Below are 56,472 nucleotides of genomic sequence, written 5' to 3'. Positions count from 1 at the left end.
CGTTCGATCAGGCATATCGCTTGTTGCTCCACCATTGAAGCAGATTGATAATCAGAAGGAGACAGAATGAGGCAATCAACATCACCAAGGCAATTGCGGTCGCACCGGCATAATCGTATTGTTCCAGTTTAGTAATGATCAAAAGCGGTGTAATTTCAGTACGCATCGGCATGTTTCCGGAGATAAAAATAACCGAACCATATTCTCCCACGGCCCGCGCAAATGCCATCGAAAAACCGGTCAGAAGCGCTGGAAACATTTGCGGAAACAGAATCTTGGCAAAGGTCTGCCAACGATTGGCCCCCAGGCTGGCCGAAGCTTCTTCTATTTCATAATCAAGCGATTCCAAAATAGGTTGTACCGTCCGAACGACAAATGGAAGCCCGATAAAGGTCAATGCAATGACAATTCCGAGCGGTGCATAGGTTACCTTAATTCCGAGCGGTTCGAGATATTGTCCGATCCACCCTTTGGCTGAAAACAACGTCGTCAAGGTGATTCCGGCAACGGCTGTGGGGAGAGCAAACGGGAGATCGACGAGAGAATCGAGTATTCTGCGGAAGGGAAACGTGTATCGGACAAGTACCCAGGCAACCAGAAATCCAAAAAAGACATTGATTAAAGCCGCAATCAATGACGCTCCAAACGTAATTTTATAGGAGGCCAAAACGCGCGGCGCAGTGACGACGAGCCAGAACTGACTCCAACTTAGAGAAGTCGTTTTGAAAAAAATGGCCGAGAGAGGGATCAGTACAATCAGGCAAAGATAAAACAGCGTAAACCCGATGGTGAGTCCGAATCCAGGCAGGATATTTCGTTTCTTAAAAATCATTCTGAATAGACGCCCTTTTTATTTCGATGCGGGTTGATAAATTTGATCGAAAATTCCCCCATCAGAAAAATGAAGTTTCTGAGCCTTTTGCCATCCCCCGAAAGTATCGTCAATCGTAAAAAGAGTCAACTTGGGATACTGCTTCGCATATCGCCCGGCAATTTTGGGATCTACAGGACGATAGAAGTTTTTTCCGGCGATTTCCTGGCCTTCTTCACTATAAAGATAGTTCAAATAAGCTTCTGCTACCGGACGGCTCTTATGTTTATCAACTGTTTTGTCAACCAGGGCAACCGGTGGCTGGGCAAGGATACTGATGGAGGGAACCACGATTTCTACCTTTTGATTGCCCAGTTCTTTCAAGGCAAGGAGTGCCTCATTTTCCCAGCCGACCAGAACATCGCCGATCCCGCGCTCGACAAAGGTGGTTGTTGCGCCTCTTGCCCCTGAATCAAGGACAGGAACATTCTTGTAAAAAGCACTGATATAGGCCCGGGCCTTGGCGTCATCCCCATTGTTGGCTTTCAACGCATATCCGTAGGCCGCCAGGTAAGTCCAGCGGGCACCCCCTGAGGTTTTAGGGTTGGCCGGGATAATGCCGACACCCGGCTTGATCAGATCGGGCCAATCTTTGATCCCCTTCGGGTTACCCTTTCGAACAAGAAAGACAATCGTCGAGGTGTAAGGCGAACTCTGGTGAGGAAGGCGTGACTGCCAATTCTTGGGCAGCAACTGTCCTCTTTCCGAGATTTCATCGATATCATAGGCCAATGCCAGCGTCACCACGTCCGCCTCCAGCCCGTCAATGACCGCCCGGGCCTGTTTCCCTGAACCACCATGCGATTGATTGATCACAATCTTCTCCCTGGTCTTTCCCTCCCAGTACTTTACAAATGCCGCATTGTATTCCTGGTACAACTCTCTCGTCGGATCATAGGAGACGTTTAACAACGTGGTTGCCGCTTGGACTTGATAGGGATGAAACAGCACCAACATCATCAAAGAAGACAGGATAAATTTGAATATTTTTTGAGGTAACATTCGCATCATTCCTTTCGGAGAATTTTCTTATTCCCTCTTAAGTCTATGGAGTAAATAGACTAATCATTAAAAAAATAGATCTGGCCATGTCAGACTGTCTTAAAATGAGTCAGTCGTTCTAAAGTTTTTACATTTCTTAGTACTTCCGACATGCTAATCCGATCCAATATCTTTGCCGTAGAATCTCGTACCTCTTTCATGACCATTCTGATACCACAGGTTAACTCATCGTGACATTCCGCGCACTTTCGATAAGCGGTCTGACTGACACAGGGAAGTGGAGCCAGAGGGCCATCGATAATCCGAACAATTTGACCCATCATGATTTCACGAGATGACCTTCCCAGAAGATATCCTCCCCCTTTCCCTTTTTGGCTCTGAAGTATCCCCTGTTTTTTAAGCTCAAGGAGAATTTGCTCCAGGAATTTCTTTGGAATTCTCTCCTGCCTTGCAATCGTCGAAATTAAAACCGGCCCCTTCCCTTCTTCTCCAGTCAGAACCAGAAGGGCTTTCAGGGCATATTTTGCTTTTTTGGATAACATTTTTTAATGTCTACTATTTTGATCTGAATAGTATACTTTATTAATTTGATTGTCAAGTCATTTATTTCCTCCCCTCTTTACAGAGTCTGAGGATTCATAGATAATGCCAGCATGCCTCTCCATATTCTCACCATAGAAGATGAACCCGACATTGCCAGTTTAATCAAACTTTATCTCGAAAAAGAGGGCTATCGGGTGACCCATATCTCGGATGGGGCAAAAGGGTTGACTGAGATTCAGCGGAGCCGGCCCGATCTACTCATACTGGATTTAATGCTTCCGGGGATGGATGGCCTTGAAATCTGCAAAAAGCTTCGGGGTAAAACTGAAACCGCTTCAGTACCGATTCTCATGCTGACTGCCAAAGGGGAGGAATTCGACAAGGTTCTGGGTCTGGAGCTTGGGGCAGATGATTATCTGACGAAACCCTTTTCCCCGAGAGAACTGGTGGCTCGCGTGAAGTCTCTTCTCCGGCGATCCTCGCCAGCTGAAACTCCCGCGGTTCTGAGATATGGCCCACTCACTCTCGATCCAGTTCGGCATGAGGTACGACTCAATGATAAAGAGGTTTCTCTCACATCTAAAGAGTTTGGTCTCCTGGAAATCTTGTTAAAAAATCGGGGAAGAGTTCAGACCCGGGATGCCCTCTTAAATCATGTCTGGGGATACGACTATTTTGGCACCACCCGTACCGTTGACGTCCATATCGGGAGAATCCGGGAAAAAATTCCCCTTCTGGCTGATGCCGTGGTCACCGTCAAGTCGCTTGGCTATAAAATAAAAGATGAAGAATGAAACGGTCCAAACTCAAAAACTATCCCGTAGAATTCTTTGGAAATGGTGGGCCAGTTCACTTCCGATTTTCTCGAAAATGAGCATATCTTCCAAATCAAGAAAGATTTGTTACCCCAGGCAATCCTCGCCGGAACTCTATTGAACCCTCTCCTGATCGATCCGGACCGCCAGAATTTGCTCGCCGCAAGAGTTGAAAAGCTGGGGGATCAGGTCCATGCCCGCATCACGGTCATCCGGAAAGATGGCGTGGTACTTGGCGATTCCTATGAAAAGGGATCGGCACTTCAGGCGATGGAAAATCATCTGCAGAGGCCGGAGATTCAAGAAGCGATGTTCAATGGAACCGGAACTTCAATCCGCTTTTCGGAATCCGTTAAAATGCGAATGGTCTATCTCGCGGTGCCGGTAAAAATCGAAAATGAACTCGTTGGTTTCGTCCGGCTGGCAGTCCCTTTGACTGAACTGTCCGATCAAACTTCCCGGATGAAGAAAAACCTTTTTTTTGTTTTTCTGGCTGTATTTATTTCATCTATTCCGGTTGCTTTCCTTTTTTCAAAAAGACTCACCCGGCCTCTTCAAGAAATCACGCAGGCGGCCCATTCGTTTGGAAAAGGGGATTTATCGCAACGGATTCGTATTCGAACCGGGGATGAAATCGAATTTATGGCAAAAAGCTTCAATCAGATGGCCGATGAAATCTCTCTTAGATTGAAAGAAATTTCCGGTGAACGATCTCAGCTTTCAGCAGTTCTGAATGGAATGATCGAAGGAATTATGATTCTCAATTCAGAAGGAATGGTATTATTAACGAATCCTTCCCTAAACCAGATGTTCTCGCTACAAGGTCCCGTTCATAAGGAGACCTATTATTATGAATTGATTCGTCATCACGAATTAAATGAATTGATTCGTGAGGCCTTGGCCGATCGGAAGAATCAATCTCTCGATATCTCCTTTACCCATCCGCGAGAATCTTTTTTCCAGGTTCAGGCCTCTGTCGCTTTGGGGGGAAATGACGACGAAAACTTTTATATGGTTTTGGTTTTTCACGAAATTACTGAAATGAGGCGACTTGAACGGATCCGTAAAGATTTTGTCGCAAATGTTTCTCATGAGTTGAGAACGCCACTCACCTCGATCAAAGGGTACCTTGAGGCGCTATCGGAAATGGAATCCTCCCATTCCGAGGAGGAAAAAAAATTTCTTGCGATCCTTCAAAAACAGTCCCAGCGGATGGAAAATATCGTTTCGGACCTCCTTGAACTCGCGAGAATTGAGTCAGGAAAGGAAAAACTTCAACTGACTTCCATTTCGGTCAAGCCGTTTTTAGAGAAAACGGTCGCATCTCTCTACCCTCTTGCCGAAAAGAAAGGTCAAACCATTGAAATTCAGACCTCCGAAGATTTAGTCTTAAAGGCTGATCCGGACAAACTGACCCGGATATTCATCAACCTCATTGAAAACGCCATTAAATATACCCCAGAAAAAGGGAAGATACTTATTGGAAGTCAGAAAAAGAACGACCGGATCGAACTTTTTGTCAAAGACAATGGAATCGGCATCCCACTGGTGGATCAAAACCGGATTTTTGAACGATTCTACCGCGTAGACCGTGCGCGATCTCGAGAAATCGGAGGAACCGGTCTCGGGCTTTCGATTGTAAAGCATCTCATCGAAGCTCACGGCGGATCTGTCGGAGTCGAAAGTTATCCCAACGAAGGCTCGACATTTTCCGTCCGATTCCCCGCCTCCTGATTCCTCATGAAAAGGTCAACATGAGCAAACGATCATCCTGACCGGCAAGGATCAAGGAAGTTTACACGGTTGTGACCCAAATTTGATCAAGATGTGATTATCAATCATTAAGCTTGATAAAACCCAATATTTTGATTAAATGGATGACTTCTTTTATGAATAGCGCTGATCCCTCCAGGGAGTTCTTTCACTTCTTTCGAAAAAGCCAGCTCCTCAATTTTCTGTTCAAAAATGGAGTGTTACTGGGTGCTCTTTCGATTCTCGGAGTGACACTTCTGATCGCCGTCCAACTGGTCATTCACTCACACCTACCTATTGAAAAATTTGGATTCTCTTTCCTCTGGAAAACCGTCTGGGACCCCGTCGGCGAACAGTTCGGAGCCCTTACCTTTCTCTATGGGACCCTGATAACCTCGTTTCTTGCCCTCCTTCTGGCTGTGCCGATTGGTCTCGGGATGGCCATTTTTCTCTCGGAACTCTGCCCCTGGTGGCTTTCCAACCCCATCAGTTTTATGGTTGAACTCCTGGCAGCTATTCCAAGCGTTATTTATGGAATCGTCGGTATATTCATTCTCGTTCCCTGGATGCGAAATAGCGGTGAAGCTTTTTTGAAATCCACTTTCGGTTTTCTCCCCTTTTTTAAGGGTACACCCTACGGCGTCGGAATGTTGACAGCCGGTATCATTCTCGCCATTATGATTCTCCCCTTTATTATTTCAGTTTCCCGTGAAGTCCTGTTAGCGGTCCCCTCCACACAGCGGGAGGCAATTCTATCGCTCGGCGCCACCCGTTGGGAAATGATTTGGGTAGCCGTCCTCCCGTTTGCCCGATCCGGAATTATGGGGTCGGTATTTCTCGCGCTTGCCCGGGCGCTCGGGGAGACGATGGCGGTTACAATGGTCATCGGAAACCGGCCAGATATTAAACTCTCTTTATTTGAACCGGCTTACACTATGGCCGCCGTCATCGCCAACGAATTTACAGAAGCAACATCCGATTTTTATATCCAATCTCTCATCGAAATCGGGTTAATCCTATTCGTCGTCACGATTTTGATCCATGCCCTGGCGAGGCTGCTTATTTATAGCGTTACAGCAAAGTTTGAGGGAAGATCATGACATCAGCATTTGCCATCAGGCGAAAAATGATCAATTATTTTATGCTTTTTCTTACTGGTCTGAGTTCGGTTCTTGTCATTTCGATTCTCTTTTTTATACTGGGCTATATTGTGTTTCACGGAATTGGCTCCTTTAGTCCCGCTTTTTTTACCCATCTTCCCAAACCGGTCGGAGAGAGCGGAGGAGGGATGGCCAACGCTATTGTGGGATCGCTAAAACTGATGGGACTGGCAGGATTAATGGGTATTCCCCTTGGCTTCATGGGAGGACTTTATCTCTCGGAATATGGAAAGAAGAACGTGATCGGATTTTGTGTACGATATGCAGCTGATCTCATGAACAGTATTCCCTCCATTGTCATCGGGATCTTTGCTTATATCCTCATAGTACTTCCAATGGGACACTTTTCACTTCTATCCGGAGGCATTGCACTTGGAATAATGTTAATTCCGATCATGGTCAGAAATAGTGAAGAATTTTTGAAATTGGTTCCCGATACAATCCGGGAGGCGGCCCTCGCACTTGGATTGCCAGAGTGGAAGATGGTGATATTTATCGTTATTCCCAGCGCCAGCCGGGGAATTGTTACCGGAATCATGTTAGGATTGGCCAGAATATCAGGAGAAACAGCCCCATTGCTTTTTACCGCTTTTGGAAATCAGTATTGGAATCGGTCTCTATTTGAACCGGTGTCCTCGCTTCCCGTAATGATTTATACGTACGCCATATCTCCCTACGAGGAATGGCATAAGCTGGCCTGGACGGCGGGGATGGTTCTTCTTCTCTTGATTCTTGGAATGAATATCATCTCCCGCTGGATTTTTCAGAAAAGATTGGGATAACAGAAATCATGCCCGCCTCAAAACCTGTTTTTGAAATTGAAAAACTCAATGCCTGGTTTGGAGAAACCCAGGTTCTTAGAAATATTCAAATGGTAACCCTCGGCCAACAGATTACCGCGGTGATCGGCCCTTCCGGATGCGGAAAATCGACCTTTATCCGCTGTCTTAACAGACTTCATGAAGTCATTCCGGGAGCAAGAGCCAATGGGACAGTTCGTTTAGATGGCCAGGATATTTACGGTCCGGGTATCGATCCGGTTCTGGTCCGGCGAAGAGTGGGAATGGTCTTTCAAAAAGCGAATCCCTTTCCCACGATGTCCATTTATGACAATGTCGCGTCGGGAATGAAACTAAACGGTCTCAAAAACCGGTCACTTCTCGACGAGCGGGTTGAACGGTCGCTCAAGAATTCAGCACTATGGGATGAGGTCAAGGATGTGCTCGGCAAATCGGCCCTTTCCTTATCGGGAGGACAACAACAAAGGCTCTGCATCGCGCGTGCCCTGGCTGTTGAACCGGAAGTCCTTCTTCTTGACGAACCCACTTCCGCTCTGGATCCGATCGCGACTTCCCGAATTGAAGAGCTCTTGCTTGAACTTAAAAAATTATACAGCGTGATCATCGTGACCCATAATATGCAGCAAGCGGCCCGGATCTCCGACTTCACCGGGTTCTTCCTTCTCGGCGAAATGATTGAGTTTGGGGAAACAAAGCAGATTTTTACCAATCCAAAAGAAACCAAGACAGAGGACTATATCACAGGGAGATTTGGGTAGGCTTTCTGGCTGATGATTAGGGATCATCTGCTTTGTTCTCGTCGTTCGGCAATCCTCACGTACCGACCCTGTACGCTCCGGTTGCCTTACTCCTGCGGCCTCACAGCTGAAACCCTACTCAACAGCCAATGTTCAAAAAAGAGTTTTGTATTTTAGGAGTTTACTTATGGAACGGCATTTTGATTTAGAACTAAACGCATTGAAGGAAACAATCCTCCGTATGGGGGCCCTGGTTGAGGAACAGATCGCCAAAGCGGTTAAAGCATTGACAGAACGAGATTCTGTCCTTGCTCGAGAAGTCATCATCAATGATCATCAGGTCAATGCACTCGATGTTGAAATAGACGAAGAATGCCTCAAACTGATCGCACTTCACCAGCCAATGGCAAAGGATTTAAGATTCATTACCACCGCGATGAAGGCCTCGACTGAACTGGAACGGATGAGTGATCTGGCCGAAAATATTTCGGAACGGGCGATTGAACTTATTGAAGAACCGGAATTGAAATCGGTTAAAGCCTATGCCGATATTCAACAGATGGCCAAGTATACCCAGCAGATGGTCCGGGAATCGCTCGATGCTTTTGTTAACGGCAATGGAGAAATGGCACGTAAAGTCTGTCGCGACGATGACCGGGTTGATCAGCTCAACCATCAGATCTTTCATGAACTTCTGGCCCTCATGCTGGAAGAACATCACACGATCACACAGGCAATCCGGATCAGCTTTATTTCAAAATATATGGAAAGGATTGCCGACCACGCGACCAATATCGCCGAACTGGTGATTTATCTGATCGAAGGGAAGATCATCCGTCACATTGTGCCCTGATTTAGGGGCTCGCGTCGCCCCCTTCACCGGCAAAGCCGGATTTAAAATCTTATGTCCGCTGGGAAACGCTTCCAGAGCTAGCTCGGATGCTCCACGCTCGGTTTCCTCGCTGAGCTAAATACTTAGCTTTAACAATCGCTTTTTCTAAATCATTCTTCCATCGGCGAGTTGAATTTGACGATTCGCCAGGCTGGCATAGGCCTGATCGTGGGTCACCATCAAAATAGTGGTTCCGCTTTTCCTGTTCACTTCGCGTAAAATATCGATGACCAGTCTGCCATTTATGGAATCCAATGATCCGGTCGGTTCATCGGCAAAAAGAAACCGGGGCTCCATGACAAGAGATCGGGCAATCGCGACCCGCTGTTGTTCTCCTCCGGAGAGCTGGCGGGGAAAACGGTTTAGCTTGTTTCCCAAACCGAACTGATCTAACAACGATTCGGCATAGTTCTTTTTTTTCGACTCTTGTTTGGTCTTTCTAGCCGGGAGCAGGGTATTTTCCAAAGCACTTAACTCGGCGATAAGATAATGAAACTGAAAAACAAACCCGATCTTTTCGTTTCTAAACCGGTTCAGCGCAAGTTTATCCATCCTGCTGATCTCGATCCCGTCAATCTCGATTAAACCTTCCGAGGCCCCATCGAGACTACTTAGAAGATATAATAGGGTGCTCTTGCCAGAACCGGAACGTCCTGTCAGGGCGACAAACTCGCCGCTTTTGATCTCCAACGTGATATCCGTAAGGACCCGTGTTGGCGGATCTCCGATCACTTTTCCGATTTTTTTCGCTATAATTCCCACAATTTACTCCGCTCCGGCACGGATGATTTCAATGGGAGCAAGCCGACCTGCCGAACGGGCAGGGAGAATCGCCGCAATACAGGAAGAGACGATTCCAAGAATTCCGGCCTGGATATAAATATTCGGATTTCGGGAGATCATCAAAGTGCCGGTCAGGCTGCCTCCGGCGGGACCTCCCTGAAAGGGTATCGTGGAGAGGTAATTCGATATTAGATACCCGAATATCAGACCGCAAGCAGATCCGAGGAGGCCCAGGATCAGACCCTGTGAAAAAAAGAGGAGGACGATGTCACCCGTGGCATACCCCATTGAACGAAGGATGGCGATGTCTCTTTTTTTATGCATGACGGTCATGTTCAAAATATTATAAATACCAAATCCGGCAACCACCAGAATCACCCCGATCGAAAGGTACCGGATGATATCCTGAAAAAAGAAGACACTGAGGAAACTGGCATTCTGCTGGTCCCAGCTTTCGACCTTTTCGGGGGAGATTTTGGACCAGGCGGTCGCCATTTGCGCCGACTGGGAGAAATCATGGAGCCTGACGCTGATTTCGTTCACCTGATTGGAGGTCCGGTTAACCTTTTGCACATCTGCCAATCCTCCGTACGCCTGGCTATCTGCAAGTTTATTGCCCGTTTTAAAGAAGGCCACCACCTGAAACGGGGTCGGCTTGCTGTTTGCCAGGGACACCAGGATATTCTGGTAAAGGCGCACCCCAAGTTTCTTTCTCAGATCGTCTCCCAGGATGATCCGGTTTCCTCCTGCGGCCAGTTCGTTCCATCTCCCTTCGGTCACATAATTTCCAATTGTCGTGATTTTCACCTGTTGAACCGGGTCGCAGCCGACCAGGGTTCCCGGGGCAGTCGCTTTCCCTTTGCTGAAGATCACACTCGCCGTCAATTGAGGAGAGAACCCTTCTACACGTGGATCCGCATTCAAACGCTTATACCAGTTTTGCGGATTCTCCACGATGGCGTAGTCTTTTCTTCCGGACGGGGGAACATTCCAAAATACGGTCTTAATTTGCTTTCCATAAAATGATTGATCCAGGGAATGGTCCGTCAAAAACTCCTCTCTCACCTGGATATGAACGTGAGCGCTGTTATTGACCAGCTGATCGATGAGGAATTCCCTGAAGCCAAGCATTAGACCTGAAAGCGAAATAAATGCAGCGGTTCCGAAGAAGATGCCGAGGAGCGTCAGGAGTGTCTGCCTCCGGCGAGCAAGCATGTAACGAATCGCAAGAGAGATCATGGAGCCACCTTTCGGAGGATCAGTAGCCGGTCTCCGGGCCGAATATCGCCCGATATGAGCTCCGCCATTGCACCGTCAATCAGTCCCGTTTTGATCTGTACTGAAAAGGGCTTTTCGTTGTTGCGCTTCACCTGGACCCTTCCCGTTAAGATAGAGGCCACCGGCACCACGAGAACATCCTTATGTTCGGCAATTCCGATCGCCACATCTGCCGTCATCCCGGGGAGGATTTGTGGCGGGAGATCAGGCGTATTGATCCGGACCAGGAAGTTATCTTCTTTCGAATAGACCGACTCCACGACTCCTTCATATGAGGTTTCCCGCATCCCTTCGAAACTGATTTTTGTCTTCTGACCATGCCGGATATGAATGGCCCCCTGCTGTTCCAGGGAGACGACGAGATATCGATCCGAAAGATCGACCAAATTGAGAATCACAGTCTGGGAAAAAACAGATTCACCGTTTCGAAAGGGAAGAGAGGTTATTGTGCCGTCAAATGGAGCGGTCATGAGCGCGGTTCCTTCGATTGCAACCAGCGGGTTTCCTCTTTTGACCTGGTCACCTTCTTTGACATAAAGTTTCCGGATAATACTGGTCACACCTGACTTCAGCTGATAGGTCCTGTTTGCCGTTACGGTCCCGATGCCATAAACACTTTCAATAATCGTTCCCTTCTGCACCGGATCAGAATAGGTTCCTTTATCGCTCTGGATTTTCTGAAACCTTAAGCCGATCATCCATACCGCGAAGGCAATGAAAATCAGAACAACAACGATCTTATGGGCCTGGATCCACATGATGACTTGCTTCATCGATTGACTCCTGGGTCTCGAGGACTGGAAAGATCTCTGGCGGAAGAAACAGCCTGGAGTTTTGCGTAATCCAATTTTGCATTGAAACGGGCATGATCCCTCCCTCTCTTCAGTTGATGGGCATTCGCCAATGCCTGAAGCAGATCGATATTGGACACGTTACCAAACTGGTTATCCTTCAAGAGAAGTTCATAGTTCCGCTGGGCCAATTCAGCGGCCTTTTCCAGTTTGGAGACCTGGATGAGATCCGCCTTCAGCATATTATACGCTGACCGAATGTCCCGTTCGGCTTCCCTTTTCGTCTGCGACAAGACCGTTTCCTTTTGGCGCATTTGAGATTCTGCATCTCTGACCTGAGATTGAATCAGCCCTCCTGAAAAGAGTGGGAGCGTGATATTGAGCTGTAGATCCCAGTTTATCCCTGAATAGAGTCCGGGGCGGGTCAGGTAGTAATCTGCAAGGAGATCCACCGAGGGATAATATCCTCCCTGTGCGGCATGGACGCCTCTTTCCGCAGCGTTGAGATTCCATTTGGCCTCCTGAATATCGGGCCTCCTTTCATAACTTTCCATCCATTTTTCCGGTTCACCTAACTGTTGAGGATAGATCTCAACATCGACAACCGCCGTATTGTTGGGGAGGCCAGTCAAAAAAGCAAACACCTCCCTGGCCACGGAAAGAAGTCCCATCGCATTCGACAATACCGCCTCCAGCGAGGCGATAGCGGATTCGACCGAGACCAGATCCGATTCCCTCGCCTGAGCGACCCGTATCCGGGCCTTCAGATCCTCCTTTCTCTTTTGATTCGCGGCAATCTCATTTTCAAAGTTGGAAATATCATGTTCATAAGCAAGAACATTGTAAAAAGACTGTGCCGTATCTTCAAAAAGCCGGACTTCTGCCTCGGCTTTCGCATATCGGGCGGCCTCTTTTTCAGAAGTTTTTTGCCGAACGACCGCAAAATCCCGAAAGCCATTAAAGAGATTCTCCTTCGCAGTCACCTGCGCAGTGGCCTGATTGGCTGAAAAAACAGACTGGAGGAGGGGATTGTCGGGAGTTTGCTGCGTTGTCAGATTTGAACTGAAATTAACCGTTGGGGAAAACGAGGCCCGATGTTCCAGAATATGTTCCTCAGCCTGATTGATCAATTCTATTTGAGACGCGATGATTTCACTCCGTGCCAGAGCAAGAAGATAACATTGCTCCAGAGTGTAAGAAGAACCATTCTCAACCGTGGCACCGTGGGTAAGGCGGGCCGGAAACGTGATCATGATTGAAGCGATAATAATAAGAATCCTGACAATCAAAAACATTGACCCCATTTTTACTTTTGAGTCATATTAACATTTTGAAAGTGAAATATGAATCCCTGTTCAATTTCCGTCAGGCAGAGACATTTCTCGAGATGCCTTACATTCTAACAGTCAAAAAAAATGCCGGTCAGAGACATCCGACCGGCAGATCAATACATTCAGTACCAAAAAGAAACTAATATTTAATTTTGGTAATCGCCTTTTCTTCTTTTTGCACGACTTCCTTGGGAAGCTTCGCGTAAGAGAGCGCATCCGTGAGGCTCTGACCGTCATGAAGCATCCATTTCAGAAAATCGACAATCGCTTTCCCCTTTTTCGGATCTTTAATTTCTTCAGGAATCAGTAACCAGGTAAAAGATGAGATGGGATAGATATTTGGACCCGGGGCATCGGTTATGGAGACTCGAAAATCATCCGGGATGTTCTTGGACGCCCCGGCAGCCGCTTCGCTCACCGAGGCAAGAGACGCTTTTACAAAAGTTCCGGCCTGATTTTGAACTTTGCCATACTCCATTTTATTTTGAATGGCATAAATCAGCTCGACATAGCCAATCGAATAGGGGGTCTGTTTGACGAGCCCGGCTACCCCTTCGTTCCCTTTACCGCCAAGTCCAACCGGCCAGTTCACAGAAGTCGCTTTGCCGACCTTCTCCATCCAATCGTGACTCACTTTAGATAAGAAATCGGTCCAGATATAAGAGGTCCCGGAACCATCTGAACGATGGACGACGACAATCTCTTTTTCCGGAAATTTCAGTGACGGATTGGTTTTGACAATTTCCGGGTCGTTCCATTTGGTCATCTGACCCAAAAAGATCTTGGCGAGGACCGGCCCGGTAAAATTAATTTCTGCGTTTACTTCGGGAATATTATAGGTGGGAACGACCGCGCCAAGAACCGTCGGAAAATGAAGGAGTTTCTGTTTGCTCGTCTTAAGCTGATCATCGTTCATCGGCCCATCGGTTGCGCCGAAATCAACGGTCATTTCACTCACCTGACGAATTCCGGCTCCGCTCCCGACGGACTGATAGTTAAAATGGAGATCGGCATTCTTTTTTGCAAATTCATCAAACCATTTGGAGTAAATCGGATAGGGGAAGGTTGCACCTGCACCGTTAATTAACAAGGCATCTGCAGCAAGAAGTGATCCTGCTGTTCCGGAAATTAAGCCGATAGACAGAATCAGAATTAATAACTTAAATTTGAATTTCATCATTTTGGTCCTTTGGATTAGGTTTGTAATTTTATGAATCGGTTCAAAAGATAGACCTCTCGTTTATAGGTGCAATCAATTGGATGTAAAATCGGTGTAAAATAGTTATCGGGATTTAAATAAGAGTGGTGCCGAGGAAAAGATTGAGAGGAAATTGCCAGGTATGGAAGAAATCAGTTTTTCTCCCATACCTGGGGGCTAAACATCTATACTATTATGCTATTGTAATCTGTTACTATTAAAACCCGACCTGAGCCTTTACACCCAAAATATTGTCGGTCGCGCTGGTTCCCACATTGTCTATCTTATTCGTAATAATGTTATCTTCCAGAGCCACAATGACTGTTTTGCTTAAATCATAGCTGAATGCTAACTTCAAAAGTGTATTGGTTCCCGGATTGACATTTCCATTGATCGCTGTACCTTTGGTGTTGTTGTCAAAATCGGTATCCGGTTTCATATAATCATACCGAACGAGAACACGTAGAGGATCAATACCTGGAATCCGTGAATAGGCCCATACTGAATAACCATTTCCTTTATTAAATTGGCCCTGAGCCAGATTGGTCCCAGTCGCACCACGAACAGCTCCAGAAGCTGTTTGATTTACACCAGATTTATTATCATCCGCAGTCAAATATTGTCCCGCAACACGAAACACCGGGGTTCCATAGGTTACAAATGCAATGAGGCGGGTTGGATTTTCTTCCGCAAAACCACCTCGTTTTGTTTCCATCAGATCGTACAGGGAAACGGTGACCCCTTGCATATTGAACCCAACGCGTCCGACATAAGCAAAACCCTGACCATCCCACGCGCTGCTGTATCCCTCGCCCTCAAATACGCCGACCTGGTAATCGAGCATTTTGTCCATAAAAGTTCCTGCGACGCTGACACCCTGATCAGAGGTCGTCAAGATCCCCTGACGGTCTGTGAAGACTTTGTCGAGAAAGCGAAAGGTATAAAATGCTTCTTCGTAACCGGTAAAAAGAGTTGGTTGGAGTCCGAGAATTACATGCTGACCCGGATAAAAAGTATAATCTCCATAGATAAATTTAACAAAAGATCTTTGGCCTGTTCCACCATTTTGATCGTAGGTCAATCGAACCATCAGGTCATCATTTAGCTTGTCTTTTGCAGTAATGTAAGCCCGAGTGAAATGATAGCCGTTATCTTTTCCTGCATTGACATCCCCTGTAATCGCGGGAGCCGATCCCGTTGCAGCCGTATTTTTATAGCTATCTCCTGATACTGCCAAGAAATCAACGAAACCGAGAACGTCAATGCTCAGACCTTTATCCAACTCGACCGCTTTAACCGTCTGAACCATTCCGAGCGCAGCCACTGCAACGATGGCAAGCCCTAAAATAGAATTTATGAACTTTTGCTTCATTATGACTCTCCTTTGTATTAAATAAACGATTATTAAAATTTCCCGAAAGAGTAATGCTCTTGTTTATATTTCAAAGCAAATATGTGTAAATTCGGAGTAAATAAACGACAAAATTCAAGAATTGTCAAGGACCAATTTAATATTTAAAAAGATTTTAGTAATGGTTTATCACTCCCTCTTCTGAACATTCCCCTCCCAAATAAAATTTGATCCGCCAAAGTTTTGGAGTTAGCGATCATGCGAATTCTAAAGAAGTTTGAATATTTTGAGGAGGGGGGACTGTATTAGGACTAGATCAAAAAAAGAGGTAATGCCAGACCAACGCCACAAGGCCAAAGCTGATGCAGTAGAATCCGAAAGGCCTTAAAGCTTTGATTTCATGGGTCTTGAAATATCGCATCAGGAACCAAACACTCAAATAGGCAAAGAGACCGGCTACCACACCTGAAATCAGAACCATTAGAAGGTCGAGACGTGCACTTTCAGCAAATAGCTTGGGAACTTCAAGAAGTCCTGCTGCCCCAATGATTGGCGTGGCGAGAAGAAATGAAAAGTGAGCCGCTTCAGCGTAATCGAGCCCGCTCCGCAACCCTGCAATCAGGGTAATCCCCGAACGGGAAATGCCCGGGATTAAAGCAACTGCTTGCGCCAGACCGATTGAAATCGCTTTTTGCCAACTTAAACTCTCCAAGCGATGACTTGCCTTCTGGTGTTTTAATCGGTCGCCAAGTATCAGGATGATGCCGTTGATCATGAGAAACAGGACAATGAGACTAAATCCCCCAAAGAGCAGCCTTAGTTTTTTCTCAAACAGGAGGCCAATGACCCCTGCAGGAAGGGTTGCAACGACCAACAGCCAGAAAAGCCGAAAATTCGATTGAGAAGATTGTTCTTTCTTTGGGAACAATCCGGCAGAAAGCAGCTCTTTCCAATCCCGCCAGAAATAGATAAATAACGCGCCCGCCGTACCAAGGTGAAGCAGGACGAGGAACGGCAAAAAATCAGGATTTTGCCGGTTTAGATCCCATCCGAGGAGGGCCGGAACCAGGACGCCGTGACCCAAACTGCTGATTGGAAAGAGTTCACTTATCCCTTGTAATATAGCAAAAAGTAACATTTGAATAGGATTCATACTCATGGAGTATATCCTCATTAATCCAAATTTGACAATAGCCTCTGTCAATTGTCGAAAAAACTATGCGATTCTAAAAGTCATGCAATGGACTGAATCTAAAGGAATTGAAGAAAAATAGGTAAATAGAGAAGAGGCATGAAATTGACCACATGATTCTTGTTACCCGAGGGCTCGGAAGACCTCACGATGAATATCACGCTTGAAACCGGATATCTTCATTTGATAATTGGGACAAGAAGCATATTGGTCCGTGGCACAATATTGATTGACGTCAGCGGTTCCAACTTCAGGTTTCTCAACTGTTGAAGCACATCTGCATTCTAGCCTGGGGCTGGTATTTATTAATAAATTTGGACAAATCATCTTTTTTTCCTTTCTCGTTTTGGTAACGAAGCATTTTTTCCAAGGACTCTCTCGGAGTTTTCGGAATCTCGTTATTCTGAGTCATCTTTTAGCTTATAACCCAATTGATTGATCGATAAAATTTGAGGAGCCAAAACCGGGATTTTTTCTCGGAGACGGCTGACATGAACATCGACGGTGCGGGTCGTGCCAAAATAATCATAACCCCAAATAGAATTCAAAAGGATCTCTCGCGTGAGAACCCTCCCTTTATTGATAATCAAGTGTTCGAGGAGTTTAAACTCTTTTGCGGTCAGAAGAATATTTCTCTGATCGACCCGGACTTCATGCCGTTCTGTGTCCAGGGAAACACTCTGATAATGATAGATCTTGCCAGAGGTCGCCGGGGGATGGGCTCTTCTTAATACCGCTTTAACCCGGCTCAAGAGCTCTTTCTGACTGAAAGGTTTGCTCATATAATCATCCGCACCAAGCTCAAGTCCGATTATTTTATTGGATTCTTCCCCTTTTGCGGTCAGCATGAGTATAGGAAGGGACGACACTGAAGCATCGCCTCTCACCTTTTTACAAACCTCGAGACCATCCATTCCCGGAATCATAAGGTCCAGAACCAGGATATCGGGTTTTTCTTCTTTTATTTTTCGAAATCCAGTAATTCCGTCAGAAGAGGATCGTACGATATACCCTTCTTTTTCAAATAGATGTGTCAAAAGTTCGGTAATGTGAGGTTCATCTTCGAGGACAACGATTTTTTTCTTTAACATTTAAGTTTCCAGAAACGCTTTTTTACCGAATCGACGAGGTTCACTCATTTTGCGTAGTCTAAGCGCACAATAAATCGGAGCGGTCATAATAGTGTAAAATTCCTGTAAACTCGAAAAGTACACTCTTTCTCGTGACAAATTGGAATAAGTGCATTATTTTGGAAAAAATCGTATGGCTGGCGCCTGAGGCTTCAGATCGTAATTGGAATCAGGAAGCGTTCCTTCAGACGAGAAATTCTTTTTTGATAGTTTTCCAATCCGTTCCGTTTCCAGATCGAACGGACTCCTCCAGGCGAGATCAGAACGCCACTTCTATTCAATTCGAGAGCGACACGAACCTGACCATAAGCCGGATTCTGGAATGCCATGGAGACGACCGCCTTTTCGATTTCGGGAGCGACTCTGTTTTTCAAATTTGGCTTTTTTCGGTCCTTCACCTTTAAAGCTTCTTCTCCCTGTTTTTGATAATCTTTACGGAGTTCGTAAAAATATTGACGGGAGACCCCTATTTTTTTGCAAGCCTCTGACACATTGTGAAGTTCGCCGACCAGACTGAATAGCGCGATTCTTTTTTGAAAAATGACCTGATTGAGTTCCATCATACAGACACCTCTCCTTACGATCCGTAAGCATTGATTTTCCCAATTTGGGAGACTTAAATATCAAGACGTTCAGTTTGTTGTAAAAAATGGGTAAAATTCTCTCAGGAAAGGAAAGAAATCAGGACCAAGTTTCCCACTCAACAGAGCGGAGATGGCTTGATAAGAGATTGACAAAGATCATGAGGAAATGATAAGAAAAGAGTTTCTACTCATTCAGGGCGGCGTAGCTCAGTCGGTAGAGCAAGTGAATCATAATCACTGGGTCGGCGGTTCGATCCCGTCCGCCGCTATTACTCTTTCTGCAGGAAACAGAGTCTCGAACTTTCTGACAGTCCAGGTCCGATAGTGACAGGGAGCCGCTAGTCGATATGCTTAAGTTTTACCACTACGCCAAATGCCAAACTTGCGTTAAAGCGAAGCGATATCTGACCGGCAAGAGACTCCCGTTTCAGGAAATTGACATTACCACCTCTCCCCCTTCCGTCACGGAATTAAAAATGATAATCCGGCAGAGCGGTAAAACCGTGTCTCAATTTCTCAATCGGAGCGGAGTCCAATATCGTGCAAAAAATATGAAAGAACTGATCAAGAAGCTGTCGGAAGATGATATTATTGTGATGTTGAGCCAGGATGGTCGGCTCATAAAAAGACCCCTTGTCACGGATGGGAAAAAGAGCACCGTCGGATTTCAAGAAGAGGAGTTTTCGAAACAATGGCGCTAAAATAGCTATTGACTGATTCTTAGAAAATATGCTATTTTGTTAGTTTTTGCGGAGGATTGAGCAGATGTCATATGCCATAATTGAAAATGGTGGAAAACAGTATCAGGTCACCCCAGGAAAGTTTGTCGATCTGGAAAAGATTGAAGGAAATCTCGGGGATACGATTGAGCTTCAGCAAGTTGCCTTGCTCCATCTCGATGACCAGGAAATTCAAGTGGGGACTCCCTTAATTAAGAATGCAAAAGTCACGGCTGAAATCGTTCTTCAGGACCGTAGCCGAAAAATTCTGGTTTTTAAGAAAAAACGGAGAAAGAACTACCGTAGAACCCGGGGGCACAGGCAGTCTTTTACGAGAGTTAAGATTAAAGAAATTACGGTATAGATAAGGAAACTTTGCAATGGCACATAAGAAGGGCGTAGGGTCTTCCAAAAACGGCCGCGATAGCAATTCTCAGCGATTAGGCGTCAAACGATTCGGTGGAGAATGGGTTCCCGCGGGCTCTATTATCGTCAGACAGAGAGGCACACTTTTTCATCCCGGTCTCAATGTCGGTATCGGGAAAGACGATACGATTTTTTCTAAAGTCGATGGCCATATCAAATTTGAAATCAAGGCCAATAAAAGAAAATTCATCTCTGTCATTCCTGCCGCAGCTGCCTAATCCTGAACTGTAACAGGTAAGATGTAAGGAGTGCGCATGTCCAGGATTATATCCAGACTGGAGACTCCTCGCCTTATTATCGAACTCAATTCGGATGAAGATCCCCGGGCGAGCCTGATTTCCTGTCAGGGGACTCCCCAAAAAAGACAAACCCCTGCGCGGGAGGAGGCACTCTCCTTTTTTTCCGCAGTGCAAACCTTATTGTTTTATTCTTCCCCGCATCCCCCTTCAAATTATAAAGTGGTCCTGAAAAAGTCACTGACCAAAATCGGGATGATTGGTTTCTTCAAATGGTTCCCGGTTGAAAGAACGGGTGCCATCGGGTTTTCCCTGGATAAGAACTTTCGAAATCAGGGCCTCATGACAGAAGCGGTCATCGCATTTATTGAAGCCTGGTTCGGCCAGGGTGAATTCCACTGGATTGAGGGGCAGTGCCAACCTGAAAACATTGCATCAAAGAAAGTCCTCATAAATGCGGGGATGACCTATCGGTCAACTCAGGAGGAGCCTCTCTACAAAGGGAGCAGGATTTACACACTGGAAGTTTATGGAATCAGCAAAGACGAGTGGCTGGCTTTAAATCAGCCATAATGGGGTTGTTGAACCCTTTCTAATAATGATAAAATGTTCCTATGAATTTTATAGATCAAGTTAAAATCTATCTCAGAGCCGGAGACGGGGGTAACGGCTGTACCAGTTTTCGCCGCGAAAAATTTGTTCCCCGCGGGGGACCTGACGGAGGAGACGGAGGGAAAGGAGGAAGTATTGTCTTCGAAGCCTCTCCACATTTAAACACCCTGATTGACTTGCGATACCAGCAGAATTATTTCGTCAAACATGCGGAACATGGCCAAGGGAAAAAAATGTATGGCAAGAACAGCCCGGACCTGGTTATTCCGGTCCCGGTGGGGACGACTATCAAGGATTTTGGCTCAGAAGAAGTTCTGGCGGACCTGGTTGCCCCGGGAGAGACCTTCGTAGGTGCCAAAGGAGGTCGCGGGGGAAAAGGGAATGCACACTTTGCAACCCCAACGGTTCAGGCGCCCACTTTTGCGGAGCCCGGATTTCCGGGAGAAGAGAAAACACTTCTTCTTGAGCTCAAACTTCTTGCCGATGTCGGGCTGGTCGGGTTCCCGAATGCAGGGAAATCGACCCTGATTTCAGCGATCTCTTCAGCTCACCCTAAAATTGCAGATTACCCCTTCACCACGCTGACTCCCCAGCTCGGAGTCGTCGCCTGGGGGGATCAAAAAAGCTTTGTGGTAGCTGACATTCCCGGACTCATTGAAGGAGCGCACGAGGGAAAAGGCCTCGGGTTTCAATTTTTGCGTCATGTCGAAAGAACGTCGATTCTGCTACATTTAATTGATATTTCAGAAATGACAGACGAAGACCCTTTAGAAAGCTTTCAAATCATTCGAAACGAACTCGAGTGCTATCACCGTGATTTAACGCTTAAACCCTTTATTGTGGGGGCCTCCAAGATCGATATTCAGGAATCAGGGGAAAAACTAAAAAAGCTTCAGCAATTCTGCAAAAAGAATCAATACGATTTTCTAGCCTTTTCAGCCGTCACCCATTCAGGGCTCGAGCCACTCATTCAGCTGTTAGGAAGCCGGGTGGACCAGATCCGTCATTCAGAACTTATTTCAAAAGCATAAACATGCGATCAATCAAAAATTGCAAACGGGTCGTTATTAAGATTGGAAGCCGCATTATTGCCTCCAGAGGAGTCGGATTAAATAAGAGCCGGATCGAAGAGTTGGCTGAAGAGATTGCTCGTCTCAAGACGGGGGGGATTGAGGTGGTTCTGGTTTCATCCGGAGCGATCTTAGCCGGAATGGAAAAACTCGGTTTAAAGGAGCGGCCCAAGTCAATTCCGCTCAAACAGGCCGCCGCTGCCGCGGGACAGAGTCAGCTCATGTGGCTTTATGAAAAAACCTTTAAGACCCATAGAATCCCGGTCGCCCAGATCTTGCTGACCGGAGAAGATCTTGCCGACCGAAAAAGATTCTTGAATTCCCGGAATACCTTTTTTGCACTTTTTGATCATCAGGTCATTCCGATCGTTAATGAAAATGACACCGTCTCCTTCGACGAAATCAAGTTCGGAGACAACGACCATCTTGCCGCTCTCGTTACCAATCTGATCGATGCGCAGTTGCTGATCATTCTCACCGACGTCGATGGACTCTTTACGGCGGACCCCAGGGTAGACCCCGAGGCAAAACTCTTGTCCGAAGTAGTTGAAATAACAGATGAAATAGAAAGAAATGCGAGCGGAAGCGGTACCCTGGAAGGAACCGGCGGTATGAGGTCCAAGATTGACGCCGCAAAAAAGGTGGGGGCCTATGGCGTGCAGACCCTGCTTTTGAATGGAACTGTTTCAGGCAATTTAACACAGGCTTTCGCAGGAAAGAAAATCGGAACCCTCTTCCATCTTAAAGGAGAGAGACTGACCAGCCGAAAACACTGGATTGCTTTTTCAATCAAATCCAAAGGAGAAATTTATCTGGATGAAGGGGCTTCGACCGCCCTTGTGCATCGGGGAAGAAGTCTACTTCCCTCCGGGATTACTTCTGTCGAAGGGAATTTTATGGCTGGCGACGCTGTGAATTGTCTGAATCGGGACGGAAAAGAGATCGCAAAAGGCCTGGTCAATTACCCAGCCCATGAGATCAACCAGATTAAAGGAATCAAAACAACGGATATAGAGAAGGTATTGGGATATAAGTTTGCCGATGAGGTGATTCACCGCAATAACCTGGTTTTGCTCGATTAGTAAGTGACCAACAGGTTCAAATAAACTAAAAAGGAATTTCTTTCTATGAACTATCAGGAATACCTACAACCCCTCTGCAAAAGCGCCAAATCAGCTTCCAGAAAACTGGCTATTTTAGACGCTCCGATCAAGAATAATATTTTACTCACGGTGGCAGGCCTCCTGGTCAAATTTGAAAAAGATATTCTTCAGGAAAATCTAAAAGATCTGGAAAATGCCCGGGAGCAAAAACTCGAAGCCGCCAAAATAGAACGACTGACGCTGAATCGGAAAAGAATCGAAGAAATGGCAGACGGGTTAAAGGAGGTTGCCGCATTGCCCGATCCCGTTGGGGAAGTGCTCCACCTGAAGAAGAGACCCAACGGAATGAGAGTCGGCCAGATGACGGTTCCCATCGGGGTCATTGCGATTATTTATGAATCTCGCCCGAATGTCACTATTGATTCCGCCAGTCTCTGCTTAAAATCGGGGAATAGCGTCATTCTCAAGGGGGGATCTGAAGCGATCCATTCCAATCAAAAACTGGCGGAGCTCTTTGTGGAAGCGTTAAAGATGTTTAACGTTCCGGAAGGGGCAGTCACGTTTATCAATAAAACCGACCGGGGAGTCACTGCCGAGCTTCTAAAAATGGATGAAGAAATCGATCTCGTCATACCGCGAGGAGGCGAAGGGCTTATTCAGGCCGTTACGGAAGGTTCACGTATCCCGGTCATCAAACATGATAAGGGGCTTTGCCACATTTATGTCGACTCCGACGCCAATCTCGAAATGGCGCTGAAGATAGCACTTAATGCGAAAGTTCAACGGCCCGGAACGTGTAACGCAATGGAAACGCTTCTCATTCATGCAAAAGCAGCCCCTCTTTTACTTCCCGACCTTCTCGATAAACTGAATCAGCGCGGGGTGGAAATCAGAGGCTGTCCTGAAACTCAAAATTACGGGGAATTTGTTAAACCGGCTACCGAATCGGATTATCGAACAGAATATCTTGATTTGATTCTTTCTATTAAAGTGGTGGCCTCGCTCGAAGAGGCCATGGCCCATATCGAACAGTATGGGTCCCGGCATACCGAATCGATTATTACTGAAAATTACAGCCAGGGAGTGAAATTTCTCAATGAAATCGACGCGTCCGCGGTGATGATCAATGCCTCAACTCGCCTAAACGACGGGTATCAGTTCGGACTGGGAGCAGAAATTGGAATCAGCACATCACGTATCCATGCCCGGGGTCCGATGGGGCTCCGTGAGCTCACGTCCAAGAAGTTTGTCGTTTTTGGAAACGGCCAGATTCGAGAATGAAAATTGGACTGCTGGGTGGAACTTTCAATCCCATTCATTTGGGGCATCTTCACCTGGCGTTGGAAGTCCATTCCCGTTTGTCTCTCGATGAAATTATTCTGATTCCTACCGGTGTCCCCCCGCACAAACTGGATGAAGAACTCGCCTCTCCGGCTGATCGATATGAAATGGTCCGTCTGGCGATTGAAGCCTACCCTTATCTCAAAGTATCCGATATCGAAATAATGCGGCCAGATCGCTCCTATACCATCGATACCGTCAGGGTCCTAAAACGGAAATCGCCGGATGAAAGTTATTTCTTCATCATCGGTCTTGACGCGTTTTTGGAACTCGAATCGTGGAAAGAACCGCTTTCACTCCTTGAATCGGTCCATTTCGTCGTCGTTTCGAGACCGGGCTACAAATTCATCCAGTTATCTTCCCTCCCCTATTTTGCTCAAACTTCTCCAAAACAACTCGCCATGCTGGACAGGAAAGAAATTGACCGGCTGGAGCTAAAATCCAACGCTTTCCCCGGCCCAACTCTCCTCGTCATTGAACCGTATCCGATTTCTTCCTCCAATATCAGAGAAAAATTGAGATCTGGCAAGGATTTTGATAATAAACTCTTGCCCGAACCTGTTAAATCTTTTATAATGAAAAAAAGGATTTTTTTCTAAAATAAAAAGGAAACGGATAACGATTTCATCCAGAGAAAAAGCGCTCATTTCAGCCAGATCTGCCCTCGAAAAAAAGGGAGAAGATATTGTTGTTTACGAAGTGACGGAGTTGACCGCTCTGACGGAATATTTTGTAATCTGTTCTGTTGACTCGCAGCCCCAGTTAAGCGCCGTAACAGATGAAATCGAAAAAGAGTTGGGGAAAAAGGGCATTCAAGCACTGGGCATCGAGGGAGCAAAAGGTTCGCATTGGATTCTCCTTGACTATGACGACGTGATTGTCCACCTCTTTCGAAAAGAAGAACGCGCTTTTTACAATTTGGACGGTTTGTGGGGAGACGCTCCCAGAATCGAACTGGAAGTGGAAACAAAATCGGCCGGGAAAAAAAGGCGAATCGGATAACCGGGCACCCTAAAGGATAGTTCTTTATGCGGCTGTTTCTCGTAATCTTTGTTCTATTAATGCTGGTGCTGGGATACATCGATTATCTCAATCCCTCCCATGTGACGCTTCGTCTCACTCAGACTTCCACCCTTGATATTTCTGTCGCCGGTCTGGTCTTATTTTCCATTGCCTTTGGCGGTCTTTTTGTTATCTTCTCCGCGGGAGTCCGGGAAACCAAAAATCTCTTCTTAAACTGGAAATTTTCCAGACAACAAAAGAAAGAGAACAAAATCCAGGAAATGTACACCCACGCCGTGAACACCTTCCTCTCCAAAAAAAATAAAGAAGCCATTGGGCTTTTCCAAAGAATCCTGGTATTAAAACCGAATCATGTCGATTCTCTGCTCCGTCTCGGCAATGCTTTCCGGATAGAAAAGAATTTCAACGAATCCGTCCGGTTGCATAGAAAGGCGAAAGGCCTGGATGAACAGAATCGGGAAATCCTGTTTGCGCTATCCAGAGATTATGAGGAAAGCGGCCGTTTTGAAGAGGCGGTTGGCGTTCTTAAAGAGGCGGTTGCACTTCAGGAATCCGACCTGCAGGCCTTAACCAAACTAAGAGACGTCTATATTCTCCTTGGAAAATGGGAAGAAGCTCATGCGCTTCAGGAGAAAATCTTGAAAAACGAAGGGGATTTTTCTTCGCAGGGGCTTAAAGATGCCCATGACCTTCTCCTTGGATTAAAATATGAGGTGGGGAAAGGTTTTCTTGAAAACGGAGAACTGGATCACGCCAAGAAATATTTTAAAAGTGCTTTTAAAATGGAAAAAAATTTCCTCCCCGCATACATTGGCTTGGGAGAAGTTTTGATCAATGAGAACAAAGTTGAAGAAGCCGGAGAGTTTTGGGAAAAGGCATTTATTCTCAATGGGCACCACACCCTTCTTTTTCGGATAGAAGATCTCTATCTTGAAATGGGCCAGCCGACCCGAATCATCGGTTTTTATCAGAGCATCGTCAGACGGGACCCTTCAAACATTGTCAATAAATTTTACCTGGGTAAGCTTTATTTCCGGCTTGAAATGATCGACGATGCCTATAATTTATTGATATCCATTGAGAATTATGAAGGACGGTTCCCGGATCTCTATAAATTGTTAGGTCTGATTTATGCGCGAAAGGGCTTTCCGGCCAAGGCCGTCGAAGCTTTCAAGAAGGCGCTCCATTTAAAGGAGTCCGTCAAAGTCCCCTATTATTGCCCGCTTTGCGATTATCACACGGTGGAATGGTCCGGCCGGTGCCACCGATGCGGACGTTGGAACTCTTATACCGCCTGCCCTATTCTGGAAGAAACTTCTTCCGATACTGAAAATCCGATTATGGTCGCCAAGGGTTAACCGGTTCACGCCGCATGGTCAAAAATACCCCTGTTTTGCTCATCATACTTGACGGATGGGGAATCAACCCCAATCCAGATTTCAATGCCATCGTACAAGCCCGCACCCCTTATTATAAAAAACTTTTGTCCAAAGTTCCGCATTGCCAGATCATGACCTCAGGCGAGTATGTGGGCTTGCCAGAAGGTCAGATGGGAAACTCAGAAGTCGGGCATCTCAATATTGGCGCCGGGCGCGTGGTATACCAGGAACTTCTCAGAATCAACAAATCGATCCGGGACAAATCCTTTTTCAAAAACCCTGTCTTTCTTAATCTGATCAAAGACTTGAAGAGAGATAAAAGGGCGCTGCATCTGGCGGGACTCTTGTCGGATGGCGGGGTTCATAGCCATATCGAACATCTCTACGCACTCCTGGAGCTGGCAAAATTAAACGGTCTGGAGAAAGTCTTTATTCACCCATTCCTGGATGGAAGAGATACACCGCCCAAGAGCGCTCTTCTTTATCTCGAACCTCTTCTTGAATTTATTTCGAAAATCGGCGTGGGTCAGATCGCAACAGTCAGTGGCCGATACTACGCGATGGATCGGGACAGAAGATGGGACCGGGTCAAGAAGGCATACGATGCCCTGGTACCAGGAACAGGAAATCCGGCCTCTTCTCCCACAGACGCGATTCAAAAAAGTTATCAGGAGGGCGTGACCGACGAATTTGTTAAACCGGCGGTTATTTACCAGAATGAAAGACCGGTCGGTCCGATTCAGAACGGGGATGGGGTCATCTTTTTTAATTTCAGGGCTGACCGCGCACGGGAATTAACAATGGCACTGACGTCAAAATCATTTACCTCTTTTGACCGGGGGACAGCGCCTCCGGATATTCGTGTGGTCACCATGACCCAGTATGACGAGAACCATATTCTCCCCGCCGCTTTCCCTCCCACCTCTCTGAATGCCTTGTTAGGAGAGATCATCAGTCATCTCGGATTAAAACAGCTTCGAATCGCCGAAACGGAGAAATATGCCCATGTCACCTATTTCTTTAATGGGGGTAAAGAGACTGTTTATCCCGGAGAAGAGCGGATCTTAATTCCCTCGCCCCGGGAAGTGGCCACGTATGACCTGAAACCCCAAATGAGCGCACAGGAAGTCACCGATAAATTAATCAAAGAAATTCAAGCCGAAAAATTTCAGTTTATCGTTTTGAACCTGGCCAATCCGGACATGGTCGGACACACCGGTATTTTCCCTGCGGCGCTTATCGCCGCGGAAACAATTGATCATTGTCTTGAACAGATTGTCGGAGCCATTCAACAACATCATGGAACCGTCATGATTACGGCGGATCATGGGAATCTGGAGCAAATGAAGGATTATCAAACCGGAGAACCTCATACGGCTCATACCACCTTTCCGGTTCCTTTCATCCTGATTTCGGAGACACCCTATCATTTAAAAGAAAGAGGCGTCCTGGCGGATATTGCTCCCACGATATTAGAGGTCATGGATATTCAGAAACCGGCGGAAATGACGGGAGAATCCCTGATTAAAAGATGAGACTTGTTTAAATTCAGTTATTCCTTGATTTTATTTGCCTTTAGAAAGGAACGATCGTAATCTTTCATCCATCGATACATTCTGCAAAGAACTTCGTCTTTTAAAGGACTCGGAACCATTCTGTTCTTTTCGCCTGTTAATAGACCCGGCCCTCCGGGCTGAATCGAAAAATCGATCCAAAGACCCTGCCGGGCCAGTAAATCCATCAATTTCATCACCTCTCCGCAACGAATAAATTGATTAAATCGATCTTCCAGTTTATTGAGAATCGGGTCAAAATCGTCCATGTTTAAAAGATACCATGGATTTCCTCTCTGTCAATCCTGAAGCCGTTCTGACCGGAATCTCTGATTTCAGCAGGATCTTGTTGTTATTTATTCTTAGTATTCGTTTTATAGGAATAGAGCCAACGGGACCTGCCTTTTCCGGCATTCCGGACGGTATGATCGCAATAGGCAGGAATAAGAAATTCTTCTCCTCTCTTGAGATGAAAAGATAACCCATTCATTTCAATTTCCACTTCCCCTTCTACTAACATGACCAGCTCATCGACATCATGAATGTAATTTCTCCAGACCTGGCCAGGAGGATCGATCCAAAGACTTCCACGAAATCCGCGGATTCCCACTCTTTTTCCACTTTTTGAATATCAATCGTGAGATCTGCCATTTTTTTTCCTGTGATAAACGACTTCTTTTCAGATCATAATCGAGCGCGGTCTGTTTTTCACTTAAAAAAATACGGGTTTGATATTTCTAAAAGCAGAAAAAGCGATTTGGCACCTTATTCCCATTTCGGAGCAACCTATGGTAAAATCATCCCGTTCCATGACCTGGGAATTGCCACAAGGAAGTCTTAAATGAGGAGGAGGGTATGGGCAGTGTAAGAGTACTGGTGGGAACGCGCAAAGGGGCATTTATTCTGACCTCGGACGGCAAACGGGCAAAATGGGAGATTAGCGGTCCTCATTTTGGCGGTTGGGAAATCTACCATATCAAAGGTTCACCGATAAACCCTGATCGAATCTATGCGTCGCAAACCAGCAGTTGGTTCGGACAGATCATCCAGCGCTCGGATGATGGGGGGGAAACATGGTTCCAACCTGGTACGCCACCTGGTGAGCCGATGACTACGCCTGAGGGTATGCCAAAAGGTGAGAGCAACAAATTCGTCTACGACAAATCTCACGAAACCGGAAAAACACTTACGACTCACCAGTGGTATGACGGTACACAGCACCCATGGGAGTTTAAACGTGTTTGGCATCTTGAGCCGTCTTTTACCAACCCGGATACCATTTACGCGGGTGTGGAAGACGCCGCGCTTTTTCGTACAACCGATGGCGGAAAAAGCTGGCACGAACTTTCAGGTCTTCGAGGCCATGGCACAGGACCAAAATGGTCACCAGGGGCCGGGGGCATGTGTTTACACTCCATCCTCCTCGACCAGAAAAATCCCGGTCGAATGTACACTGCAATCTCGGCTGCGGGGGTGTTCCGTACCGATGACACCGGCAAGACGTGGAAACCAATTAATCGGGGACTGGTATCTCAACACATTGCCGACCCGAATGCCGAAGTAGGACATTGTGTTCATCGCATCGCGATGCACCCGGCACGGCCCGATGTGCTGTTCATGCAGAAGCACTGGGATGTTATGCGCAGTGATAATGGAGGTGAGTCCTGGCAAGAGGTCAGCGGCAATTTGCCGACCGATTTCGGGTTTGTGATAGACGTCCATGCACACGAGCCGAATACGATATACGTGATACCCATCAAAAGCGACTCTGAACATTATCCACCCGATGGAAAGCTGCGCGTTTACCGAAGCCGTACAGGTGGTAACCAGTGGGATGCTCTGACCAAAGGACTCCCACAAAAGGATTGTTACGTCAACATCTTGCGAGATGCAATGGCTGTCGATTCGCTCGACTCGTGCGGTATTTATTTCGGTACCACCGGAGGGCAGGTGTACGTATCGTCAGATGGCGGAGATAGTTGGAATGCTATCGTCCATCAACTTCCGGCCGTATTATCTGTAGAAGTTCAAACACTGAAATGATCCGGATTGTACTTCCCTATCATTTGCGAACGCTAGCGAAAACCGATGGAGAAGTTCAACTTAATGTGAAGGGACTCGTTACTCAGCGTTCAATCCTTGATGCGCTCGAAGCGCAATACCCAATGCTGGCAGGAACAATTCGTGAACATACCACTCAGCAGCGCCGACCCTTTCTCCGATTTTTTACATGCGGGGAAGATCTGTCTTTCGAATCTCCGGACGCTCTGCTACCCGACAAGGTGGCCTGTGGCGCAGAGCCATTTATCATCGTAGGAGCCATAGCCGGTGGGTAAATGGGAGGAAACTCCACTATCGAATTCAAAGAAAAACAAGGATGCCGAAGGGGGGATTTGAACCCCCACGGGTTGCCCCACACGCCCCTCAAACGTGCGTGTCTACCAGTTCCACCACTTCGGCTTTTTTTAACTGAATTTCTATCTCTTAACTACCAAATAATAGCTCCGCTGGGTAAAGAGACCCGCTTCGCCCCGCAAGCGAGGTGGTTGTCGCCCAGTTCCATTAATTCTGCGTTTTAGAACATGCTAAAAGAAATTTCAATCCCCCCGGCCGCCTCACCGTCTCGGCGGCGTTCGTAGCCTGTCGTCACTTCTTCGTGACGACACTCACTCACCTCGGCATTCTTTAAATACAACCGGAAAATCTAACAAATTAAAATTTGCCTGTGTTAAGAAACCACTCCGATAAGCGAGTTTAGCAGATATCGCCTTGATTGACCCATATCACTTAACTGCTAGGAGGAGCTTTAAGGGAAATTAGGTTTTTAGCATTACCTGACTGGATTTGTCAACTTATTTTGGCTTTAAATTCCAGTCGGTATACCAGGTAAGATAAAATTGAAGTTTGTCTGAATAGTCATTTAAATCTGGATATTTTTCCCAGAGATAGTCTATCCCCAGATGAAAAGCTGATTTCTTAAATTCGACCCCCGCCGCTTCGCTATAGGCGTCAAAGTAGTCCCTGTTTTCGCTTCGAAAGCGCCATCGGGCCTCGGCAAAGGTATTGAAAATAACCCCTCCCGGAAGAGTCGTCCAGTCGATTCCCTGATTGACATATCCCATTGTTCCGGTTCCAACCAGACTGTCTACGTCATGGGTCACCGTGCCCCAGAATGCACCGGGGAATCCCTTAGTTCCGGTCGTTCTTTTCTTTTGGAGATCCCAATCATAGAACCAGGTTAAGTAATATTGCACTTTGTTCGAATGGTCTGACAATTCAGGATAAGTCTCCCAAACATAATCGGCTCCCAGGTGAAATATCGATTTCTTAAATTCCAGTCCGAGGGCTTCACCATAGGTATTATAATAAGCCCTGTTTTCGCTTCGGAATCGGTAACGCACTTCGCCAAATGTATTAAACTTTATTCCGCCAGGAAGGGTCGTCCAGTCTATTCCTTGATTGATATATCCCATCGTTCCGTTTCCGACAAGGGTGTCATCATCGTGACTGATTTGACCCCATGTGGAACCCGGGAGCGCCTCATATCCCCAGGCGACAAAGGAGTTTAAGAAAAAAATTACGCAAAGTGCGACAAGATTTTTCATATTAGGCAAATCCACATTCTTCTCCTTTTATCAAACTAATTCATCTGTTCCGACGTGAGCTTTTTCCATTGTTTGTCTTTCGCGTTTATATAGAATTCTCCTTCATACTTGACCACTTTGGCTCCATCATTTTCTGACATAAAGTCGGTTTCTGGAATCTGACTTGCATCAGTATCGTTTAGGCCAGTCTTGATGAATTGAGAAATCAGGAACGAGAGCGCCAAATAGCTGACCGGCTTTGAAACGATTAAGGGTTGAATATCCCGATGGGATTTTTTGATCCCGAAATATTTGATCCCCACAGGAACGGTGGTTATTTGAGGCAGTGGAATTTCTCTCAAGCCTGCCACCTGGATCCTGCTTCCCCTTAAAGCCATACCATGTTCAGGCACAAACAGAATTATCCCTCTTCTATTTGTTGACTCAACTAATTGATAAAATCTCTCCAAATCCGAAAAAAGCTTTGACACCGCGGATCGATATCGTTCCTTTCGATCGTGTTTCCACCATTCATTTTCATCCTTAAAATGGGCACCATCATGAAGAGAAATGGTATTGTAATACACTGCCACCTGTCTCGAAGGGTTTTCTTGCCTTTCCTTCCACCATTTATCAAGAACTGCAAAATCATCATATATTGCAGATCCGTCAAAATTATAGGCCTGGACCGGCAGGTCACTGGGTATCTGGGGAGATACCAAATGCCCGAGCTCCTGAATTTCCTTTGAAAAATGACCGTAAACTCCATCATGATTCATGATGGCATTTTCCGTAAAACCAACAGATTGAAGAGCAGAAAATAGATAGCATTCTTCTGGAACATTTTGATAAAGAGATTGATGGGGAACTTGTCCACAGTTCGCTCGCAAAAGCCTGATGGCTGATGGCCCACTGTAGGATGTTACTCCATTAAATTGGGTCATCAGAATATCATATTGGTTGAAAAAGGGATCTTTATCCAGGCCCACCTCTTTGAGGTCATCCCACGAGAGCGAACAAACATGCAAAATCATAATGTCTTCACCGTCTCCGTTTATAACGGGCCCAACAAAATGGATGGATTTTTTTAAGTCTGCATCAAAAATTTGAGCTCTGGCCCTATCTGATTTGTCGCTGAATTCATGATGGTAACTTTGCAACGGAACCGTGAGCAACAGAATCAATGAGATTGGCGTGATGCGAATTTCTTTGCGATAGGCGATAAAACAAATGAGCAAAATCGCACCTATTATTGTCATTTCCATCAAATTTAAAAAACCGTGTGAAAATTGTATGAGGTACTCTTTTAAAGGAATCCCTTCATCGAAGATAAAATCTAATACCTTCTTGAAGGAAGGGAGCCAGGAATCGTACCATAACAAAAGGAGCGCCAAAAAAAGACTTACGACAAGCTTTATTGCATTTAGCTCACTTCTCTTTTTAAATCCCTCCGGAACAGGAATAATAAGGAAAATTAGAAGGAGTAGGTTTAATAAGAAATGAATCTGGATAATACTCTTATAAAAAAGATAGTACTTTAAGAAAAAATAGAAATTCCACATTCCCATTAATAAAATACCCGTATTTCATTTCTGGACTAAAATTTTTTTGACAAAAACAGAGCTAGTTCGGGATCCTGACGCGAAAGGAAACGGACACCATAAATGAGGCCCTTCCCGCTCACCTTGGAACAGTGAACAATTTCACCCTGGGTTCGAAATATGATCGATCGATTGTAGAGCAACAACTCCACATTTCTTTTTAATATTTCCCTGCTTGACAATCGAAGAGAAACACCTTGATAACTGATGTCTTCGGTTTCTCCTTTAAAGGTTCGATCGCCCACTTTCACTTCACATTTGAACTTTCTCGGAAGTCTCGGAGACAATCTTCGAATGATCTTCTCCTTGATAAATGTTCGAAATGGAGAAGATACCATAAAACCTAGCGATCTGAAACTTTTTGCCGATTTCCGATGATTCTCTTGCCAAAAACCTGGAAAACAATAGATCTGACGGATCAAACTCTGACGCTGAGGACCGGCTATTTGTAAAAATCGTATACCGATACTCACTTCTCCAGTTGGAAGAAAATCATACCGGATCACTTCTCCTTTTAGCTCGGTCGTCTCTCCAAGTTCTCCGACAAGCTTAATCCGGGCGTCAGGAGGAAGTGACAGTCTGAAGGCTGGACGTTGAGATTTTGGAGAATTGTGGACCAACCTGATTTTTTCCTCTGCAGGGAAAAAGAGCTGCGGATCTTCCTTCGACACCATTGACAATCCCGTCTCGCTCAAATCAGTCGTCATGCCGTTTATGACGCGTTTCCCAATACTTATTTCACATTTTATTGACCTGAAAATACGCGATGAAGTCCTATTTTGAAGCTGCTCCCTTGCCAAGACAATGGCACCTATGATCACAATGAGATTGTAAAGAGTCCAAAATCCGCTCAATAGAGCGGCATCACGATTGATTTCTCCATAAACGGCTTTGTATCCTCCGACACCTAACCCGGCGACCAGCAATAGTCCTACAATAAGATGTGGCACAACCATGGACCAGTCTAATTTTGTTTCCGAAAATTGAATTCCCTTTGGTGTTACAAAGAAAGTATTTTTTTTCGGACTGAAAAACGTTGCAAATGCCGTCCAACTGATAAAAAAACACATGACCGTTTCATACATATCGGACCAGAATGAACTACGATAACCGAGACTGACTCGATTAAATGCCATCAATCCTATGAGGTAGTAAGGCAGATAGAAATTTAACAAGTCCGGGACAGCCGCAGTAAGAGGAGCTCGACCGAGCAGCAAGTAAGAAAGCGGGGCAACCAGATAGATTAATCGGGCCCATCCATGGAAAAAATAGAGAATCGATCCGAGATAATTCAGTCTTTGCATAAACGAAAGACCCCATTTCCAGATTGGATTATCCATTAGAAAGACCTGAACTCCCCCGCGAGTCCACCGTTGCCGCTGCTTTAAGTAACTCCTGTAGCTCTCTGGGGCCAGACCGGCTGCAAGGATTTTATTGAGATATATCGATTTAAATCCTTTCGAATGAAGAACCATGCTGGTATGAAGATCTTCTGTCAAAGTTTTAGTCTGAATACCTCCGATTTTTTCGAGTGGAGTCCGGCGAAAAACAGCTCCGCTTCCGGCATAGAAACTGGCATTATGACGATCCTTTCCCGGTTGAATCACATAGAAAAACAGATCCTGTTCGTTAACGATTTCTCTCTCTAATCTTAAATTGCGCTGAAAGGTATCGGGATTGTAGAAATAATGTGGAGTCTGAACCAAAGCAACCTTTTCATCTTTAAAGAAACCCAATGTTTCTTTCAAAAAGGACCGCACAGGAATGTGATCACAATCCAGCACCATGATAAACTCCCCGGACGAATGGGCCAGACCGTAATTGAGATTTCCAGCTTTTGCGTCTTTGCGATTCGGACGGCTTAAATATTGACACCCGAGCTCATTACTCATCGCCCTGACACCAGGGCGATATCCATCATCCAGGACATAAATGCGGAGAAGGTGAGGAGGGTAATCAAGGGAAGTGCACCCGACAAGCGTTTTATATAAAATGTCGAGAGATTCATCAAAAATGGTGACAAAAATATCAACGCGAGGAAAGTCCTCATCCTTCGGAGGTTTTGCCTGATGAGTGACCGGTTTGCCAATCTGAAGATAAAATAATACTACCGAAATGAAACCGTAAATTTCAGCGCCATAGACGATCCAGCTTATTGCTCCGCTAAGAGGGTCTTCCCTGTTAATCGTGTAAGCCCATCGCCAGTAGAGATACCGCCCCCCCGCAAAGAGAGAAACGAGCATGACGATCCATTTGATTTTTTCAGAATAGACCTCTTGGTGAGTCAGTAAAATCGCCAGTAAAATTAAGATGATAGAAAGCAGAAATGGATACCCTGGTATATTAAGCATATTTATCATGCTTAAATTGTAGCAAATTTAAAAAATCCTGCTGTTATCGGCTCCCAACTTGTTCTGTCCTGTGTTAAACTCCTCACGTGAGATCCTTCCCAAAGAAAAAAGCAGAATTGTCACGAGCCCTGTCAAAAATGGGGATCGCTTCCCGAACCGTCGCGGCAGAAATGATCATTTCAGGAAAAGTGAGAATCGGGAACAAAATCATCCGGGATCCCGAATATTCCGTAGAATTCCCCATTCAAAATCTGTTCATTTACAATCAAAAAGCGACGAACGCCAAAAAGGTGTATTACATGATGCATAAACCAAAAGGGATCGTGACAACAAGAAGTGACGAAAAAGGGAGGAAGACTGTCTACGATCTCCTTCATTCCGAATTTTCCTGGATATTTCCTGTGGGGAGACTCGATAAAGAAAGCTCGGGTCTCCTTTTGCTCACGAACGATACGGCCTGGGCCGATAAAATTGTCTCCCCGGTTTCCAAACTTCCCAAGACTTATCACGTCAAAGTAAATCGATCTATAAAAGAAGAAGAGATTTTCAAAATCAGCAAAGGGCTTAAACTCTCTGACAAACTATCCTATCTGCCTATAAATATTGAGAAAATAAGGGAAAATAAAAAGTCTTGCTGGCTTGAATTGACCCTCGAAGAAGGTAAGAATCGCCAGATTCGCAAGTCATTTGAACATTTGGGCTGCCGGGTTGAAAATCTGGTTCGAATACGAATTGGAAAACTTGAACTCGGAGAGCTTAAACCAGGAGAATTCAGACCTATTTCACCAGATGAAGTTGGAATTGCCTCTTCTTAATTCATTCTTGACAAAATAAACTCACTATCCTAGTATCAATTTACCGTATGAAAACCAATGCCAATTCGACTCAACTTAAATCATCTCCTCAAACAATGGATGAAGTTCTCCTTAGTTATCAAGAAGATATACAGTCTGTTGAAAATCAGATCAAAGATTCTCTTTCATCAAGTATCGGCCTTATTAACGATGTTTTTTTCCATATTCTGCAGAGTGGCGGGAAAAGACTTCGACCGTTACTTTTGATTATCGCGTCGCGCCTTTTTGCTTACAAAGGAAAGGACCACATTATTCTGGGAAGCGTCATGGAATTTATCCATACGGCGACCTTGCTTCATGACGACGTGGTGGACGAAGCGAGTCTGCGCCGGGGGAAAAAAGCCGCGCGAATGGTTTGGGGAAATCAGGCCAGCATCCTGGTCGGAGATTACCTGTTTTCAAGGGCTTTTATTGAAACTGTCGGCTTGAATCGGGATGATCTGAATTTCCTTCTCTCACACACTTGCCAAACACTGAGCGAGGGGGAAATTCTTCAGCTCATTAATACCCACAACTTCTCAATGACCGAAAAAGATTACTTAAAAATTATCGAATTTAAAACCGCATCCCTGATTTCTCTTTCCTGCCGTGTGGGGGGTCTCCTGGCAGGCGCCCCGGAAAAAGATCTCGATGCGCTTTCCCGATTTGGTCTCAATCTCGGTATTGCCTATCAGATTGCCGATGACACACTCGATTATATGGCTGAAAAGGAACTTCTTGGAAAGACGCTCGGACAAGATTTTAAGGAAGGCAAAATTACAATGCCCCTCCTTCACCTGATGTCAAAATGCGGTCCCGCAGAGCGCACTAAAATCGAAGAAATGTTTCATCAAAATCAGTTTTCAGACAAAGAGCTGGTGTTTATTCAAAAGTTGCTGGGAGAATACCGTTCCTGCGAGTATGCCCTCCAGCAAGCGGAATCATTCTGCGAAAAAGCAAAAGAACAGATCTCCTCTTTTCTTCCCTCCCGTCACAAAAATGCCCTGAATATTATTGCAGATTATGTCATCACCCGAAACCGCTAGTCCCGTCCCGATTTCAAATGAAAATCTCAGTCATTGTTCCAACGCTCAATGAGGAAAAGGTATTAAGAGGAACACTGAATCGATTAAAAAAGAGCATGGATCTCGATTTAATCGTCGTGGACGGCGGGAGTCAGGATGAGACCGTGGCGATCGCAAAGGAGTATACCCGAAAGGTTTTTGTTACTCCTCCGGGAAGGGCCCGGCAGATGAACGAGGGGGCCCGGCATGCGGAAGGAGAGATTCTCCTCTTCCTCCACGCCGATTCGACCATTGCCACCGGAGGGATCGGAAAAATCGTTCCTGCGATAACCAGCCTTCATGCGGTAGGAGGAGCGTTTCAACTGGCTTTCGACAGTCGAAATATTCTGATGAGGATCGTCGCCGGGCTTGCCAATTTCAGAAGCCGGTTCACTCGAATTCCATATGGGGATCAGGGAATATTCATCACTCGTGCGCTCTTTCAAAAATTGGAGGGGTTTCCCGATCTTCCAATTTTGGAAGACGTGGCCTTCGCCACCCGGATGAAAAAAGAGGGCCGTATCGCCATCTTAAGAGACAAAATCACCACCTCTTCCCGCCGATGGAAAAAGGAAGGAATCTTTTACACCACTTTGCGCAATCGGCTGTTTATGATCGGATATCAACTCGGGGTATCTCCTCGGCGATTGGCTTCATGTTACCGTAATATCCGGTAACTGAACCGGCGCGGCGTTATAAGATGTCCACATGACCTGAGAAAGGAAATCAGAAATGGATTCAAAAAATAATTTAGAAAATCTCGCGGGGAATAAGTCCGCCGAATGGATGGAGAAATTCGATAAAGTAATCTATTTGATGACCGGAATCTCTTTCCTGCTTATCGGCGTGGGGGCATTTTTCTACAGCTGGATTTCCTTTGTCGGAGAAATTCACAAGGGATTTCTCCATGCCATACTGAGGTTCATCAATGATCTCCTTCTCGTGATGATCATTATGGAGATCCTCAGAACAATCATCAATTATTTGAAATCGCAAGACATTCTTCTCGAGCCGTTTCTTTACATCGGTATTATTGCCGCCACCCGTAAAATGTTGACAGCCGGCGCTGAAATTTCATTCATGGAAATGACCAACGATCAGACTTTTTATCGTTATCTGATGGATCTCGGAGTCAATGCATTAGTCGTGGTCGCGTTGGGAACCGCCCTGTACCTCATTGATAAAAGGAGGAAAGCATAACAACTTGAAAGTTCTTCGTTCCATGTTCTGGATCGTTCTCGCGCTTATCGGAGCCTTTTCTTTAGCCATTGTGACCGGAGTCTTCTTCCCGGATGAAAAGGTGAATGCCCTTTGGCTTGTTGTGTCAGCGATTTGCATCTATACACTGGGGTACCGCTTCTACGGTCTCTTTCTGGCTAATCAGGTCGTCGAACTCAATGACGCCCGGATCACTCCGGCCCACCGGCTTTACGATGGGAAAAATTTTTATCCCACCTCAAAACCCGTCCTATTTGGACACCATTTTGCCGCTGTCGTCGGAGCAGGGCCTTTATTGGGCCCGATACTGGCGGCGCAATTCGGCTATCTGCCCGGTTTTTTATGGATCCTGGTCGGATCAGTCGTCGCAGGAGGGGTGCATGATTTTATTACACTCGTCGGATCCATGAGACGGAACGGCCGCTCCTTCCCTCAAATTGCGCTGGATGAAATCGGTCCGGTCACCGGGATCGCAGCGGGAATTGCCGTCTTGCTTATCATTGTCATTGCCATGGCGGGAATGGGGCTTGCCGTGGTCAATGCCCTGTTCCACAATCCGTGGGGAACGCTTGCCATTTTTTTAACGATTCCCATCGGCTTATTTATGGGAATTTACATGAAATTTCTCCGTCCCGGCCGGGTGAAGGAAATCACTGTAATCGGGATTGCTCTGCTTTTGATTTCAGTGATCGGAGGACGACTTGTACTCAATTCTCCCTATGCCGCCTATTTTTCTCTTGAACGCCAAACGCTCGTCTACGCTCTTGCCCTTTATGGCTTTGCCGCCGCGACACTTCCGGTCTGGATTCTCCTGACGCCACGCGATTATCTTTCGACCTTTATGAAAATCGGCGTGGTCGTCCTGTTGGCGATCGGCGTGATCATCATATCTCCGGTGATTCAAATGCCCCCCGTTACGCGATTTATCCATGGCGGAGGTCCGATTATCCCGGGGACCCTCTTTCCCTTTATGTTTATCACGATTGCCTGCGGCGCAATTTCAGGATTTCATGCTCTGGTTGCATCCGGTACAACCCCCAAAATGATCAATCTTGAAACCGATGCCCGCCTGATTGGATACGGGACCACGCTTATGGAAGGGTTTGTCGGCGTCATGGCCGTCATCGCGGCCGGGATAATGATTCCGGGAGATTATTTTGCCATCAACACCAAGCTCGGTATCGACGCTATTGCTCAACTCGGTTTTCCTCCCGGTCAGATCAAACATCTCTCTGACCTTGTCCAGGTCGATGTTTCCGGAAGGCCCGGGGGGGCGGTATCGCTAGCCGTCGGAATGGCCTACATTTTTTCGTCGATCCCGGGACTCAAACACCTGATGGCCTACTGGTATCAGTTCGCCCTGTTATTCGAAGCGTTATTTATTTTAACGACAATCGACGCAGGAACACGGGTAGGGAGATTTCTGGTTCAAGAAATGATCGGTAAGGTTTATGCACCGTTCAAAAACTATAGTTGGGCTCCCGGAGCCTGGCTGGCCACTTTTATCGTGGTCGTTCTTTGGGCCTATCTCATTTCAACCGGGAGCATCAGTACCATCTGGCCGATGTTTGGCGCGGCCAATCAACTTCTCGGAATGCTGGCCCTCTGTGTTGGAACGACCGTACTTATCGTGATGAAGAAGGAAAAATATCTCTGGGTGACCGCCCTTCCGATGCTCTTTATGGCCGTCAGTAACTTTACGGCAGTATTTTATCTCAGCCAGATTTTTCTACACAAAGCGGAATCCTCGTCCAGCCCCTCCGAAGCCATCTCCTATTATTTGAATCTTTCCTTTATCCTGCTGATTGCCGGCCTGGCGGTCATTATTCTGATTGATTCCGGAAGAAAGTGGTTTAATTGTCTGATTTTAAAGAAACCGGTAAGTTCCACCGAATATGGCGGGGACTATTTCAAGCCCGACTCCAGCAAGACCTGCTGTTAAATTCTTTCCCGCTTCACCCCGAAAGCATTCAGGGGTCATGAACGGTAAGCGCCCCCAATCCGGATTCCAGGTTGTCGATATCCCTTTGAATATTCCTCAACACTTCCTCATTTATTTTTTTCTTTTTGTGCAAGTTAAAAAGCTCCTGTCGTTCCGCATCGAGCGCGTTGAAGCGGATGTTACGTTCTATTTTGAGTTCGGTTTTAATATCGTTTTGATCCACTTCCTGATTCGTCAGGTGCTGGATCTTTCGTTCATAAAAGGAAATCAGTTCGGCCGCAAATCCCTGTTCATAGGGTGAACTGAGAGGATTCACATGCTGCTGGATTCGCAGGATCGCCGCCTGTGCCACCGCGATTCTGGCTTCAAGCTCTTCCTTTTCAGAAATACCGTCGCCTGAAATTTTTAGCCAGCGAAGAAAAAGAGGAAGGGTCAGGCCATTCAGGACCATTGTGACAATAATGACGCTGCTCGCCAGAAAGACCAGGACACTTCTGCCCGGAAAGGGGACTCCTGATGCAGTCGTAAGGGGAAGAGAAAGCGCCGCTGCCAGCGTGACAGAGCCACGTATTCCTGCCCATCCCAGGATAAAAACATTCCTGGGTTCGGGCGCTTTTTCCCGGTTTCGAATTCCCTTAAATAACCACCGGGGAATATAGGCACCTGGGAATACCCAGATTATTCTGACCAGAATCACTGTAGCGGACAAAACCATTGCGTAAACAAAAAGTTCTCCGAACCAGAAATCCGAAATACCGTCAATGACACGGTTTAATTGAATTCCCAGCAAAATAAAGACAAGACCGTTAAATGAAAAGAGGAGTGTATTCCACACTTCCCAGGTTTGCCGCCTGGTCTCGGTCGTCAGATTCCGGGTATCGTGTATCCCCGCATAGATTCCGGCCGAAACAACAGCCAGGATCCCGGACACATGTAACAGTTCGGCCGCAAAATAAGCCGCATAGGGAGACAGAAGCGATAATATTGTTTCAATGGTGGGTTCGGAAAATTTTCCTTTCACCAGCCAGACCCGGGTCGCTCCAATAAGCCAGGAAATCAGAAAACCGACGAGGCCTCCCCCCACAGATAAAATCAAAAAGCTGATACCGGCGGTTTGAATTGAAAAAGTTCCGGTTAAGACAGCGGCCACCGCAAATTTAAATGCCACCAGTCCGGACGCGTCATTGATCAAGCTCTCTCCTTGAACAATATGGGTCAATCGGTTAGGCATTTTCAGTTTTTCTGTAATGGCCGAGACTGCGACGGCATCGGTGGGTGAAATAATCGCTCCCAAAGCGAATGCTGCGGCCAAAGGAATAGCCGGAATCAGGGAGTGAATCAAGTATCCAACAACCACTATTGTAAAAATGACCAGACCGAGGGCGAGAAGGAGCACTGGCCGGAGAACCCTGGCAAGATCCCTTTTTGGAATTAACCAACCATCGGCAAAAAGAAGCGGAGGAATAAAGAAGGAAAAAAAGAAACCAGGATCTAGCAGAATACTACGAAATCCCGGCAAGAAGGAGAGAAGGAACCCGCTGGTAACCTGAAGAAGCGGCAGAGGAATCGGAACTTTTTTGGAAATGGCCCCAACAACAGCCACAGCAAAAAAAAGCGTCAAGCCGATTTCTAAGCTATCCATTGATTTTAATTTTCGAGATTTGTCCTTTTCTACATTCCGATAATATTATATCCGGCATCAACATGGAGAATCTCACCGGTAATTCCGGAGGCCAACGGACTGCAGAGAAAAAGGGCCGTATTTCCCACTTCTTCGATGGAAACAATTTTTCGAAGCGGAGCTCTGGATTCCACATGGTGTCCAATGACTTTAAAATCAGAGATCCCGGCGGCTGCAAGCGTTTTAATCGGTCCGGCCGAAATGGCATTGACCCTTATTTTCTGCGGTCCAAGATCGACCGCAAGTGCGCGAACAGCCGCTTCCAGCGCAGCCTTGGCAACTCCCATCACATTGTAGTGAGGAATCACCTTTTCAGCACCGAAATAGCTTAAGGTGATCATGCTTCCCCCTTCTTTCATCATCGGAACCGCACTTCGGGCAATTGCTACAAAGGAATAAGCACTGACATCCAGCGCAAGGCGAAATCCCTCACGCGATGTTTCCATAAATGCCCCTTTCAACTCCTCTTTCTTGGCAAACGCGACCGAATGAATGACAATGTCAACCCGGTCCCAATGATTCCTTAATTGGTGGAATACCGACTCGATCTGTTGATCGCTCGAAACATCACAAGGGATGACAATTTTCGAACCTAAACTTTCCGCTAAAGGCCGCACCCTCTTTTCAAGGGCATCTCCCACAAAGGTAAAAGCCAGGTCAACCCCTTCGCGATGAAGGGCCTGGGCAATTCCCCAGGCGATACTCCTTTCATTGGCCACTCCAAAAATAATTCCTTTTTTTCCACGAAGCATGCTCAATTTTCAATCTCCGATCCTGTCTGATTTTCAACTCACGCCCTATCTTATAACAATCCGTTCTCTCAAACAATCCCCTTCAAGGATATGTCTACTCTTTGGGAAGGGCAGGGGAAATGCTTTTTAATCTGGAAAATAGAAGCGCGTGCTCGATGGCCACTCCCATCTGATTTCCAAACGATTCCAGCATGGTAATTTCATTAGAAGAGAGTCCCCGAATATTCTTATAGAGCAGGAAGAAGACGCCAACAACCCTCTTTTTGGAAGAGAGCGGAATGGCATAGACTGAAAAGAATCCGATATCGCTGTAAGCGATCTTGGTGATATCCTCCTGAACCGTTACGTTTTCTGAAACCCATGAGGTCCCTTCGAGAATGACTTTTGACCCGACAGATTCAAGCACTTTCATCAAGCTTTCAAGCTGTATCGGGTTGAGCACCAGTTGATGAGACGCCCGGATAGTATAGTGGCTTGTCTTTTCGTCCATCATCCAGATCACTCCGGAGGAGGCAGCCATCAACTCAACGACTTTGGCAAGCGAGTTTTCCAGAATTTCCTTCAGCTCTCTCGATTGATTCAATACCGTTACGATCGAATAGAGCGCTGATATTTCATTCTTTTGGTATTCCAGCTCCTTCGTTCTGGATCTCACCTCTTCTTCCAGCTTGAAATAAAATATTTTCAATTTTAACGTCATATCATTAAAATGTTTGGCAAGATCCTCAATTTCATCGCCTGTCGTAATTTGAATATGATGATTCAAATTCCCCCCGCCAATCAATTCGGTACCCTCGATCAAAGTTGAAATCGGTCGAACAATACCTCTGGAGATTACCAGTCCAAAAACACCAATGAGGGCGGCCCCGATCAGTCCGATCAGTCCGATCCAAATCAGTAAAGTGTAAATGGGGGCATAGGTTTCTTTCGGATCCTGACTGGTCAAGACAGTCCATCGGGTTCCGGCAAAGGACTCCTGGCCGGAACTTGAATAGGTTAATTTAACGGGAGAAAAACCATTGATAGAATCTCTTCCGCCGAAAAAAAGATCGTATCGGGAAGAAATCCACCCGGTCTCGCCGTTTAATACCTCTCTGGCAAGCTCGGGCAAAAGTATCTGAGTCGGTTTCGGCTGGAGCGGGTCAAACAAGACTTTTCTTTCTGAATCGACGATCACGGCATGGTCGGTTTTTCCCACCTTGGCGAGTCCCAGGGAGTGAAAAAGAAGGTGGGCATCATGGACCATATAAAATACACCGATCACTTTGCCATTTTTTAAAATCGGGGTTCCAATCGATAAGGTCTGATTCCCTAGTTCGGCGTTCCATTCAATATTACTGATATAGGTTTTTCCTTTTCCTCCTGCCAGTGTCATCTGCCACCACGGCTCTCCGGAATAAGAATAGTGAGACGGGCTTTTACTGGCGGCAACCAGGGCACCCCGGTTATTCGTTACCAAAAGCAAAGAATGAACTCCTTTTTCATTCTCCTGGTTAATAAACGTGTTTAAATAGAATGTCGCTTTATTGTTCTGGACTTCCATCAGATAGGCATCAAAGCCGGAAGCATGCACCCATCGCTGCTCAATCTCTTCAATTCTTTTTTGAATTTCCTGATCCGTTGCCCCTTCATAAAATTGATTGGATTCCTCCACGGCTGACAGGATGCTGTTTGACGAGGCAATGAGCGTCGCTTCTTCCAGATGGTTGTTAATGAGCGTATTTAAGTTTTCGCCGCTCGCCTCAGCCAGCTTTTTGAAATTCAACCCGATGGACTCCTTTAGGCTTCTTTTGCCAATAATATAGACAAAGGTCAAGACGAGGAAGACAGATAAAAGTCCAACACCCAAAATCGAAAGAACCAGTTTGTTCTGCAGTCCTGTTTTTCTCACCTGTGTCGTCATCGTGTTACTTCTTTGCCTGAGATTTCATCGTTCTTTGGGAAAAATAACTATCCTCTAGACCGGCGTCTATTTTGATATCTGAAATATTTAACGTTGTGACATTATGTTTGATCATATTTGAAGTCACCACTTTTTCCCAGACCGAGGCATTTTTTACCTTTTTCCACGAAATCAGCTGGCGTTTCAGGAGACGGCCTTCATAGTCATAGTAATCCACCTTCTCCTTGAGATGCTGATCCTTAGAAATCCAGCTTTGCACTTTGCTGTAAGGATAAGCCGGGTCTTTCTCTTTGGGAGTTGATTCCACAACGTCGTAGACCTTGTTTGAAATCGTTTCTTCCTTTAAGAATTGATGGTCGTCAAGCTGGACGGAACGGACCATCATGTCGGACGGCTTGATATCCGAATCCTGAAAGGTTTCGTCCCGGTTATTGGCGTCGGGAAGCTGTTCTATTTTTTTCAGGAGAGGAATGTATAACCAGGCTTCATTTTTTTTTCCTGCAGAAGGCCTGTAAAACCACCCCATAAAACTCGAACCATTCGTTTCGGGAGGATATTCCTGAAAGATGATGACTTTGGAATCGATTCCTTTTTCTCCATTATAATTTTTCCACGCACGTCTCATGACCAACTTACGCTCTTCACCTTCACTCTCTTTGATAATAAAGGTTAATTTGGACTGTTGGTCCTTGCCTCCGTAAACCTTGTTCGATTCGACGATTATCTGATTCCCTTTTTCCCCCGCTTCTGATGCCATCACTCCGGATGGAGAAAGAATTCCAACGATTGTGCCAAAAATTCCGAAACCAAGAATCCCGCAATAAAATTTCTTCGATATGTCCACGATTTTCCTTTCCGTTGTATGTCTTTCCCGCGTCTGCGACTCCAGCTCTTTTTTTGACAAAATAATTCTTAATTGTGAAAAATTTGGCCAAAAAAGTCAAGAAAAACCAGGGTTTATTTTTGCAGTCCCAGCAAGGTCAGTATGTCTGCTGCCACCTCTTCAACCGCTCTTCCTGAAACGGAAACTTTTTTCCAGTCTGGATGATACCGATAGATTTCAGAACAATAATTAAGTTCCTTATCAATGTACGAGGGGTCTGCGTAGTTAATGGAAGGGGCCTGTTTTAGATTCCTGATCCGGGCTTTTCTTACCTTGGTAAGAAGTTCAAAATCGGTCAGGAGAGCAATAATCTTATTCTGGGGTGCCTGGAATAGCTGATGGGGAGGGGTGATATTCAAGATCAGGGGAATATTGGCCACTTTCCAGCCAAATTGTGCCAAGTACATACTGAGCGGGGTTTTCCCCGACCGGGAAGGTCCGACCAGGATCATATCCGCTTCAATGAGCGTATGCAAAGACTGTCCATCGTCATGTTTGACAGCAAACTGAACCGCGTCCATCCGGGTCAGATATTGCTGATCCACCCGATGAATCAGTCCGGGTTCTGCTGAAGGGAGTTTATGAAGATAGGTTTCAAGTCGTCCGAGGAGCGGTCCGATCAAGTCCACTGCCGGGAGGTCGGCCTCAACTGCGGCCTGGTCCATCAATTTTCTCAAACTCTCCGAGACAAATGTATATACGATAAATGCGCGTTCAGAGGTGGCTCTTTGAATGACTTCTTTGACCTGTATTTCGGACTTGATGTTTCTAAATCTGGTTATCCCGATCTGGTGACGGTTTTTGAACTGGGACAGGACGGCCAAGGCAGCCCTTTCGGCAGTATCGCCGGTTGAATCAGAAACAATGAAGAGCTGGTGATTTCTCCTTCCATCATTCATCAATCAGTTCTTTTTTTCTGGATTCCATATAGGAAATTAAAAGGGCCTGATGATTCGGATCCAGCGAACCAAATTGATAACCAATTTCGTAATAATTTCCAATCGGCTTAACCCATCTGACGGTTGCCCGCAGGCTTTCAGGAACCTTTCCAACCTGATGGTCGATAAAGTGAAGTGTCAAAGTCACCTCTTCGTCAATTTCCATTTTTAAGGGGCTATAGACGCCAATACCGCCTGACCCGATATTGATTCCCGACACTTCAACTTTTTCACGGGAATCTCTTAATACTTCCACCCACCCTGACAAGACAAGACGGGGATGTTGACGTCTATTGACCATGGCCTTATATTCCCTTTCCTTTAAACAAGCTCTATTCGTTCATCTCTGGCGTCGCTTTTCATGGCGCTTGATGTTAAAAGTATAGACGCTCCCCCATCTTTTTTCAATGACCATCCCGGAAGAACTTTCTGTAAACAGGCGCATCAGGCCGGGAAGAGCTGTCCCCACCTCATTTGATTTAGCTTTATTTTAGTGATAAATTGTTCAGTGAGTATCGGTCTGTTATGGAGGAGCTGTATCATGCAGGAAGTAGAAAATGTTTTGATTATCGGTTCGGGACCGGCGGGACTAACCGCCGCCATCTATGCGTCCAGAGCTAATTTAAATCCCCTTCTTGTCGAAGGAACCCAGCCCGGAGGGCAACTCACCATCACGACGGAAGTGGAAAATTATCCCGGTTTTTCAAATGGAATCATGGGACCCGATCTCATGGTCGATATGAGAAAGCAGGCCGAACGTTTCGGCACCCGATTTATCCAGGGGAATGTGGTACAGACGGATCTCGGAACAAGACCATTTAAAATCACCCTGGAAGAGGGCGTCCTGTTCACTAAAACGCTCATCGTCGCTTCCGGAGCTTCTGCCAAACTCCTGAATATAGCGTCTGAAAAAAAACTGATGGGGCATGGCGTTTCCGCATGCGCGACCTGCGACGGATTTTTTTTCAAAGGGAAAAAAGTTCTGGTGGTTGGAGGGGGAGACACCGCTCTGGAAGAGGCCAATTTTCTCACAAAATTCGCCTCGGAAGTCAAAGTCATTCATCGAAGAGATTCGTTAAGGGCTTCCAAAATCATGCAAGACCGGGCCAGAAAAAATCCCAAAATATCGTTTGTCTGGAATAGCCAGATTGAGAGTATCCTGGGAGAGGAAAACGGCAAGGTAGACGGCGTCACCCTGAAAGACGTTAAAACGGGCCGTAGCCGGGAAGAGTCCTGCGACGGCGTATTTATTGCAATAGGGCATGAACCCAATACCGCCTTGTTTAAAGGTCAGCTCGAACTTAACGAGAACGGATATATCCTCACCTCTGGAGGGACAAAGACATCTATCCCCGGAGTCTTTGCAGCGGGAGATGTCCAGGATTTTGTTTACAAGCAGGCGGTCACTGCCGCCGGCACCGGCTGTATGGCAGCCATCGATGCAGAGAGGTTCCTGGAATCCCAGCTCCATTAATGCTGAAGTTCATGGTCGAAGGGCCGGAGGGTACCTGGACCATCTTTTCAAAGACGGACCTCCTCCGACCGGATTGAGGTTTGCATTCATTCGACAGTATTATTATTGATCACGCAAAGTACAGGAAAGCAAACAGCATGAAAAGAATCATCTTTCTCATTTTCGTTCTAGGGGTCTGCTCATTCTCAATTCCTGAATCCGGAAGTTCGGTCCGTGCGGAAGAAAAAGCAGGAATCGGGGGATCTTTTACCGAAATGGCCACATTTGCCGGAGGCTGCTTCTGGTGCATGGTTCCCCCGTTCAAAAAACTGGATGGGGTGTTGTCAGTCACCTCGGGTTATACAGGGGGACACCTTGAAAACCCCAGATATGAACAGGTCTCCGCCGGAGGAACAGGCCATGCCGAATCGGTACAAATTGTTTATGATCCTCAAAAAATAAGTTATCAGAGACTTCTGGAGGTGTTCTGGCATAATGTGGATCCGACGGTCGTTGATCAGCAATTTTGCGACATTGGGAATCAGTATCGAAGCGAAATTTTTTACCATTCCGATTTGCAGAAAAAATGGGCGGAAGAATCCAAAGCCACTCTCGAGAAAACAAAACCGTTCAAAAACCCCATTGTGACTCAAATCACCGCCGCTTCAAAATTTTACCCTGCCGAGAAATACCATCAGGATTTCTTTAGCAAAAATCCGATTCGCTACCGATTTTACCGCCACCATTGCGGGAGAGATCAGCGGCTCGAAGAACTGTGGGGAAAGAGCGCGCCGGCGCATTGACTCTCCCCGCCCCCAATGCTACAATCCTCCGTAATTCCTATGAATGGCGCTGAAATTATTACGATTGGGAGTGAACTTCTTCTTCCCTGGGTCAACGAATCGAATTCCTCTCGGATCTCCCAGATTCTCTTTTCATTGGGGATATCCGTGCGATTTAAATCCGTGGTCGGGGATCTGAAAGAGGATATTGCCCATGCCATTGACACCGCATTAAAAAGATCGCACTGGGTCATTTTGTCCGGTGGATTAGGCCCCACCTGGGATGACGTCACACGTGAGGCTGTGGCGGCCTCTATGGGGAAACCCTTGATTTTAAATCAGAAAGTCCTCCAACGGCTTAAAAAAAAATTTCAGTTTCGAAAAAGACGATTTCTAAAGATTCATGAACGACAGGCCTGGTTTCCGAAAGAAGCGGTGCTTTTCCCCAATTCGATTGGAATCGCAGACGGCTTCATGATGAAAACCAGCGATTCTTTTCTGATCTCGTTGCCAGGGGTTCCTGCCGAAATGTGCGGCATGATGGAATCCGTTGTTTCCAATTTTATTTTAAAAAACAGTGGTCCCCGACCTGCGTTATTGTATAAGAGCTATAAAACCTTTGGAATTTCAGAATCCCAATTGAATGAAATATTAAAAGACCTCACCGGAGTTCAAAATGTCCAGATAGGTCTACTGGCAAAGGGAACTGGGGCTGAAGTTTCTTTGCTCATCAAGGAACTCAAGATGAAAAGAGCAAAGGAACAATTGAGAAAATTTGATCAAACTATTCAATCCCGACTAAAAAACTTAATCTATGGCGTGGGAGAGCAATCGCTGGAAAAAGTCGTGGGACAGGAATTGGCAAGGAGAAAAAAAACACTTTCGATAGCGGAATCTTGTACAGGGGGGCTCGTCAGCCATCGTCTCACCAACATTCCGGGGAGTTCTGTCTATTTTAATGGTTCCGCAGTCACCTATAGCAACCGTTCGAAGATCGAACAGCTGGGAGTATCTCCCTCTTTAATTAAAAAATATGGAGCGGTCAGCCCGGGAGTGGCCCTTGCGATGGCCGAAGGCATTCGAACGGTAAGTCAGAGCGATTATGGTCTTTCAATCACCGGAATTGCCGGCCCGGGAGGAGGAACTTCGAGAAAGCCGATAGGACTGGTTTATTTTGGACTTTCCGACCGAAAAGGAAATTATTGGGAAGAAGCACGTTACCCCGTCGATCGGGAGGCTTTTAAATGGTTCGCTTCTTCCAAAGCACTCGACATGATCAGACATCGGCTTCAGAAAACATAAGAAAACGGAAACAGTACCGTACCGTCGATATCGTCATTTACAAAACATCAATGCAAATTAAAAGAGGAGCCATCCATGATCGAAAAGGACAGCAATAAACAGAAAGCCATTGAACTGGCGGTCAGCCAGATCGAAAAACAGTTTGGAAAAGGGTCTATCATGCGCCTCGGAGCCGAGGAAGCGCTCACCGAAATCCCGGCGATTTCCACCGGATCCCTTGGACTGGATATTGCTCTCGGAGTTGGCGGTTTTCCCCGGGGAAGAGTCATCGAAATCTTCGGGCCGGAATCTTCCGGGAAAACAACTTTAACGCTGCATGGCATCGCAGAAATCCAGAAGATTGGAGGAACGGCCGCTTTTATCGATGCAGAACATGCCCTTGACATCTCCTATGCGAAAAAACTCGGCGTTAAACCTGAGGAACTTCTGATTTCTCAGCCGGATACCGGCGAACAGGCTCTGGAAATCGCGGAAACACTTGTCCGTAGCGGAGCAATAGACCTTATCGTGATTGACTCAGTCGCCGCCCTGGTTCCGAGAGCGGAACTGGAAGGTGAAATGGGAGATTCACACATGGGGCTGCAGGCACGATTGATGTCCCAGGCATTGAGAAAACTGACCTCCGCTATCAGTAAATCGATGACAACCGTCATCTTTATTAATCAAATGAGAATGAAAATCGGCGTGATGTTTGGAAATCCGGAAACAACGACAGGAGGAAATGCTCTAAAATTTTATGCTTCGGTCAGACTGGATATCCGTAAAATCGAATCATTGAAAGAGGGCACAGAGGTGTTTGGAAATCGCGTCCGGGTGAAAGTGGTCAAGAACAAGGTCTCTCCGCCTTTTAAGCAGGCTGAATTTGATGTGATGTTCAATGAAGGCATCTCCCGGATCGGGGAGATTATCGACCTTGGTGTTGAAAAAGGAATCATTGAAAAAAGCGGGGCCTGGTACTCTTTCAGAGGAGAACGTATCGGACAGGGGAGGGACAACGCAAAGGAATTCTTTAAGAATAATCCCGGATTGGCTCTGGAAGCTGAAAAAGCGATTGAGGAGAAATATCGCCTCGGAAAGCCGGGAGAGGTGAAGAAAAGCGAATCGGAGCCGAAAAAACAGGTGACGGTAAAAGTGGTGACCCCTCACGAAGCCAAAGCGGCCAAGTAGTTCTGTATCCGGCTCTCCTTGTCGGAGAGCGATTTTTGCGCTAAACTTATTAGAGAAACGATTCCAATTAAAATTCTAATAAGGTAGGAACATGATGAATATTGACGAACTTCTCAAAGCCACACTTGCCCTGAAATCTTCCGACCTCCACTTAAAAGTCGGAAGTCATCCGATTTGCCGTGTCCATGGGCATTTGACTCAGCTGGAACAGTTTCCGAAGATTACCGGTGAAAATGCGGTTGCTCTTGCTTTGGGCATTATGAATCCGCTCCAGAAGCAAAAATTCAAGGATAAATATGAAGTCGACCTCGCCTACAGCGCGTCCGGCCTGGGACGTTTCAGGGTCAATGCTTACCAGCAAAGAGGCTCGATCAATATGGTTTTCCGTGTTGTTCCCACCCAGGTTGCCTCCATTAATGAACTGGTTCTTCCCCCAGCGATTGAGAAATTGGCCAACGAAACCAGGGGATTGATTCTGGTCACCGGGACAACGGGAAGCGGAAAATCGACGACGCTTGCCGCCATGATCGACTATATAAACAGAAACAGATCCGAAAATATCATCACCATTGAAGATCCGATCGAGGTTCTGCACCGGGATCGAAAAAGCATCGTGAGCCAGCGGGAAATCGGGACCGATGCGGAATCATTCGGTTCTTCATTAAGAGGGGCTCTTCGCCAGGATCCCGATGTCATCCTCGTCGGCGAAATGAGAGATTTCGAAACCATTTCAACCGCGATGACGGCAGCGGAGACCGGCCATCTGGTGCTAAGTACCCTTCATACGCTGGATGCCACCGAGACGATTAACCGGATTCTATCGATTTTCCCCCCTTATCAGCAAAAACAGCTTCGTCTTCAGCTTTCGTCTATCCTCAAAGGAATTATCTCCCAGAGGCTGGTGCCAAGAGCCGACGGACAGGGTCGGGTTCCCGCAGTTGAAATCATGATGGCGACTCAAACCATCAAGGAGTGCATCATCGACGCGGATAAGACAAGAAGAATACCGGAATTTATCGCAACCGGGGGAATTCAGTACGGCATGCAAACTTTTGATCAATCGCTTTACGGTCTTTATCAGCAGAAATTGATTACTTTTGAAGAAGCGCTCCGATGGTCGAGCAATCCGGATGACTTTACGCTTAAAGTAAAAGGGATTCAGACGACCACCGATATTAACTGGAACGACCTACAGGGAAAAGGAAACGCGTCTGCCGGCGGGTCCGATAAAGGCGGTTCAGCGGCTCCCTCAAAAGGGTCTGATATAAAAATCGATCGATTCGGAGCTTCATGACGGGGAAAAAACTCTCTTCGGCTGAAATCCGTGAACTCTTCTTCCAGTTTTTTGAAAAAAAGGACCATGCCCGGATCAAAAGTTCTCCCCTCGTCCCGGCAGGTGATCCGACGCTTCTTTTTACAAATGCCGGTATGGTCCAGTTTAAACAGCTCTTTCTCGGCGAAGAAAAAAGAACTTATTCCAGAGCCGTTTCCATTCAGAAATGCATGCGCGCCGGTGGAAAACATAACGATCTGGAAAATGTCGGAAAAACGGCGCGCCATCATACCTTTTTTGAAATGCTCGGCAATTTTTCTTTTGGCAACTACTTCAAAAAAGAGGCCATTTCCTTCGCCTGGGAATTTGTAACCGAAATCCTCCTTCTCCCTCCTGACCGGCTCTGGATCACCATCTTCAAGGACGACGATGAGTCAATGCTGTTATGGGACAAAATCGTTCCTCGCGACCGAATCATTAAGCTAGACGAAAAAGATAATTTCTGGCAGATGGGAGAGACCGGGCCCTGCGGGCCCTGCTCTGAAATTCATTTCGATCAGGGTCCCGAACTCAGCTGCGGGAAACCGACTTGCAAGCTCGGGTGCGATTGCGATCGTTATCTTGAAATCTGGAATCTCGTTTTCATGCAATACAACCGGGATGCCAAGGGAGAGCTCCACCCGCTTCCAAAGCCGAGTATCGATACCGGGATGGGACTCGAACGGGTGACCGCGATTTGCCAGGGGGTCCAGAGTAACTATGAAACGGATCTTTTCCAGCCCATCATTCAGGATGTCGCTCAAATCACAAACATGGTTTATGGAAAGGATCTCAAAAAGGATACTTCTATTCGGGTCATTGCAGACCATATTCGTGCAATGACCTTTTTGATTTCGGACGGCATCTCCCCTTCCAATGAAGGACGGGGATACGTTCTCAGACGAATCATGAGGAGAGCGGCACGGCATGGACGATTTTTAGGTCTTTCCGAACCATTTCTTTTTCGTCTTGCTGAAAGTGTCATCCTCCAGATGAAGTCTTTTTATTCTGAATTGGAGACGCAAGCGCCTCATATCCGCATGGTCATTCAGGGAGAAGAAGAACGCTTTATCCATACGCTCGACTTCGGCATGAAACTTATTGAAGAATTTTTCCTAAAAATGAAAAGGGAAAAACTGACCCAGATCCCGGCCGAGATGGTCTTTAAATTGTATGATACGTATGGATTTCCGCTTGATTTACTGGAAGATGTCGCTGGGGAAGAGGGTTATCTTCTTGACAGAAAGGGTTTTGATCTGGAAATGGAGAACCAGAGAACCCGGGCCAGAGCCGCCAGCCGGTTTGGCGCGCAAGACTCCGAATCCATCTCACTTTATAAATCACTTTCAAAGAAATATGGGAAAACAAAATTTCTAGGATACGATTTCCTTCAAACCACAAGCCCGCTCCTGGCCATGATCAAAGAAAATCAACTCGTTGAAGCGGCATCCCAGGGAGAGACCGTTCTCTGTCTTTTTAAAGAAACCCCGTTTTATGGAGAAGGGGGAGGACAGGTTGGAGACCAGGGTGATTTAACCGCTCAAAAGGAAGATGTTCGGGGAGAGGTTCTGGATACGCTTAAACCCGTTCCGGATCTTTTTTTTCATCAAGTCAGAATCCTGCAAGGAAAGATGTTCGTCAATCATCCTTACCATTTGAAGGTCGATGCGGAGAGGCGAAAACAGACGGCAAGAAACCATACCGCCACCCATCTTCTTCATGCTGTTTTAAGGGAAACCCTTGGAGATCATGTCAAACAGGCGGGTTCGTATGTCGGACCTGAACGGCTTCGGTTTGATTTCAATCATTTTGTCGGTCTCACTGAGAAGGAAAAGGAAAAGATCGAGGAAACCGTCAATGACCGGATCTTGGCAAATGTCTCTGTTCATTCCGATGTCATGGGAATAGAAGAAGCTTTAAACAAGGGGGCGCTTGCCTTTTTCGGGGACAAATATGGGGAAGAAGTCAGAGTGGTTCAAATCAAAGATGAAGAAAAACAATTCAGTCAGGAACTCTGCGGGGGAACTCATTGTCGTGCCACGGGAGATATCGGACTATTTAAAATACTCGCTGAAAGCAGTGTGGCCTCGGGGGTCAGACGAATTGAAGCCATCACGGGTAAAAGGGCTTATAGGGACTTCAAGGCCGTGGAAACTATCTTAAAAAAGATGGCTGAAAAACTCAAAACAAATATGGCCGAAGTTTCTCAAAAACTGGACCGTTTTATCTTGTCAGATAAGGAAAGGGAACGGGAAATCTCCGCGCTCAAGGCAAAAGCGCTTTTGCCCGCATCGGAAGCGCAGAAACCGGAACTCCAGAATGTCGACGGGCTTTCTGTACTGATCCGGCAGATGGACAATATGAATCCCAAAGAGCTTCGACTGGCCCTGGATACGATGAAACGACCGAATATCGATCTGATCATCCTCGGTTCGGCTCAAGATGAAAAAGTGTCACTGATCGCACACCTTTCCCCGGCCGCAACAAAACGGCTTCATGCCGGAGAGATCATCAAGAATCTATCTCTTCTTCTGGAAGGAACGGGCGGGGGGAAACCGGAATTAGCTCAGGGGGGGGGGAAGCACCCTGAGAAATTGAATGACGTGCTTTCCAAGTCCGAGTCCATCATTCACAATCTTTTGAAAATTCCTCCCCGATGAGCTCCTCTCTGAAACAGAGGGGGTTCTTCAGCCTTCTCCTCCTGCTCGGAGGGATTTTCCTATTTCTTGCAATCCATCTTCTTCTCTATCTGTATCTTCCGTTTCAGACGGAGGAATTCCACAAGATCATTGATATTCCTGACGGCGCACATATGAGAGTGGTCGCTGATCTTCTGGCAAAAGAAGGCCTGATTCATTATAAGGAATATTTTATCGTGCTTGGGAAATTGACCCAGACGGAAAAAAGCATCCATCCGGGAGAGTACGATTTTAACTCGCGCATGCTTCCTCTTGATATTCTGGCCCTGCTGAGAAAAGGGAAAATAATCCAGTACGAAGTCTCGATTCCCGAGGGATTTTCCTCTCCCCTGATTGCGGACCTCCTGGCAGAAAAAGGTCTCGCGAACAAGGAGGTATTCCTTCGTCTCTGTCATGACCCGGCGTTTATCCAGTCATTGAATGTAAGCGAGAAATCGCTTGAAGGATACCTGTTCCCAAGCACCTATTTTTTCCCCAGAAGAATTAAAACAGAAGAAATAATAAAAAAAATGGTCTCTGTCTTTTTTCAGGCTTATACTCCGGATATCGAACAGGCCGCCGCTCAACTTAAAATGTCACGACACCAGGTCGTAACGCTGGCTTCCATTATTGAACGTGAAACGGGATTGGAAGAAGAGAGGAACTGGGTTTCTGCCGTTTTTCACAACCGGCTGAACAAAAATATTCCATTGCAGAGCGATCCTACTGTTATCTATGATATCAAAGGTTACGCAGGGAGAATTACAAAAAAGATGCTTTTGACCAAAACCCCTTATAATACCTACCGGCTTAAAGGACTCCCCGAGGGACCTATCTCTAATCCCGGAAGAAAGTCGCTCCTTGCTGCAGTGCACCCCGCGTCAGTGGATTACCTTTATTTTGTTTCCAAAAACAATGGCACTCACCATTTTTCAACCACCCTGAAAGAACATAATAAAGCGGTCAGGCGTTATCAGATCGAGAGAGAAACCGACTAGTTGAAAACCGAAAATTATAGACTTTTTAAGATTGCCGTGGTCATTCCCTGTTACAATGTCGCCGATCATATTCAAAAGGTGATTCAGGAGCTGCCCCCATTTGTTGATCTCATCATCGCAGTCAATGATGCCAGCTTCGACCAGACTTCTCAAATTCTTGAAACGATAAAGGATCCACGCCTCCGAGTCGTTCATCATGACAGGAACAAGGGAGTTGGCGGAGCCACACTGACCGGAATTCAACATGCCTTATCCGAAAAAGCCGAAATTATCGTCAAGATGGATGGAGATGGACAGATGGATCCGGCCTATCTCCCGGCGCTTCTGGATCCCATCATCGAGGAAGGCTATTCCTATA

At 46.2% G+C, this 56,472-nt stretch carries 55 protein-coding genes and 2 tRNA genes; 33 read left to right on the top strand and 24 right to left on the bottom strand.

Annotated features, from left to right (window positions below):
• Positions 1 to 7: 7 nt before the first annotated feature.
• From cysT to HY200_09400, 3 genes are all read right to left on the bottom strand, one after another.
• Complete coding sequence (gene cysT / locus HY200_09410; GenBank protein ID MBI3595161.1) at positions 8 to 832, bottom strand: sulfate ABC transporter permease subunit CysT; 825 nt, start codon at positions 830 to 832, stop codon at positions 8 to 10.
• A gap of 18 nt (positions 833 to 850) precedes the next feature.
• Complete coding sequence (locus tag HY200_09405; protein MBI3595160.1) at positions 851 to 1,873, bottom strand: sulfate ABC transporter substrate-binding protein; 1,023 nt, start codon at positions 1,871 to 1,873, stop codon at positions 851 to 853.
• An 89-nt stretch (positions 1,874 to 1,962) separates the two neighbouring features.
• Positions 1,963 to 2,415 carry an Rrf2 family transcriptional regulator gene (locus HY200_09400; GenBank protein ID MBI3595159.1) on the bottom strand — a complete coding sequence of 151 codons (453 nt, stop codon included), beginning with the start codon at positions 2,413 to 2,415 and terminating at the stop codon, positions 1,963 to 1,965.
• A 111-nt stretch (positions 2,416 to 2,526) separates the two neighbouring features.
• On the opposite strand from HY200_09400, the gene HY200_09395 reads away from it, so the two are divergent.
• The 6 genes from HY200_09395 (at position 2,527) to phoU (ending at position 8,533) form a co-directional block, all read left to right on the top strand.
• Complete coding sequence (locus HY200_09395) at positions 2,527 to 3,210, top strand: response regulator transcription factor (protein MBI3595158.1); 684 nt, start codon at positions 2,527 to 2,529, stop codon at positions 3,208 to 3,210.
• A 36-nt stretch (positions 3,211 to 3,246) separates the two neighbouring features.
• On the top strand, positions 3,247 to 4,965 hold the full coding sequence (phoR, locus tag HY200_09390; protein MBI3595157.1) for a phosphate regulon sensor histidine kinase PhoR: 1,719 nt from the start codon (positions 3,247 to 3,249) through the stop codon (positions 4,963 to 4,965).
• A gap of 155 nt (positions 4,966 to 5,120) precedes the next feature.
• Positions 5,121 to 6,083 (top strand): phosphate ABC transporter permease subunit PstC, encoded by a 963-nt coding sequence (pstC, locus tag HY200_09385; protein ID MBI3595156.1) that lies wholly within the window; start codon positions 5,121 to 5,123, stop codon positions 6,081 to 6,083.
• On the top strand, positions 6,080 to 6,925 hold the full coding sequence (gene pstA / locus HY200_09380) for a phosphate ABC transporter permease PstA (protein MBI3595155.1): 846 nt from the start codon (positions 6,080 to 6,082) through the stop codon (positions 6,923 to 6,925). The genes pstC and pstA overlap by 4 nt, the downstream gene beginning before the upstream one ends.
• A gap of 8 nt (positions 6,926 to 6,933) precedes the next feature.
• Entirely contained in the window at positions 6,934 to 7,701 is a 768-nt protein-coding gene (gene pstB, locus HY200_09375; GenBank protein MBI3595154.1) for a phosphate ABC transporter ATP-binding protein, read from the top strand.
• A 166-nt stretch (positions 7,702 to 7,867) separates the two neighbouring features.
• On the top strand, positions 7,868 to 8,533 hold the full coding sequence (gene phoU, locus HY200_09370; GenBank protein MBI3595153.1) for a phosphate signaling complex protein PhoU: 666 nt from the start codon (positions 7,868 to 7,870) through the stop codon (positions 8,531 to 8,533).
• A 144-nt stretch (positions 8,534 to 8,677) separates the two neighbouring features.
• Here phoU and HY200_09365 read toward each other — a convergent pair whose 3' ends face one another.
• From HY200_09365 to HY200_09325, 9 genes are all read right to left on the bottom strand, one after another.
• On the bottom strand, positions 8,678 to 9,334 hold the full coding sequence (locus HY200_09365; protein MBI3595152.1) for an ABC transporter ATP-binding protein: 657 nt from the start codon (positions 9,332 to 9,334) through the stop codon (positions 8,678 to 8,680).
• 3 nt (positions 9,335 to 9,337) lie between these two features.
• Positions 9,338 to 10,594: an ABC transporter permease gene (locus HY200_09360; GenBank protein ID MBI3595151.1), complete on the bottom strand. Its 1,257-nt coding sequence runs from the start codon at positions 10,592 to 10,594 to the stop codon at positions 9,338 to 9,340.
• Complete coding sequence (locus HY200_09355; GenBank protein MBI3595150.1) at positions 10,591 to 11,406, bottom strand: efflux RND transporter periplasmic adaptor subunit; 816 nt, start codon at positions 11,404 to 11,406, stop codon at positions 10,591 to 10,593. The genes HY200_09360 and HY200_09355 overlap by 4 nt, the downstream gene beginning before the upstream one ends.
• Entirely contained in the window at positions 11,403 to 12,719 is a 1,317-nt protein-coding gene (locus HY200_09350; GenBank protein ID MBI3595149.1) for a TolC family protein, read from the bottom strand. The genes HY200_09355 and HY200_09350 overlap by 4 nt, the downstream gene beginning before the upstream one ends.
• Positions 12,720 to 12,894: 175 nt before the next feature.
• Positions 12,895 to 13,935 carry a phosphate ABC transporter substrate-binding protein PstS gene (pstS, locus tag HY200_09345; GenBank protein MBI3595148.1) on the bottom strand — a complete coding sequence of 347 codons (1,041 nt, stop codon included), beginning with the start codon at positions 13,933 to 13,935 and terminating at the stop codon, positions 12,895 to 12,897.
• Positions 13,936 to 14,170: 235 nt separating this feature from the next.
• The gene (locus HY200_09340) at positions 14,171 to 15,325 is read right to left on the bottom strand and encodes a hypothetical protein (GenBank protein ID MBI3595147.1); all 1,155 of its coding nucleotides are present in this window, start codon (positions 15,323 to 15,325) and stop codon (positions 14,171 to 14,173) included.
• Positions 15,326 to 15,620: 295 nt separating this feature from the next.
• Positions 15,621 to 16,457 (bottom strand): undecaprenyl-diphosphate phosphatase, encoded by an 837-nt coding sequence (locus HY200_09335; GenBank protein MBI3595146.1) that lies wholly within the window; start codon positions 16,455 to 16,457, stop codon positions 15,621 to 15,623.
• A gap of 437 nt (positions 16,458 to 16,894) precedes the next feature.
• A complete protein-coding gene (locus HY200_09330) occupies positions 16,895 to 17,587 on the bottom strand; it encodes a response regulator transcription factor (protein ID MBI3595145.1) in 693 nt (230 codons plus the stop codon).
• Positions 17,588 to 17,778: 191 nt separating this feature from the next.
• Positions 17,779 to 18,189, bottom strand: a complete 411-nt coding sequence (locus tag HY200_09325) for a helix-turn-helix domain-containing protein (GenBank protein MBI3595144.1) — start codon at positions 18,187 to 18,189, stop codon at positions 17,779 to 17,781.
• A 217-nt stretch (positions 18,190 to 18,406) separates the two neighbouring features.
• Here HY200_09325 and HY200_09320 point away from each other — a divergent pair.
• From HY200_09320 to HY200_09265, 12 genes are all read left to right on the top strand, one after another.
• A tRNA-Met gene (locus tag HY200_09320) sits at positions 18,407 to 18,479 on the top strand.
• Between the two features lie 78 nt (positions 18,480 to 18,557).
• Complete coding sequence (locus HY200_09315; GenBank protein MBI3595143.1) at positions 18,558 to 18,911, top strand: Spx/MgsR family RNA polymerase-binding regulatory protein; 354 nt, start codon at positions 18,558 to 18,560, stop codon at positions 18,909 to 18,911.
• A gap of 64 nt (positions 18,912 to 18,975) precedes the next feature.
• Positions 18,976 to 19,293: a 50S ribosomal protein L21 gene (gene rplU / locus HY200_09310; GenBank protein MBI3595142.1), complete on the top strand. Its 318-nt coding sequence runs from the start codon at positions 18,976 to 18,978 to the stop codon at positions 19,291 to 19,293.
• A 16-nt stretch (positions 19,294 to 19,309) separates the two neighbouring features.
• Positions 19,310 to 19,573, top strand: coding sequence for a 50S ribosomal protein L27 (rpmA, locus tag HY200_09305; GenBank protein ID MBI3595141.1), 264 nt, complete (start codon positions 19,310 to 19,312; stop codon positions 19,571 to 19,573).
• 36 nt (positions 19,574 to 19,609) lie between these two features.
• Complete coding sequence (locus tag HY200_09300) at positions 19,610 to 20,164, top strand: GNAT family N-acetyltransferase (protein ID MBI3595140.1); 555 nt, start codon at positions 19,610 to 19,612, stop codon at positions 20,162 to 20,164.
• A 41-nt stretch (positions 20,165 to 20,205) separates the two neighbouring features.
• Entirely contained in the window at positions 20,206 to 21,234 is a 1,029-nt protein-coding gene (gene obgE / locus HY200_09295) for a GTPase ObgE (GenBank protein ID MBI3595139.1), read from the top strand.
• Positions 21,235 to 21,236: 2 nt separating this feature from the next.
• Complete coding sequence (proB, locus tag HY200_09290; GenBank protein ID MBI3595138.1) at positions 21,237 to 22,355, top strand: glutamate 5-kinase; 1,119 nt, start codon at positions 21,237 to 21,239, stop codon at positions 22,353 to 22,355.
• 45 nt (positions 22,356 to 22,400) lie between these two features.
• Positions 22,401 to 23,657 carry a glutamate-5-semialdehyde dehydrogenase gene (locus HY200_09285; GenBank protein ID MBI3595137.1) on the top strand — a complete coding sequence of 419 codons (1,257 nt, stop codon included), beginning with the start codon at positions 22,401 to 22,403 and terminating at the stop codon, positions 23,655 to 23,657.
• The gene (nadD, locus tag HY200_09280; protein MBI3595136.1) at positions 23,654 to 24,316 is read left to right on the top strand and encodes a nicotinate (nicotinamide) nucleotide adenylyltransferase; all 663 of its coding nucleotides are present in this window, start codon (positions 23,654 to 23,656) and stop codon (positions 24,314 to 24,316) included. Before HY200_09285 ends, nadD begins: the two co-directional genes overlap by 4 nt.
• 1 nt (position 24,317) lies before the next feature.
• Positions 24,318 to 24,719 (top strand): ribosome silencing factor, encoded by a 402-nt coding sequence (gene rsfS / locus HY200_09275; protein MBI3595135.1) that lies wholly within the window; start codon positions 24,318 to 24,320, stop codon positions 24,717 to 24,719.
• A gap of 26 nt (positions 24,720 to 24,745) precedes the next feature.
• A complete protein-coding gene (locus HY200_09270) occupies positions 24,746 to 26,098 on the top strand; it encodes a tetratricopeptide repeat protein (protein MBI3595134.1) in 1,353 nt (450 codons plus the stop codon).
• 14 nt (positions 26,099 to 26,112) lie between these two features.
• Positions 26,113 to 27,654, top strand: a complete 1,542-nt coding sequence (locus tag HY200_09265) for a 2,3-bisphosphoglycerate-independent phosphoglycerate mutase (GenBank protein MBI3595133.1) — start codon at positions 26,113 to 26,115, stop codon at positions 27,652 to 27,654.
• Between the two features lie 17 nt (positions 27,655 to 27,671).
• Here the strand turns inward: HY200_09265 and HY200_09260 are convergent, their stop codons facing one another.
• Both HY200_09260 and HY200_09255 read right to left on the bottom strand, forming a co-directional pair.
• Positions 27,672 to 27,941 (bottom strand): hypothetical protein, encoded by a 270-nt coding sequence (locus HY200_09260; GenBank protein MBI3595132.1) that lies wholly within the window; start codon positions 27,939 to 27,941, stop codon positions 27,672 to 27,674.
• Between the two features lie 83 nt (positions 27,942 to 28,024).
• A complete protein-coding gene (locus tag HY200_09255) occupies positions 28,025 to 28,282 on the bottom strand; it encodes a cupin domain-containing protein (GenBank protein ID MBI3595131.1) in 258 nt (85 codons plus the stop codon).
• A gap of 245 nt (positions 28,283 to 28,527) precedes the next feature.
• Between HY200_09255 and HY200_09250 the strand changes: the two genes are divergently transcribed.
• Positions 28,528 to 29,715, top strand: a complete 1,188-nt coding sequence (locus HY200_09250) for an exo-alpha-sialidase (protein ID MBI3595130.1) — start codon at positions 28,528 to 28,530, stop codon at positions 29,713 to 29,715.
• The gene (locus tag HY200_09245; protein ID MBI3595129.1) at positions 29,712 to 30,008 is read left to right on the top strand and encodes a MoaD/ThiS family protein; all 297 of its coding nucleotides are present in this window, start codon (positions 29,712 to 29,714) and stop codon (positions 30,006 to 30,008) included. The genes HY200_09250 and HY200_09245 overlap by 4 nt, the downstream gene beginning before the upstream one ends.
• A 42-nt stretch (positions 30,009 to 30,050) precedes the next feature.
• On the opposite strand, the gene HY200_09240 is transcribed toward HY200_09245, so the two are convergent.
• The 4 genes from HY200_09240 to HY200_09225 form a co-directional block, all read right to left on the bottom strand.
• Positions 30,051 to 30,132 (bottom strand) — tRNA-Leu (locus tag HY200_09240).
• Positions 30,133 to 30,524: 392 nt separating this feature from the next.
• Entirely contained in the window at positions 30,525 to 31,286 is a 762-nt protein-coding gene (locus HY200_09235) for a hypothetical protein (protein ID MBI3595128.1), read from the bottom strand.
• A gap of 26 nt (positions 31,287 to 31,312) precedes the next feature.
• A complete protein-coding gene (gene bcsG, locus HY200_09230) occupies positions 31,313 to 32,818 on the bottom strand; it encodes a cellulose biosynthesis protein BcsG (protein ID MBI3595127.1) in 1,506 nt (501 codons plus the stop codon).
• A 35-nt stretch (positions 32,819 to 32,853) separates the two neighbouring features.
• Positions 32,854 to 35,208, bottom strand: a complete 2,355-nt coding sequence (locus tag HY200_09225) for a glycosyltransferase (GenBank protein MBI3595126.1) — start codon at positions 35,206 to 35,208, stop codon at positions 32,854 to 32,856.
• 116 nt (positions 35,209 to 35,324) lie between these two features.
• Here HY200_09225 and HY200_09220 point away from each other — a divergent pair, with 116 nt between their 5' ends.
• From HY200_09220 to HY200_09200, 5 genes are read left to right on the top strand one after another with little or no spacing between them, the layout of a single operon-like run.
• Positions 35,325 to 36,023 carry an rRNA pseudouridine synthase gene (locus HY200_09220; GenBank protein ID MBI3595125.1) on the top strand — a complete coding sequence of 233 codons (699 nt, stop codon included), beginning with the start codon at positions 35,325 to 35,327 and terminating at the stop codon, positions 36,021 to 36,023.
• A 47-nt stretch (positions 36,024 to 36,070) separates the two neighbouring features.
• Entirely contained in the window at positions 36,071 to 37,087 is a 1,017-nt protein-coding gene (locus HY200_09215; protein ID MBI3595124.1) for a polyprenyl synthetase family protein, read from the top strand.
• A 17-nt stretch (positions 37,088 to 37,104) separates the two neighbouring features.
• Positions 37,105 to 37,782, top strand: a complete 678-nt coding sequence (locus tag HY200_09210; GenBank protein MBI3595123.1) for a TIGR04283 family arsenosugar biosynthesis glycosyltransferase — start codon at positions 37,105 to 37,107, stop codon at positions 37,780 to 37,782.
• A 55-nt stretch (positions 37,783 to 37,837) separates the two neighbouring features.
• Entirely contained in the window at positions 37,838 to 38,305 is a 468-nt protein-coding gene (locus tag HY200_09205) for a phosphate-starvation-inducible PsiE family protein (protein ID MBI3595122.1), read from the top strand.
• A gap of 22 nt (positions 38,306 to 38,327) precedes the next feature.
• Positions 38,328 to 40,265, top strand: a complete 1,938-nt coding sequence (locus tag HY200_09200; protein MBI3595121.1) for a carbon starvation protein A — start codon at positions 38,328 to 38,330, stop codon at positions 40,263 to 40,265.
• Positions 40,266 to 40,293: 28 nt separating this feature from the next.
• On the opposite strand, the gene HY200_09195 is transcribed toward HY200_09200, so the two are convergent.
• The 6 genes from HY200_09195 to HY200_09170 all read right to left on the bottom strand — a co-directional run bounded on the left by HY200_09195 (position 40,294) and on the right by HY200_09170 (position 46,723).
• The gene (locus HY200_09195; protein MBI3595120.1) at positions 40,294 to 41,907 is read right to left on the bottom strand and encodes a Na+/H+ antiporter; all 1,614 of its coding nucleotides are present in this window, start codon (positions 41,905 to 41,907) and stop codon (positions 40,294 to 40,296) included.
• A 29-nt stretch (positions 41,908 to 41,936) separates the two neighbouring features.
• A complete protein-coding gene (gene fabI / locus HY200_09190; protein MBI3595119.1) occupies positions 41,937 to 42,704 on the bottom strand; it encodes an enoyl-ACP reductase FabI in 768 nt (255 codons plus the stop codon).
• An 88-nt stretch (positions 42,705 to 42,792) separates the two neighbouring features.
• The gene (locus HY200_09185; protein MBI3595118.1) at positions 42,793 to 44,601 is read right to left on the bottom strand and encodes a GAF domain-containing protein; all 1,809 of its coding nucleotides are present in this window, start codon (positions 44,599 to 44,601) and stop codon (positions 42,793 to 42,795) included.
• 4 nt (positions 44,602 to 44,605) lie between these two features.
• A complete protein-coding gene (locus tag HY200_09180) occupies positions 44,606 to 45,445 on the bottom strand; it encodes an outer membrane lipoprotein-sorting protein (GenBank protein MBI3595117.1) in 840 nt (279 codons plus the stop codon).
• A gap of 113 nt (positions 45,446 to 45,558) precedes the next feature.
• Positions 45,559 to 46,383 (bottom strand): kinase/pyrophosphorylase, encoded by an 825-nt coding sequence (locus HY200_09175; protein ID MBI3595116.1) that lies wholly within the window; start codon positions 46,381 to 46,383, stop codon positions 45,559 to 45,561.
• On the bottom strand, positions 46,376 to 46,723 hold the full coding sequence (locus HY200_09170; GenBank protein ID MBI3595115.1) for a PilZ domain-containing protein: 348 nt from the start codon (positions 46,721 to 46,723) through the stop codon (positions 46,376 to 46,378). Before HY200_09170 ends, HY200_09175 begins: the two co-directional genes overlap by 8 nt.
• Before the next feature lie 240 nt (positions 46,724 to 46,963).
• On the opposite strand from HY200_09170, the gene trxB reads away from it, so the two are divergent.
• The 8 genes from trxB to HY200_09130 all read left to right on the top strand — a co-directional run.
• Positions 46,964 to 47,896, top strand: a complete 933-nt coding sequence (trxB, locus tag HY200_09165) for a thioredoxin-disulfide reductase (protein ID MBI3595114.1) — start codon at positions 46,964 to 46,966, stop codon at positions 47,894 to 47,896.
• 137 nt (positions 47,897 to 48,033) lie between these two features.
• On the top strand, positions 48,034 to 48,678 hold the full coding sequence (gene msrA / locus HY200_09160; protein ID MBI3595113.1) for a peptide-methionine (S)-S-oxide reductase MsrA: 645 nt from the start codon (positions 48,034 to 48,036) through the stop codon (positions 48,676 to 48,678).
• A 39-nt stretch (positions 48,679 to 48,717) separates the two neighbouring features.
• Entirely contained in the window at positions 48,718 to 49,959 is a 1,242-nt protein-coding gene (locus HY200_09155) for a competence/damage-inducible protein A (GenBank protein MBI3595112.1), read from the top strand.
• A gap of 75 nt (positions 49,960 to 50,034) precedes the next feature.
• Positions 50,035 to 51,126 (top strand): recombinase RecA, encoded by a 1,092-nt coding sequence (gene recA, locus HY200_09150; protein MBI3595111.1) that lies wholly within the window; start codon positions 50,035 to 50,037, stop codon positions 51,124 to 51,126.
• A 94-nt stretch (positions 51,127 to 51,220) separates the two neighbouring features.
• Positions 51,221 to 52,420, top strand: coding sequence for a type IV pilus twitching motility protein PilT (locus HY200_09145; protein ID MBI3595110.1), 1,200 nt, complete (start codon positions 51,221 to 51,223; stop codon positions 52,418 to 52,420).
• Positions 52,417 to 55,098 carry an alanine--tRNA ligase gene (alaS, locus tag HY200_09140; GenBank protein ID MBI3595109.1) on the top strand — a complete coding sequence of 894 codons (2,682 nt, stop codon included), beginning with the start codon at positions 52,417 to 52,419 and terminating at the stop codon, positions 55,096 to 55,098. The genes HY200_09145 and alaS overlap by 4 nt, the downstream gene beginning before the upstream one ends.
• Positions 55,095 to 56,114, top strand: a complete 1,020-nt coding sequence (mltG, locus tag HY200_09135; GenBank protein ID MBI3595108.1) for an endolytic transglycosylase MltG — start codon at positions 55,095 to 55,097, stop codon at positions 56,112 to 56,114. The genes alaS and mltG overlap by 4 nt, the downstream gene beginning before the upstream one ends.
• Positions 56,115 to 56,472 (top strand): glycosyltransferase family 2 protein (locus HY200_09130; GenBank protein ID MBI3595107.1); only part of this gene is annotated, 358 nt, incomplete at its 3' end.

The sequence above is a fragment of the Nitrospirota bacterium genome (genome assembly GCA_016194305.1).
Taxonomy (GTDB): domain Bacteria; phylum Nitrospirota; class Nitrospiria; order JACQBW01; family JACQBW01; genus JACQBW01.
Note: the sequence above shows the minus strand (reverse complement) of the source record. Positions and strands in the feature narration are given on the sequence as shown.

Excerpts from the sequence above, each read along its gene's own strand:
- pstB (MBI3595154.1), top strand. The coding sequence starts at position 6,934 with ATGCCCGCCTCAAAACCTGTTTTTGAAATTGAAAAACTCAATGCCTGG.
- HY200_09355 (MBI3595150.1), bottom strand. The coding sequence starts at position 11,406 with ATGAAGCAAGTCATCATGTGGATCCAGGCCCATAAGATCGTTGTTGTT.
- HY200_09335 (MBI3595146.1), bottom strand. The coding sequence starts at position 16,457 with ATGAATCCTATTCAAATGTTACTTTTTGCTATATTACAAGGGATAAGT.
- mltG (MBI3595108.1), top strand. The coding sequence starts at position 55,095 with ATGAGCTCCTCTCTGAAACAGAGGGGGTTCTTCAGCCTTCTCCTCCTG.
- bcsG (MBI3595127.1), bottom strand. The coding sequence starts at position 32,818 with ATGTGGAATTTCTATTTTTTCTTAAAGTACTATCTTTTTTATAAGAGT.
- pstS (MBI3595148.1), bottom strand. The coding sequence starts at position 13,935 with ATGATGAAATTCAAATTTAAGTTATTAATTCTGATTCTGTCTATCGGC.
- HY200_09200 (MBI3595121.1), top strand. The coding sequence starts at position 38,328 with ATGTTCTGGATCGTTCTCGCGCTTATCGGAGCCTTTTCTTTAGCCATT.
- pstA (MBI3595155.1), top strand. The coding sequence starts at position 6,080 with ATGACATCAGCATTTGCCATCAGGCGAAAAATGATCAATTATTTTATG.
- HY200_09185 (MBI3595118.1), bottom strand. The coding sequence starts at position 44,601 with ATGACGACACAGGTGAGAAAAACAGGACTGCAGAACAAACTGGTTCTT.
- HY200_09245 (MBI3595129.1), top strand. The coding sequence starts at position 29,712 with ATGATCCGGATTGTACTTCCCTATCATTTGCGAACGCTAGCGAAAACC.
- trxB (MBI3595114.1), top strand. The coding sequence starts at position 46,964 with ATGCAGGAAGTAGAAAATGTTTTGATTATCGGTTCGGGACCGGCGGGA.
- pstC (MBI3595156.1), top strand. The coding sequence starts at position 5,121 with ATGAATAGCGCTGATCCCTCCAGGGAGTTCTTTCACTTCTTTCGAAAA.
- HY200_09285 (MBI3595137.1), top strand. The coding sequence starts at position 22,401 with ATGAACTATCAGGAATACCTACAACCCCTCTGCAAAAGCGCCAAATCA.
- HY200_09260 (MBI3595132.1), bottom strand. The coding sequence starts at position 27,941 with ATGGACGATTTTGACCCGATTCTCAATAAACTGGAAGATCGATTTAAT.
- HY200_09325 (MBI3595144.1), bottom strand. The coding sequence starts at position 18,189 with ATGATGGAACTCAATCAGGTCATTTTTCAAAAAAGAATCGCGCTATTC.
- HY200_09250 (MBI3595130.1), top strand. The coding sequence starts at position 28,528 with ATGGGCAGTGTAAGAGTACTGGTGGGAACGCGCAAAGGGGCATTTATT.
- HY200_09175 (MBI3595116.1), bottom strand. The coding sequence starts at position 46,383 with ATGAATGATGGAAGGAGAAATCACCAGCTCTTCATTGTTTCTGATTCA.
- nadD (MBI3595136.1), top strand. The coding sequence starts at position 23,654 with ATGAAAATTGGACTGCTGGGTGGAACTTTCAATCCCATTCATTTGGGG.
- HY200_09395 (MBI3595158.1), top strand. The coding sequence starts at position 2,527 with ATGCCTCTCCATATTCTCACCATAGAAGATGAACCCGACATTGCCAGT.
- HY200_09195 (MBI3595120.1), bottom strand. The coding sequence starts at position 41,907 with ATGGATAGCTTAGAAATCGGCTTGACGCTTTTTTTTGCTGTGGCTGTT.
- proB (MBI3595138.1), top strand. The coding sequence starts at position 21,237 with ATGCGATCAATCAAAAATTGCAAACGGGTCGTTATTAAGATTGGAAGC.
- HY200_09315 (MBI3595143.1), top strand. The coding sequence starts at position 18,558 with ATGCTTAAGTTTTACCACTACGCCAAATGCCAAACTTGCGTTAAAGCG.
- HY200_09215 (MBI3595124.1), top strand. The coding sequence starts at position 36,071 with ATGAAAACCAATGCCAATTCGACTCAACTTAAATCATCTCCTCAAACA.
- HY200_09225 (MBI3595126.1), bottom strand. The coding sequence starts at position 35,208 with ATGCTTAATATACCAGGGTATCCATTTCTGCTTTCTATCATCTTAATT.
- HY200_09145 (MBI3595110.1), top strand. The coding sequence starts at position 51,221 with ATGAATATTGACGAACTTCTCAAAGCCACACTTGCCCTGAAATCTTCC.
- HY200_09360 (MBI3595151.1), bottom strand. The coding sequence starts at position 10,594 with ATGATCTCTCTTGCGATTCGTTACATGCTTGCTCGCCGGAGGCAGACA.
- alaS (MBI3595109.1), top strand. The coding sequence starts at position 52,417 with ATGACGGGGAAAAAACTCTCTTCGGCTGAAATCCGTGAACTCTTCTTC.
- recA (MBI3595111.1), top strand. The coding sequence starts at position 50,035 with ATGATCGAAAAGGACAGCAATAAACAGAAAGCCATTGAACTGGCGGTC.
- rplU (MBI3595142.1), top strand. The coding sequence starts at position 18,976 with ATGTCATATGCCATAATTGAAAATGGTGGAAAACAGTATCAGGTCACC.
- HY200_09400 (MBI3595159.1), bottom strand. The coding sequence starts at position 2,415 with ATGTTATCCAAAAAAGCAAAATATGCCCTGAAAGCCCTTCTGGTTCTG.
- obgE (MBI3595139.1), top strand. The coding sequence starts at position 20,206 with ATGAATTTTATAGATCAAGTTAAAATCTATCTCAGAGCCGGAGACGGG.
- HY200_09350 (MBI3595149.1), bottom strand. The coding sequence starts at position 12,719 with ATGTTTTTGATTGTCAGGATTCTTATTATTATCGCTTCAATCATGATC.
- msrA (MBI3595113.1), top strand. The coding sequence starts at position 48,034 with ATGAAAAGAATCATCTTTCTCATTTTCGTTCTAGGGGTCTGCTCATTC.
- HY200_09155 (MBI3595112.1), top strand. The coding sequence starts at position 48,718 with ATGAATGGCGCTGAAATTATTACGATTGGGAGTGAACTTCTTCTTCCC.
- HY200_09340 (MBI3595147.1), bottom strand. The coding sequence starts at position 15,325 with ATGAAGCAAAAGTTCATAAATTCTATTTTAGGGCTTGCCATCGTTGCA.
- HY200_09270 (MBI3595134.1), top strand. The coding sequence starts at position 24,746 with ATGCGGCTGTTTCTCGTAATCTTTGTTCTATTAATGCTGGTGCTGGGA.
- HY200_09170 (MBI3595115.1), bottom strand. The coding sequence starts at position 46,723 with ATGGTCAATAGACGTCAACATCCCCGTCTTGTCTTGTCAGGGTGGGTG.
- HY200_09330 (MBI3595145.1), bottom strand. The coding sequence starts at position 17,587 with ATGTTAAAGAAAAAAATCGTTGTCCTCGAAGATGAACCTCACATTACC.
- HY200_09205 (MBI3595122.1), top strand. The coding sequence starts at position 37,838 with ATGGATTCAAAAAATAATTTAGAAAATCTCGCGGGGAATAAGTCCGCC.
- HY200_09405 (MBI3595160.1), bottom strand. The coding sequence starts at position 1,873 with ATGTTACCTCAAAAAATATTCAAATTTATCCTGTCTTCTTTGATGATG.
- rpmA (MBI3595141.1), top strand. The coding sequence starts at position 19,310 with ATGGCACATAAGAAGGGCGTAGGGTCTTCCAAAAACGGCCGCGATAGC.
- HY200_09210 (MBI3595123.1), top strand. The coding sequence starts at position 37,105 with ATGAAAATCTCAGTCATTGTTCCAACGCTCAATGAGGAAAAGGTATTA.
- phoU (MBI3595153.1), top strand. The coding sequence starts at position 7,868 with ATGGAACGGCATTTTGATTTAGAACTAAACGCATTGAAGGAAACAATC.
- cysT (MBI3595161.1), bottom strand. The coding sequence starts at position 832 with ATGATTTTTAAGAAACGAAATATCCTGCCTGGATTCGGACTCACCATC.
- HY200_09300 (MBI3595140.1), top strand. The coding sequence starts at position 19,610 with ATGTCCAGGATTATATCCAGACTGGAGACTCCTCGCCTTATTATCGAA.
- HY200_09265 (MBI3595133.1), top strand. The coding sequence starts at position 26,113 with ATGGTCAAAAATACCCCTGTTTTGCTCATCATACTTGACGGATGGGGA.